This is a genomic window from Gluconobacter japonicus, assembly GCF_015244665.1.
Lineage (GTDB): Bacteria > Pseudomonadota > Alphaproteobacteria > Acetobacterales > Acetobacteraceae > Gluconobacter > Gluconobacter japonicus.
On sequence record NZ_JABCQN010000001.1, the window covers coordinates 228,951 to 286,195 of the forward strand.

At 57.0% G+C, this 57,245-nt stretch carries 51 protein-coding genes (2 of these 51 cut by a window edge); 25 read left to right on the plus strand and 26 right to left on the minus strand.

All coding sequences use genetic code 11. The features are described 5' to 3' along the window. The 3 genes in view from HKD32_RS01000 to HKD32_RS01010 are tightly spaced (at most 3 nt apart) and all read left to right on the plus strand, a layout consistent with a single transcriptional unit that may run on beyond the window. Positions 1-272, plus strand: partial view of a protein-glutamate methylesterase/protein-glutamine glutaminase gene (locus tag HKD32_RS01000; protein WP_194257353.1) — the final stretch only. 787 nt of this gene lie to the left of the window's left edge; the window shows 272 of its 1,059 coding nt (coding positions 788-1,059); the start codon falls outside the window, past its left edge; the stop codon is at positions 270-272. Continuing rightward, positions 269-664 carry a response regulator gene (locus HKD32_RS01005; protein WP_061932764.1) on the plus strand — a complete coding sequence of 132 codons (396 nt, stop codon included), beginning with the start codon at positions 269-271 and terminating at the stop codon, positions 662-664. The genes HKD32_RS01000 and HKD32_RS01005 overlap by 4 nt, the downstream gene beginning before the upstream one ends. A 3-nt stretch (positions 665-667) precedes the next feature. After that, positions 668-994 carry a hypothetical protein gene (locus HKD32_RS01010; protein ID WP_010500850.1) on the plus strand — a complete coding sequence of 109 codons (327 nt, stop codon included), beginning with the start codon at positions 668-670 and terminating at the stop codon, positions 992-994. Positions 995-1,001: 7 nt separating this feature from the next. On the opposite strand, the gene HKD32_RS01015 is transcribed toward HKD32_RS01010, so the two are convergent. Genes HKD32_RS01015 through HKD32_RS01025 form a run of 3 tightly spaced genes read right to left on the minus strand, consistent with a single transcriptional unit; the run spans position 1,002 to position 4,076 of the window. Further along, positions 1,002-1,400: a hypothetical protein gene (locus HKD32_RS01015; RefSeq protein WP_228118680.1), complete on the minus strand. Its 399-nt coding sequence runs from the start codon at positions 1,398-1,400 to the stop codon at positions 1,002-1,004. A 37-nt stretch (positions 1,401-1,437) separates the two neighbouring features. Further along, positions 1,438-2,316 carry a 4-(cytidine 5'-diphospho)-2-C-methyl-D-erythritol kinase gene (locus tag HKD32_RS01020; protein ID WP_062024584.1) on the minus strand — a complete coding sequence of 293 codons (879 nt, stop codon included), beginning with the start codon at positions 2,314-2,316 and terminating at the stop codon, positions 1,438-1,440. After that, the gene (locus HKD32_RS01025) at positions 2,313-4,076 is read right to left on the minus strand and encodes a tetratricopeptide repeat protein (RefSeq protein WP_194257354.1); all 1,764 of its coding nucleotides are present in this window, start codon (positions 4,074-4,076) and stop codon (positions 2,313-2,315) included. Before HKD32_RS01025 ends, HKD32_RS01020 begins: the two co-directional genes overlap by 4 nt. A 21-nt stretch (positions 4,077-4,097) precedes the next feature. Between HKD32_RS01025 and HKD32_RS01030 the strand changes: the two genes are divergently transcribed. Both HKD32_RS01030 and HKD32_RS01035 read left to right on the plus strand, forming a co-directional pair. Beyond that, positions 4,098-4,931, plus strand: a complete 834-nt coding sequence (locus tag HKD32_RS01030) for a uracil-DNA glycosylase (protein ID WP_194257516.1) — start codon at positions 4,098-4,100, stop codon at positions 4,929-4,931. 165 nt (positions 4,932-5,096) lie between these two features. Next, entirely contained in the window at positions 5,097-7,067 is a 1,971-nt protein-coding gene (locus HKD32_RS01035) for a transglycosylase SLT domain-containing protein (protein ID WP_228118681.1), read from the plus strand. Positions 7,068-7,165: 98 nt separating this feature from the next. Here HKD32_RS01035 and HKD32_RS01040 read toward each other — a convergent pair whose 3' ends face one another. After that, on the minus strand, positions 7,166-8,533 hold the full coding sequence (locus HKD32_RS01040; RefSeq protein WP_228118682.1) for an MFS transporter: 1,368 nt from the start codon (positions 8,531-8,533) through the stop codon (positions 7,166-7,168). A gap of 520 nt (positions 8,534-9,053) precedes the next feature. Beyond that, the gene (locus HKD32_RS01045; protein WP_061932757.1) at positions 9,054-9,632 is read right to left on the minus strand and encodes a YqaA family protein; all 579 of its coding nucleotides are present in this window, start codon (positions 9,630-9,632) and stop codon (positions 9,054-9,056) included. Between the two features lie 124 nt (positions 9,633-9,756). Here HKD32_RS01045 and HKD32_RS01050 point away from each other — a divergent pair, with 124 nt between their 5' ends. Then, entirely contained in the window at positions 9,757-10,287 is a 531-nt protein-coding gene (locus tag HKD32_RS01050; protein WP_026017364.1) for a cytochrome b, read from the plus strand. Positions 10,288-10,332: 45 nt separating this feature from the next. Here HKD32_RS01050 and HKD32_RS01055 read toward each other — a convergent pair whose 3' ends face one another. From HKD32_RS01055 to ccmA, 4 genes are all read right to left on the minus strand, one after another. Beyond that, on the minus strand, positions 10,333-13,647 hold the full coding sequence (locus tag HKD32_RS01055) for a S41 family peptidase (RefSeq protein ID WP_194257355.1): 3,315 nt from the start codon (positions 13,645-13,647) through the stop codon (positions 10,333-10,335). A 148-nt stretch (positions 13,648-13,795) separates the two neighbouring features. Next, positions 13,796-15,793, minus strand: coding sequence for a Hint domain-containing protein (locus HKD32_RS01060; RefSeq protein WP_194257519.1), 1,998 nt, complete (start codon positions 15,791-15,793; stop codon positions 13,796-13,798). Between the two features lie 230 nt (positions 15,794-16,023). Then, on the minus strand, positions 16,024-16,689 hold the full coding sequence (gene ccmB / locus HKD32_RS01065; protein ID WP_194257356.1) for a heme exporter protein CcmB: 666 nt from the start codon (positions 16,687-16,689) through the stop codon (positions 16,024-16,026). Next, positions 16,686-17,315, minus strand: a complete 630-nt coding sequence (gene ccmA / locus HKD32_RS01070) for a heme ABC exporter ATP-binding protein CcmA (RefSeq protein ID WP_194257357.1) — start codon at positions 17,313-17,315, stop codon at positions 16,686-16,688. Before ccmA ends, ccmB begins: the two co-directional genes overlap by 4 nt. Before the next feature lie 170 nt (positions 17,316-17,485). On the opposite strand from ccmA, the gene HKD32_RS01075 reads away from it, so the two are divergent. Further along, positions 17,486-18,271 (plus strand): amino acid ABC transporter ATP-binding protein, encoded by a 786-nt coding sequence (locus HKD32_RS01075; RefSeq protein WP_408870747.1) that lies wholly within the window; start codon positions 17,486-17,488, stop codon positions 18,269-18,271. Continuing rightward, positions 18,271-19,839, plus strand: a complete 1,569-nt coding sequence (locus tag HKD32_RS01080; protein ID WP_194257358.1) for an ABC transporter substrate-binding protein/permease — start codon at positions 18,271-18,273, stop codon at positions 19,837-19,839. Before HKD32_RS01075 ends, HKD32_RS01080 begins: the two co-directional genes overlap by 1 nt. 58 nt (positions 19,840-19,897) lie before the next feature. Here HKD32_RS01080 and HKD32_RS01085 read toward each other — a convergent pair whose 3' ends face one another. From HKD32_RS01085 to HKD32_RS01095, 3 genes are read right to left on the minus strand one after another with little or no spacing between them, the layout of a single operon-like run. Then, the gene (locus HKD32_RS01085) at positions 19,898-20,821 is read right to left on the minus strand and encodes a hypothetical protein (protein ID WP_061932743.1); all 924 of its coding nucleotides are present in this window, start codon (positions 20,819-20,821) and stop codon (positions 19,898-19,900) included. A gap of 3 nt (positions 20,822-20,824) precedes the next feature. Then, entirely contained in the window at positions 20,825-22,075 is a 1,251-nt protein-coding gene (locus tag HKD32_RS01090) for an AAA family ATPase (protein WP_034881021.1), read from the minus strand. Positions 22,076-22,106: 31 nt separating this feature from the next. After that, the gene (locus tag HKD32_RS01095; protein WP_061932739.1) at positions 22,107-22,709 is read right to left on the minus strand and encodes a hypothetical protein; all 603 of its coding nucleotides are present in this window, start codon (positions 22,707-22,709) and stop codon (positions 22,107-22,109) included. Positions 22,710-22,911: 202 nt separating this feature from the next. Here HKD32_RS01095 and rimP point away from each other — a divergent pair, with 202 nt between their 5' ends. From rimP to HKD32_RS01145, 10 genes are all read left to right on the plus strand, one after another. After that, positions 22,912-23,526, plus strand: coding sequence for a ribosome maturation factor RimP (gene rimP / locus HKD32_RS01100; RefSeq protein ID WP_010500889.1), 615 nt, complete (start codon positions 22,912-22,914; stop codon positions 23,524-23,526). 34 nt (positions 23,527-23,560) lie between these two features. Further along, complete coding sequence (nusA, locus tag HKD32_RS01105; protein ID WP_010500891.1) at positions 23,561-25,108, plus strand: transcription termination factor NusA; 1,548 nt, start codon at positions 23,561-23,563, stop codon at positions 25,106-25,108. Beyond that, complete coding sequence (locus HKD32_RS01110) at positions 25,056-25,760, plus strand: RNA-binding protein (RefSeq protein WP_382385306.1); 705 nt, start codon at positions 25,056-25,058, stop codon at positions 25,758-25,760. Before nusA ends, HKD32_RS01110 begins: the two co-directional genes overlap by 53 nt. Beyond that, on the plus strand, positions 25,757-28,552 hold the full coding sequence (infB, locus tag HKD32_RS01115) for a translation initiation factor IF-2 (protein WP_010500895.1): 2,796 nt from the start codon (positions 25,757-25,759) through the stop codon (positions 28,550-28,552). The genes HKD32_RS01110 and infB overlap by 4 nt, the downstream gene beginning before the upstream one ends. After that, positions 28,549-28,968, plus strand: a complete 420-nt coding sequence (rbfA, locus tag HKD32_RS01120; protein ID WP_010500897.1) for a 30S ribosome-binding factor RbfA — start codon at positions 28,549-28,551, stop codon at positions 28,966-28,968. Before infB ends, rbfA begins: the two co-directional genes overlap by 4 nt. Before the next feature lie 100 nt (positions 28,969-29,068). Next, positions 29,069-30,070: a tRNA pseudouridine(55) synthase TruB gene (gene truB, locus HKD32_RS01125; RefSeq protein WP_061932735.1), complete on the plus strand. Its 1,002-nt coding sequence runs from the start codon at positions 29,069-29,071 to the stop codon at positions 30,068-30,070. Further along, complete coding sequence (gene rpsO / locus HKD32_RS01130) at positions 30,030-30,299, plus strand: 30S ribosomal protein S15 (RefSeq protein WP_010500901.1); 270 nt, start codon at positions 30,030-30,032, stop codon at positions 30,297-30,299. The genes truB and rpsO overlap by 41 nt, the downstream gene beginning before the upstream one ends. Before the next feature lie 195 nt (positions 30,300-30,494). Continuing rightward, positions 30,495-32,645 (plus strand): polyribonucleotide nucleotidyltransferase, encoded by a 2,151-nt coding sequence (gene pnp / locus HKD32_RS01135; protein WP_061932727.1) that lies wholly within the window; start codon positions 30,495-30,497, stop codon positions 32,643-32,645. 64 nt (positions 32,646-32,709) lie between these two features. Then, positions 32,710-34,128 (plus strand): NAD(P)H-dependent flavin oxidoreductase, encoded by a 1,419-nt coding sequence (locus HKD32_RS01140; RefSeq protein ID WP_061932725.1) that lies wholly within the window; start codon positions 32,710-32,712, stop codon positions 34,126-34,128. A gap of 1 nt (position 34,129) precedes the next feature. After that, positions 34,130-36,130 carry an FUSC family protein gene (locus tag HKD32_RS01145; RefSeq protein WP_194257359.1) on the plus strand — a complete coding sequence of 667 codons (2,001 nt, stop codon included), beginning with the start codon at positions 34,130-34,132 and terminating at the stop codon, positions 36,128-36,130. 23 nt (positions 36,131-36,153) lie between these two features. On the opposite strand, the gene HKD32_RS01150 is transcribed toward HKD32_RS01145, so the two are convergent. From HKD32_RS01150 to HKD32_RS01180, 7 genes are all read right to left on the minus strand, one after another. After that, complete coding sequence (locus HKD32_RS01150) at positions 36,154-36,564, minus strand: hypothetical protein (RefSeq protein ID WP_061932721.1); 411 nt, start codon at positions 36,562-36,564, stop codon at positions 36,154-36,156. Then, positions 36,561-37,496, minus strand: a complete 936-nt coding sequence (locus HKD32_RS01155) for a VOC family protein (protein ID WP_228118685.1) — start codon at positions 37,494-37,496, stop codon at positions 36,561-36,563. The genes HKD32_RS01150 and HKD32_RS01155 overlap by 4 nt, the downstream gene beginning before the upstream one ends. 108 nt (positions 37,497-37,604) lie before the next feature. Beyond that, complete coding sequence (locus HKD32_RS01160) at positions 37,605-38,024, minus strand: DUF1489 family protein (RefSeq protein WP_010500908.1); 420 nt, start codon at positions 38,022-38,024, stop codon at positions 37,605-37,607. 22 nt (positions 38,025-38,046) lie between these two features. Then, positions 38,047-39,129, minus strand: coding sequence for a nucleoside hydrolase (locus HKD32_RS01165; protein WP_194257360.1), 1,083 nt, complete (start codon positions 39,127-39,129; stop codon positions 38,047-38,049). 35 nt (positions 39,130-39,164) lie between these two features. Further along, complete coding sequence (gene hemW, locus HKD32_RS01170) at positions 39,165-40,316, minus strand: radical SAM family heme chaperone HemW (protein ID WP_061932717.1); 1,152 nt, start codon at positions 40,314-40,316, stop codon at positions 39,165-39,167. After that, positions 40,313-42,337, minus strand: coding sequence for a potassium transporter Kup (locus tag HKD32_RS01175; RefSeq protein WP_061932715.1), 2,025 nt, complete (start codon positions 42,335-42,337; stop codon positions 40,313-40,315). Before HKD32_RS01175 ends, hemW begins: the two co-directional genes overlap by 4 nt. A 106-nt stretch (positions 42,338-42,443) precedes the next feature. Further along, positions 42,444-43,178: a YggS family pyridoxal phosphate-dependent enzyme gene (locus tag HKD32_RS01180; RefSeq protein ID WP_082905363.1), complete on the minus strand. Its 735-nt coding sequence runs from the start codon at positions 43,176-43,178 to the stop codon at positions 42,444-42,446. A 21-nt stretch (positions 43,179-43,199) separates the two neighbouring features. On the opposite strand from HKD32_RS01180, the gene HKD32_RS01185 reads away from it, so the two are divergent. The 4 genes from HKD32_RS01185 (at position 43,200) to HKD32_RS01200 (ending at position 47,381) form a co-directional block, all read left to right on the plus strand. Further along, complete coding sequence (locus HKD32_RS01185) at positions 43,200-44,540, plus strand: RsmB/NOP family class I SAM-dependent RNA methyltransferase (protein WP_061932713.1); 1,341 nt, start codon at positions 43,200-43,202, stop codon at positions 44,538-44,540. Between the two features lie 680 nt (positions 44,541-45,220). Beyond that, positions 45,221-45,580 (plus strand): GntR family transcriptional regulator, encoded by a 360-nt coding sequence (locus tag HKD32_RS01190; RefSeq protein ID WP_194257361.1) that lies wholly within the window; start codon positions 45,221-45,223, stop codon positions 45,578-45,580. A 71-nt stretch (positions 45,581-45,651) separates the two neighbouring features. Then, on the plus strand, positions 45,652-46,449 hold the full coding sequence (locus tag HKD32_RS01195) for an ABC transporter ATP-binding protein (protein ID WP_337905500.1): 798 nt from the start codon (positions 45,652-45,654) through the stop codon (positions 46,447-46,449). After that, on the plus strand, positions 46,446-47,381 hold the full coding sequence (locus HKD32_RS01200) for an ABC transporter permease (RefSeq protein WP_194257362.1): 936 nt from the start codon (positions 46,446-46,448) through the stop codon (positions 47,379-47,381). The genes HKD32_RS01195 and HKD32_RS01200 overlap by 4 nt, the downstream gene beginning before the upstream one ends. A gap of 51 nt (positions 47,382-47,432) precedes the next feature. Here HKD32_RS01200 and aroE read toward each other — a convergent pair whose 3' ends face one another. From aroE to HKD32_RS01220, 4 genes are all read right to left on the minus strand, one after another. Continuing rightward, positions 47,433-48,293 carry a shikimate dehydrogenase gene (gene aroE, locus HKD32_RS01205; protein WP_194257363.1) on the minus strand — a complete coding sequence of 287 codons (861 nt, stop codon included), beginning with the start codon at positions 48,291-48,293 and terminating at the stop codon, positions 47,433-47,435. A gap of 114 nt (positions 48,294-48,407) precedes the next feature. Continuing rightward, entirely contained in the window at positions 48,408-49,982 is a 1,575-nt protein-coding gene (locus HKD32_RS01210; RefSeq protein ID WP_194257364.1) for an ATP-binding protein, read from the minus strand. A gap of 2 nt (positions 49,983-49,984) precedes the next feature. Beyond that, entirely contained in the window at positions 49,985-50,710 is a 726-nt protein-coding gene (locus HKD32_RS01215; protein WP_010500921.1) for a response regulator, read from the minus strand. Positions 50,711-50,771: 61 nt separating this feature from the next. After that, positions 50,772-51,815: a cysteine synthase A gene (locus HKD32_RS01220; RefSeq protein WP_062024533.1), complete on the minus strand. Its 1,044-nt coding sequence runs from the start codon at positions 51,813-51,815 to the stop codon at positions 50,772-50,774. Between the two features lie 56 nt (positions 51,816-51,871). On the opposite strand from HKD32_RS01220, the gene HKD32_RS01225 reads away from it, so the two are divergent. Beyond that, complete coding sequence (locus tag HKD32_RS01225) at positions 51,872-52,264, plus strand: rhodanese-like domain-containing protein (RefSeq protein ID WP_194257365.1); 393 nt, start codon at positions 51,872-51,874, stop codon at positions 52,262-52,264. Here HKD32_RS01225 and HKD32_RS01230 read toward each other — a convergent pair. Together HKD32_RS01230 and mtnA are read right to left on the minus strand one after the other, a co-directional pair. Continuing rightward, positions 52,240-53,160, minus strand: a complete 921-nt coding sequence (locus HKD32_RS01230; RefSeq protein ID WP_010500926.1) for a DUF2272 domain-containing protein — start codon at positions 53,158-53,160, stop codon at positions 52,240-52,242. The two genes, HKD32_RS01225 and HKD32_RS01230, sit on opposite strands and share 25 nt — an antisense overlap. 552 nt (positions 53,161-53,712) lie before the next feature. Next, positions 53,713-54,807, minus strand: coding sequence for an S-methyl-5-thioribose-1-phosphate isomerase (gene mtnA, locus HKD32_RS01235; protein WP_061932697.1), 1,095 nt, complete (start codon positions 54,805-54,807; stop codon positions 53,713-53,715). Between the two features lie 232 nt (positions 54,808-55,039). On the opposite strand from mtnA, the gene HKD32_RS01240 reads away from it, so the two are divergent. Both HKD32_RS01240 and HKD32_RS01245 read left to right on the plus strand, forming a co-directional pair. Beyond that, complete coding sequence (locus HKD32_RS01240; RefSeq protein ID WP_010500932.1) at positions 55,040-55,225, plus strand: hypothetical protein; 186 nt, start codon at positions 55,040-55,042, stop codon at positions 55,223-55,225. A gap of 99 nt (positions 55,226-55,324) precedes the next feature. Continuing rightward, positions 55,325-56,401: a glycosyltransferase family 4 protein gene (locus HKD32_RS01245; protein WP_228118686.1), complete on the plus strand. Its 1,077-nt coding sequence runs from the start codon at positions 55,325-55,327 to the stop codon at positions 56,399-56,401. On the opposite strand, the gene HKD32_RS01250 is transcribed toward HKD32_RS01245, so the two are convergent. Beyond that, a protein-coding gene (locus HKD32_RS01250; RefSeq protein WP_194257366.1) for an aldo/keto reductase crosses the window boundary here: on the minus strand, positions 56,376-57,245 show its 3' portion. Its footprint extends 129 nt past the window's final position; only the last 870 of its 999 coding nucleotides appear in the window; its start codon lies off the right edge, out of view; it ends in the stop codon at positions 56,376-56,378. The genes HKD32_RS01245 and HKD32_RS01250 overlap by 26 nt on opposite strands.

Below are 57,245 nucleotides of genomic sequence, written 5' to 3' on the forward strand. Positions count from 1 at the left end.
ACGCGCTGTTTCTGTCTGTAGCTCAAGCGGCTGGACGTCTTGCTATAGGAGTCATTCTGACAGGCATGGAAGCTGATGGAGCTCGCGGTCTTCTTGCCATGAGGCGTGCTGGAGCAAGAACCATTGGGCAGGATCGGAAAACATCTGTCATCTATGGAATGCCGAAAGCAGCCTTTGAATGTGGGGCTGTAGAAATGCAGCTGCCATTACCTGAAATTGGGCCCTCTATTCTTCGTCTTTCTGAATATCGTACACAGGAGAGTTATCAATGATTTCCGCTTCATCCATGTCCGTTTTGCTTGTGGATGATCAGACATCCATTCGTTCTCTTCTCAGGAACAGTCTTGTTCAACTTGGATTTGTGCATGTAGCGGGCGTTCGTAATGGCATAGAAGCTCTGGAACATCTTAAGGCCAACCCAACGCATCTGATTATTTCTGATTTCAATATGCCGGATATGGATGGACTCGAACTGCTGAAAGCTGTGCGTGCGTCGTCGCAAAACGCAAAGACCGGCTTCATCATGTTGACAGGACAAGCAAGTAAAGAGTTGGTACAGCAGGCCATTTCTTCTGGAGTGAACAATTTTCTTGCCAAGCCATTCACAACCAGTTCTTTGAAAGCGCGTATTGAGGCCGTTTTTGGCCCAATTTGCGGCGCTTGAGGCATGGCTTCTGTCGCGCTGCCGGTCTTATTTCAAGGAACTGCCATTCAGTTGGGGCGTGCTCTTAAAGAATGCCAGATGTTAGAACAATTGGCCCTTTCGCGTGTGGCGAAGAAGGACACTACAACGTTGCAGTCTTTTGATTCGCTGATGCAGACGATTGAGCAGTTTACGTTACTCTTTCAAAGACTTGCCGTGCAGAAAGATATTCAGAACATGACAATGAATAGCGAGGCTGTGGATCGGATGACGCTGGCAGTTCTGCGTGAGGCCCTCGCTGGAGAAAATAGCTCTTCTCCGCAGAATGCGGGTGATATTGAACTTTTCTAGCGACCTATCAGCTTGGTTTGCGTGCATCGTCGGGGGTGGAATGAACCATTGCGCGGTGGCGCTGTAATCCGCCGATAAGTCTTTCCGCGTCCGTGGGAGTAAACACTAGTCCAACGGGCCCGTAGGCTGGGTGTTGAAAAGCCAGCAGAGAGCCTTCTGTCAGTGCGTCGATCTGAAGCGCCCAGTTGGTTTTGTACACAGGGGAAAACCGCGCCCCTTCAATCGGAGGGAGAGGTTTCTGTTCAATCAGTGCGGCTCTCGCCAACCCAAGGCTTGTGATTAATTGAGTCAACTGGGCTTCATCGAGCGTGATATCTCCAGTTAGTCCGCTATTTTCAAGGAATGAGAGAACAATTTTCTGTCCGTCCTCGGAGCGGGTTACCTGCATGCGTGGTCCGGTTGTCATGGTTCTCAGTCTCTTTCTTTCTCAGCGTAGAAACGGATTAATTCTGAAGGAAAGGACCCGCCCATGTCCACCATCCCGAGTGGAGCGGGTTTTTGGAAAGTTCCATTTCAGCTTTGCGCGCTGCTTCGGCGGTAGGGAAAAGACCAAAGCAGGTGGCACCTGAACCACTCATACGCGCCATCAGGCAATCGTTCTGAGCATTCAGGCGGTCAAGAACAGTTCCGATCACAGGAGCATGATGAATGGCGGGGGCCTGAAGATCATTCGTTGTGTGAGACAGCATGTCTACAAGAGCGTTCATGGATGCCCAGCGGGCAGGGAATACGGGGGCGGGACGCTCAATAATGCCGCCCATAGCCGCGAAGCTTCGAAAAATATCGGGCGTAGACACTGCAATGCCGGGATTAACGAGCAGGATGCCCCCGTCTGGCATGGCAGGTGCCGATGTCAGAATTTCCCCAATTCCTTCCATGCGGGTCGTTTTCTGCTGCACACATACTGGAACATCAGCGCCCAAAGGCTCGGCGATCGCCAAAAGATCTTTTTCCGCGATATTCCAGAGTTGCCCCAGTAATCTGAGTGTGCAGGCCGCGTCGGCTGATCCGCCACCAATGCCCGACGCAACTGGAAGGTTCTTTTCCAGTATCAGGTGGTAGGCATTCTCTTGTCGCGCATGTGTCTGGAGTGCGCGTGCGGCCCTAAGCACGAGGTTGCTGTCGTTGGCTTCGAGACCTTTTCCAAAATGCCCTTCGATTGAAAGGGAAAAGGTATTTGACGGTTTTGCAAGACGTACTTCATCAGCGGCGCCAGCAAATACAGCGAGGCTGTCAAGAAGATGATATCCGTCAGGGCGACGGCCGGTTACATGCAGGTAGAGATTGATCTTGGCATGAGCGGTATCGTGAAGAAGAGTCATCTGTTTTGTTCAAACGCCTTAAGGTGGGGGCCGCCCTGCTGAAGGGCATTTAGAATGAGCGTACGGTCCTGAGGCTGCGGACTGTCATCCAGAGACTGGTTCCATTGATCCTGTGCCTCTGTATGGCGACCGAGATACCAATAGGCGACCCCGAGATGGTAGCCAATTTCGGCATCGCTTGACGCATGTTCGGCCGCCTGAATGAGGATAGGAAGAGCGGTTTTCAGGTCCCCCTTATGCTTCAGGAGTGCCCAGGCATAGCTGTCCTGAATGGAGGGGTCATTTGGTTGCAGGTCCAGAGCGCGTTTGAGAAGCTGTAAGGCGCGCTCCTGATCCACATCATGTTCGATGCTGGCATATCCGACGAAGTTAAGAACTTCCGGCTGATCGGGTGCCAATTCAAGAGCATGATGCATGTCTTCCTTCATCACTGCCCAGTTGCCGCTCTCCTGAGCTGCCATGGCCCGGCCCAGGAGAATGGGCCAGACAATTTCCTTGCGAGGGGGAGATGCTTTCAGAGCCTTGGTGTAGAGTTCTATGGCTTCATCATGATGGCCCATTTGATCCTGCACTTCTGCAAGCTGGACCAAAAACTCCGGATTGTCCGGAAGGAGGGTCAAGGCACGGTTCAGAGCATCTGCCTGCATGGGAAGATCATGGGATCGGCTGGCCAGATTGACACGTTCCTGAGCGGCCAGAGCTGCGAGTGGATCTGTGTCTGCTACATGATCGAGAACACCCAGCCCTTTGGGGAGCTGGTTTCCTTCCCGAAAGGTGTCCGCCAGAAAAATGCGTGCCACCGTCAGGTTTGGATCAAGATAAAGCGCCTGCTGCAGCGTGATGATGGCCGGGTCCCGAGGAATTCCTTCCTGCTGAATGACGTCTGTAATCATCAGGGCCAGTTGCAGGTTCAAAATCGCAGCCCCCTGGGCTGCGGAGAGAGGCGCGCGTTTCTGAAGTGTGTGCTGAAGTGGGCCGATGATCATCGAGGCCAATGGTGAGCTGACGCCCAGTGCGGCGATGGCATCACGGGCCCCTTGATGTTGTCCCTGACCTTCCAGCCAGCCGCCATACAGTTGTGCATAGAGAATCTGGAGAGTGAGCGGGTCGTCAGGGCTGTTGCCTGCTTTCTGATAAAGAGACTGAGCCTCATGCTGGGATGGAAGGCGTTCTGCGATCAAGGCTGCATGGAGTTGGTACAGACGTCGTGTTGGTGCAAAGGCCGCCGCCGCACTTAGGGTGTTGAGGGCCTGCTCGATGTGCCCCTCTTCAACTTGTGCCCAAGCGAGGAGGACTGGGGCGGCGACTGAAACCAGCGGTCCATGATGACTGTTGCGGCTCAGGGTTTGACGCATTTCTGCCCAGGCTTTTCTGGGAACAGCATTCTGGGCGAAGACAAGTGTTGCGATGTCGCTGGCGGGCAATGTCTTTGCAAGCGCGACAGCTTCGGTTTCATGCCCTGTCATTGCGGCGTATCGAAGGCCATCTTCACGCAGCTTCAGGTTCTGTGAGGACAGGGTCAGAACATGCGACAGTGTCTCATGGGCGGCGTCTATCTCTCCCCGTTGCATCATGACGCTTGATGCCAGAAGCCAACCGGTCAGGGATTTTTCAGGGCTGACGGCAGGCAGAATCTCTGGTGCCGGTGCGGCAGACGCTCCCCGCAATACCGCTCCAGTCAGCAAAACAGCCGAAAGGCCCGCACGAAACGGAAAGGAAAAAACCGGAATTGATCTGTGCCAGCCGCGCGTGATCTGCATAATGCGCCAATCCTAGACCGCATGTGGTCTGACGCCAACCTGAACGGATGCTTCATGACGCCCCAGCCAGTTCCGAGCCGGGCTGAACTGCTTGCCGCCCTGCAACTTCAATACGAATGGGGTGTGGATGAAGCGCTCTCGGAAGAGACGATAGATCGTCTTTCAGAGGCTTCCCGCGTGCTTCCTGAACGGACCAGTGGGTTGCCTCGCGTGCAGAGTCCTTCTGAGGCCCCGCGTGCGTCAGGAGGAGCTGCTCTCGATCAGGCTCAAGATCTTCCGTCTCTGATTGCGGCCAGTAATGCTCTGGATGATCTGTTTCTTGCTCGAACGGCAACACACAGACTCCAGCCCATCCATGTTGAGCAGGCTCCTTTCATGCTGATTAGTGAAACGCCTGATGCCGACGAGGATCGTTCAGGCGTTCTTTTCGCAGGGTGGGCAGGAGAATTGTTGGACCGGATGCTGGCTTCTGCGGGACTGAAGCGGGCTTCTTTATCCATGGCACCTGCCATACCGTGGCGTCCACCCGGGGGGCGAGGGGTTACAGAGCAGGAAATGCGCTCCTGCCGCCCTCTTTTGCTCAAGACGATTGCTCTGTGTCAGCCGCCGTTTCTGGTGACGATGGGAGTGACACCCTTACGAATGCTGAGCGGTGATCAGGCCATGTTGGGTCGTTTGCGTGGAAAATGGATGGATGTGTCGATTCCTGGCCTGTCGAATCCATTGCCGCTGCTTCCCATGCGGCATCCGCTTCAGCTTGCTGCGAGCCCTGCTGCGCGGCGGAATGCTTGGCAGGATTTACTGGTTTTGATGGAGCGATTGGCATCTGAAAATAAGGTACAAAATCAGTCTTAATTCATCTTCTGAAAAAACTTCGTGAAAACGTAAAAAACTGCTCGAAAACAGGCGTTTGCCACTGGATTGTTCCAGTATGTGACTGTATCATCGCTTAGTCCGGATGTCTGTCTGGGTTAACGAAACCTTGCCATCGCAGTCGAAACCGGGTAGCACCCCGCTGCTATGCGAAGGATTACCCCTTTCATCTCAGGTGGCACGGCACGAGCGTTGCTTGTCAGTGTGCTGATTCTGGCCGGTGGAACTTTCTCCCCGGCGCGTGCAGAAGGTCTGCGGTTACAGCCGCCTCAACCGGATCATGCAGGTGACGAAACAGCGTTTGCGGAAGCACGCCCCTCCCTTGGTGGAGACGGTACCGTCTCGCTGCCTCACCCTCTTACGGCCACTGTGGCCAACCGATATCGCCTGATCCTTCAGGCACAGCGTCGTGGCGATCTGCAAACGGCGAACGACCTGACACGTCTTCTGACGGATCGTGTTCTGATCTCGGACGTTCTGGCAGATCGCTATCTGGCACCAGGCGCACATCCCGCAGCCGATCAGCTTCGGGACTGGCTGAAAAACTATTCTGGTCAACCGGATACTCCAGCCATTCAGGGGCTTCTGCTGAAAACGGCTCCATCAGGAACCGTTTCAGCCCAATCGTTTGTGCGATCTCTTGCTCCTAATGACAGCCCGGACACGGTGCATGTGTCCCAGCCCCTCAATCCTGACCCCTTGGCGCGGGCGTTTACCCGCAATCCCCTTCTGGACCGCACGGTTCAGGAGCGATCCATGCAAGGTCTCAAAGGGGCAACGAGTGCGTTGCACCTCGTGGATATTACGCCTGGGATGACGCCGGCTTACGCTGCGCAGCTCTATGGAGAGATTTCTCTCAGTCTTCTCTCTCAAGGTGAAGCCCAGAGTGCATTACGACATGGCTGTGCAGGCTTTGAGCGTGGTGGTCATCAGGTGGGACTCCCGGCGTATGTGGCAGGGCTGGCAGCGTGGCGAGAGGGGCATGTTGATGCGGCATATGAGCTGTTTGAATCCGCAGCCAACGCGCCTGTGACGTCACAGGAGCTTCATGCCGCTGCAGCTTTCTGGGCTGCACGTGCAGAAGCGCGTCGTCATGCTATGGCGGCATATGTGTCCTGGTTGCACCGTGCAGCGAACCATCACGAAACTTTCTATGGGATGCTGGCGGCTCAGACGCTTGATCTGGGACGGAAAGGCCATGCCCGCCTGCCAGATAGCCCCATCGAAATCACTCTGCATGATCCTGTTCCGGTTCTCGGCGAAATTGATGTCGAGGCTATTGGAGCACTTCCGCAAGGGCGTCAGCTTTTCGCACTTCTTCAGATCGGAGAGCGTGCGCGTGCTGAAGCCCTGATGCGGCGTATCTGGCCTGAGATTGCCGCGGACAGTGCCCGCGCGCGTTCGCTTCAGCTCGTTGCACAGGCCGCGGGTTTCGAGGATCTGTCCGAGCAACTGGCGTCTTTGATCATGGACGGGGAAAGCCATTCGGATACGCCCGCAACGATACTTCCAATGCCGCGCCTTCGCCCCAACCATGGTTTCCGCATGAACCCGGCGCTGGTCTATGCGCTGACCCGTGTTGAATCGAACTTTGATCCGGCGGCGACCTCGGGTGCTGGTGCTCACGGTCTGATGCAGATCCGTCCTGTGACAGCGAGTTTTATCACGCTGCATCATCAGACGTATGATGCCCACGGTATGGCTGTGATCCCGGTTCCGCCCGATATGGTGAGCCGTTTGCACAATCCGGCTTCCAATCTTGAGATTGGTCAGCTTTACGTCCTCTATCTGGCAAATCAGTCCAGCCATACGGCTCAGGCTGCTCAGCCCGAAGGTGGGGATCTGGTACGCGTTCTGGCATCTTATAATGCTGGGCCTGGCGCCATTGCCCGCTGGGAAAACGCTCAGACGGCAGATTTGCATGATCCGTTGTTTTTCATGGAGACGCTGCCAAATACCGAGACACGGGATTATGTTCATCGTGCGCTTACCTACACGTGGCTTTACGCCAAACGGATGGGTCTCTCTTCCCCGTCCCTCAAGGCTTTAACGCACGCTGAATGGCCGTCTTTCGGGGCTGAAGTGGCTCTGGCCCATGAGCGTCTCGCCCTGAACTGACCGACATAAAAAAACGCCACCCACAAAAGCTGCGGGTGGCGTTTCTGTCTGTCTGGTAGCCCGGTGGTCATGCGCCGGACTGTTTTGTTTTTAGGGCTTCAGCTTTTCTGCGTCTGAAGGCCCAGATCACTCATTTCTTCATGAACCGCAGCCGCTTTAGCAGCGGAGAAGACCTCCATTGCATTGGCGCCTTTTGGCTGGTTCAGGCGAATGAAGCATGTAATCACGGCAGCCAGCAGGTACAGGGCGGCATAAATAAAGACGACGCCCTGCGTGCCGTAACTGGTGACAAACAGTGTTGCCAGTGCCGGGCCAAGGAAGTTGCTCAGACCACCACCAAGATTCTGAACCGATACGGCAGCTCCCTTATGCTCAGGCGCAATAGCTGGGAAAATCGCTCCCATGGGCACAAACGCATTGAGCGTTAAAGCTAGGAACAAAGCGCCAATAATGGCGGTGAACATGTTGCCCGGCATCAAGTGAGGAATGAAGTAGAAGGCAAGGCTCGCCATGGCACAGCCGACAAAACCGAACCAGCGCATCTGCCGCAACCAGCCGATCCGATCTCCGATCAGCCCCCACACCACGTTCGTTACAGGCTGCACCAAAAAGAATGCACCATAGATCCGAAGCCATTCAGGCATGGTGAAGCCGACCTCTGGAGAGGTGTAGAACAGCGGCATGATGACCGGGAAACCGAACAGGGACAGGTTGCAGATGACGCGCGTGATAAGTGCCAGCGCGATGTCTCGGTTTTCCACAATCAGCGTGAGGCTGCGGCTGATCTCTATCAACTGATCCTTCAGCGGAACCTTTGATGCCAGAGGAGCCCCTTCGGAAGGTTCTTCACGAATGGTCAGGCAAGCGAGCGCGCCACCAGCCAGAACCCATGCGAGCGACATCCAGAGTGTTGGCATGAAGCCGAAAGCCGGAATCGTCCAGCTTGGCAGGAACGAAGCAATGATGCCGTAGCCCAGTGTAAACATGGACCACACCCAGCCAATGGCGGAAGCCAGTCGGTGATCCGGTGTTTTCTGAACGATCCAGAAGAAAAAAGCGTAGAAGAACAGCGGGTAGGCAAAGCCACGCAGGCCGTAGAACAGCATCATCAGTGGGAAAGAATGCTGGGACAGCCCAAGGCTCAGGAAAGCCACATGACACAGGGCCCACCATAGTGTGCCAATCGCCATGATGCGGCGTGCGCCATAGACTTCAGCCAGAACGCCGGACAGCCAGCTCGCAAGGGCGGCGGTTGCACCGTAAATGGTGAAGAGCATCCCGGCTTGCTTGGGTGTGAAGCCGATCTGGGTAACGTATTTTGCAAGGAATGCGACTTCAATGCCGTCGCCCGTCATGTACAGGGCGACAGCGATGTAGCCCCACAGCAACATCACCGGCATGCCCCAAAGGACGCGGGATTTCGTGATGAGCGGTCGGTGGGGTGGAGAAACCTCTGTGGCACTCATGGATGGTCATGCCTCCGTGAAGAGAAGTTGTCCTCAAACGGCGTCATCGGCAGGGGATCCGTACCATTCACAGGATCCCGCAATGTAATGATTCCGGGAGATGCCAGTCCAAGAAACTGTGCTTCAAGCCCGCTGAACACACCTGCTGCGCGTGAAGCAGGCGGCAGGATCTGAAAACGTTTAGCGCTAAAGTTTGTCTCTTTTCTGAACATGGTAAGCTCCTGTGACAGCGGGAATGTGTGTTCGGGTTGTCGTTCGGAGGCTGGCGATTCGTGTCTTGCTCTCCCGTCAGTCTCGCAGGGCGCGAGGCTGGGTGGGAGCAGCTGCAACTACCGGAAAGCCATAACCGATGACCGTATGAGGCTTACGATCATCGGAACAATAACATGCAGTTGTTATATTTAAAGCATATTAATGTTATTTTTTATGAAAAAATAAGTGAATGAGTGTTATCTCAAGCTCACACAAGCTCACACAAGCTCACACAAGCTCACACAAGCTCACACAAGCTCACACAAGCTCACACAAGCTCAACAAGTGCTATGCCGGCGATGATGACAACCAGAAGAATCAGGAGGATGACGGTCAGACGTTTCTCGATGAAGTCTCGGACAGGTTCACCAAAAGCCTTGAGAAGGGCCGCTTCCAGAAAGAAACGTGCTCCACGCGTGACGATGCTGGCCGCGATGAAGGGTAAAAGTGGATAATGCGCAGCCCCGGCTGCCAGCGTGACAAATTTATAGGGTAGGGGGGTTAGACCCTTCCCGAGAATGATCCAGACACCATATCGGCGGAACATCTCTTCGAGCGCCAGAATCCGACCATCTGCATGATAGAAATGGGCGATGGGCATGCCGATGTGTTCCATCAGAAAGGCCCCGAGGCACCATCCGATTACACCTCCCACGACGCTCGCTACTGTGCAGATAGAGGCCAAAAACCACGCTCTGTCCTGACGTGTCAGGATCATGGGGATCAACATCAGATCTACCGGAACTGGAAAAACACACGCTTCGGCCATGGCGATGACGATCAGCCACCATACAGCTTTGGGAGAGGCCGCGAGGTCGGTCATGCGGCGGTAAAGAGAGTCGATCACGGTCTGGCCTTGTGGAGAAAATATCAGAACTTCCTATCCTCCCAGCCACTGAATGGAAATCCGTTGGTGTTTCATCTGGGATATGGAAAGTAGAAAATCTTATCTTTCACAAAACGGATTTTCTGTGCCCCAGCGTTATTCCCTTACGGCTCGCCTGTTTCACTGGGGCATGGCGGCCACTATCATTCCTGTTTGGCTGATTGGCTTTTCGGCCGGTCGACTGCTGCCGCGTGGACCGTCTCCACTCAAAAGCGATTTGCTATCCATTCATAAGGAAATCGCTTCAACGGTCATTATCCTTGTGGTGTTGAGAATGGCCTGGCGTGCGACCCATCGGCCGCCTGCTCTGCCGGAGGGCGTTCCTGAAGAGCAGCAGATTGCAGCACGTGTTCTTCAGGGATGTCTCTATCTTCTGATGCTGAGTACGCCTCTGACAGGCTGGCTCATGGCCTCGGCTCATGGAGCGCCAGTCCAGATGCTCTGGACTGTTCATCTGCCAGCTCTTATCCACAAAACGCCTCTTCTGGCTCCGACCCTAGGGGTGCTACATCAGTTTTCCGCCTGGATTTTGGGCGTTCTGATTGCCGGACATATCGTGGCGGCCCTGATGCACCGCTTCTCCCGCCGTGATCAGGTCATGGACATGATGCTCTGACTAAAAAGGGCCTCCGTCAGAAGCAGAGACCCTTTTCAATATGTCTTACTTCGGGGGAGCAGGCTCTTGCAGCGGGAAAGGTTCCGCCTTGAGTGCTGGCCGAGGATGGTCAGCCATCTGTTTCTTCAGATAGGCAATCGCTGCATCGAGTTGCTGGTCCTGTCCATTGAAGGTCGCGACTGGCATGTTCTCGACCTCGATATCTGGTGAGACGCCCTTGTTCTCGACCAGCCAATGCCCATCCATATCGAAATACGGATTTTCGGCCGTCCGGGCATTCCCGTTATCAATCAAACGATCCCCATCAGACAGCCAGACACCCGCGCCCGCCGTCCGTTCGCCCAGAACTGGCGCGATATGAAGAGACTTGATCCCCTGCGAGAAGGTCTCGCCGTCTGAATAGGTTCTCTCATCCGCGATGACGATGAGGTGCCCCTGGAAAGCCTGCTGCATGTCGATGGCTGGAGCGTTTCCATAGCGGCTCCAGAACATCCATGGCCGACGCATGAGCTGGGTCAGCACCCAGCTATCAATATTGCCGCCGTTGTTGCCTCGGACGTCAACAATCAGGCCATCCTTGTCGATATTGGCGTAGAATTCCCGTGCAAAGGCTTCCATGTCGTCTCCGCCCATGGCTTGCAGATGCAGGTAGCCGATCTGGCCATGGCTGGCGCGATCCACAGCATCGGCGCGGCTGACTTCCCAGTCCCGCGCACGGAAGGATTTCTGCTTGGCAAAACTGACGGCTGTCACGACGGTTTTGTGCTCTTTTCCTTTCCGGGAGAGCGTGAGGAGAACCTGTTTTCCAGCCTGGTTGGCAAGAAGGGCGGAAAGATCCGGTTCGCCAGTCGTGGGTTGCCCGTTGACAGCAACAATCAGGTCTCCGTCCTGCGCGTCTACACCGGATCTTGCGAGAGGGGACTGCTGATCCGGCAGGTCCCGGTCTCCTCTATAGATATGTGTAATGCGGAAGCCCTGAGCCTCACGGGTCAGTTGCGCTCCTAGCCCGGCAATCAGACTTGTTGCTGGTTCGTCGAGGCCTTGTGCCGGGCGAAGCTGGGAGTGCATGGCACCGATTTCCGCCACCATCTGGCCGAGTAGGTCATCCAGATCGGCGCGATCTCCCAGTCGGTCTACAAACGGTGCGAAATGGGCTCTGACGGCTTTCCAGTCCACGCCATGCAGATCACGGTCATAGTAATGATCACGATGAAGGCGCCAGGCATCAACGAATTCATCGCTCCATTCCTGAGCCGGGTCGATGCGCAGACGGAGCCCATCAAGGCTGACGGTCTTGCCGGTAACATCGTCAGGCTTTTTTGCTCCGACAGGAAGCAGCATCACCTCTGGTGTCTGCTTTGGACGAGGCGTGACGGTCATGATGGTTTTTCCATCCGCCGAAAGGTCGAAGTCCTCCACTTTTGGAGCAAAAGTTTCGATCTTGTGCTCATTATTGTCGATGTGGATGGACTTCAGAGGGTTCGTATCATCATCGGTGCCATCCATGGTGAACAGGAACTCGTTTGAGGCACCCAGACTATGATAGTCCGCCGCTGGCACCGGTACCTGATAGAGACGATCTGCCAGCCCGTTCCATTCAAGAGCAGGGAGTGGCTTTTTTGGAGTGTCCTTGCCGTCTTTCTTTCCGGTCTTCTCGTCAGGCTTGTCCTTGCTGTCGTCGTGATCCAGCTCGGTGGGGGCCTGAAACGGAAAATGATTTCCATCCTGAAGGGCGAGGGCATAGATCCCCGTGCGATGCGGAAAGGCGGGACCAAGATTACGGTCACCCCAAGGGGATGTGTTGGCCAGAGAGAATGTCCGGTCTGACAGGAACCAGAGCCACTTTCCATCCGGGGAGAATGTAGGGCTGTAAGATTCATAGCGATCCCCGGTCACCCATTCCGTGCGATTTGTCTCGGGGGCGTAGAGAGCAATCTGTCGCCGTAGACCCGTACCTCGTGTTCTGACAAATGCCAGAACTTTTCCGTCTGCCGACCAGGAAAGGGTATCAAACACATTCGTTCCGTCGGCTGTCGCGTCATCGACTAGCTTTTCGGATTTGTTGGAAAGGTTGAAGAGCCACAGACGACCCAGAAGATCGGTATGGGCGACATATTTGCCATCAGGTGAGATGGCCAACGCCACAGGTTCGGTGGAGGAGGGTTGGCTCAGGGCTTCTCCCTTGCCACTGCCATCCGCGGCGAAGCGCCAGAGTGCAGACTCTCCGCCTGCATCACTGAACGCGATAACAGACTTTCCGTCGGGTGTGACGCGGGCCAGTCTCAGACGAACATTATCGGCTGTCGGGATGACAATGAGGCGTCTGGGGGATGCAGCGGCGACAACGGTGTGACCACGCATGGTGAAGACAGTGGTATCACCCTTGGGGGAGATGGCTTCGGACGTCGTGAAGCGTGTTGGACGATCCAGCCAATAGGGTGCGCGTGGCGCATTGTCCGACACCAGAGTGATAGGGATCTGCCTGCTTTGGCCGGAAGTCAGATCCAGAGCAAACAGGTCCGCCCCCTTGCGGAAAACAACAGTATCGCCAGAGAGAGAGGCCTCCAGAACACTGTAATCCGTGAAATGCGTCAGTTGCTTCGCATCGGTTCCGTCCGGTGCAAGGCTCCAGAGATTGTAGCGACCGTTTTCGTCGGACAGGACAATCAGGCGGTCGCGCCAGGGCATGGGACGAATAAGGTTGGCTGTGCGTGCCCCGATCCGCTCTGCTTCTTTCCCGGATTGCAGATCAAAGCGCCAGAGCTGGGAGAGGCTACCGCCACGATAGGCCCGCATATGATCGCCCGTAACGGCGAGTCCGAAGCGAACGGCATAGAGCCATTTTCCGTCCGGGCTGAGGGCTGCATCATTGGCATTAGCCAGCGGATAGACGTGTTTTGTACCCGTTTTCGGATCGAGCGAGGCGACGTTGTAGCTGTAGTAGGGGCCACTGGCATCCGGCATGGCATACAGAATACCAGCATGGGCATCCCAGCCTGTCAGAAGCAGCTTCGGGGCGTTCTCAAACGTGACCCGTCTAGGCGTGCCGCCAGAACTTGGCATGACATAGACCTCTGTCGGTCCGTCAAAATTGGCCAGAAAAGCGATTTCGGTTCCGTCTGGGGAAAGGACGGGATGCGGATCAACGGCGTTTGCACCGTGCGGTGCGCTTGTCAGACGTTGGGCCGTTCCGCCTCCAAGCGGAACACTCCAGACAGACTGCTCGGCATTGAAGAGAACTGTCTGACCGGACACGGATGGTTCCCTGAAATAACCAGCTTCAGCGTGGGCTGTCAGGCCATAGCTGCACCCTAAAATGGCGGCGCAGGAGAGAAGGGAGCGTCGGAGGGAAAAACGCATGGTGAGCAAGACTTCTGATATGAAACGTGGCTTGATGATGCGGCGGTTTCCTATCAGCGTCGAGATGACAGTCGTGATTTTCGTCGTCTGAAAACAAAAAACGCCAGCCTCGGGAGGCTGGCGTTTTTTGTTGGAAAAGTAAGTAGGATCAGGCTGTCTGGGCTGCTGCCGTCTTCACATCCGACACAATGTACTGGCTGGAAGACAGGATCTGCACACCCAGCATGGCGATGCTGTGCGTAGCGCGATCCGTGATCTGGATTTCTGCATTTCCGGTCGTCCAGCGTGCAGTCTGGCCTTCCAATGCGCTCCAGCCGGACAGTGTTTCTTCTGTCAGGTGAGCGGAAAGGCTGGTTGTGCTACCTGCATCGTAGAGAGCAACATTGCCGACAAGTACGCCAAGCTGGCGGCGATCGTCAACGAACGGCCCAACGACGTCTGCCGGACGGCTCGTGCGGGATACGAGACGGACGGTGCGGACGTTCTGCGGAAGCATGAACATGGCATAACCGTTGGTTTCACGCATCTTACGAAGGACTGTACCGTCTTCCGTCACGAGGTGCAGGTCTGCATCGGCTGTCAGCGTGACGTCCTGAGCAACCTTCGGAAGCGCAGCAGCTTCAGCACGAGCAGCAATGACCCGGAACATCGGCTCTACTGTCGCGCGATCTGTCGTCAGGGGGGCAGCAGCGTCTTCAACCCAGCTCTTGATGGAGCCACCAAGGCTGATCACGGAGCCGTCCTGCTGGAAGGAGCCACGGTTACCAGTGTTGAGGTAGCTCTCGGTCAGGAGGCCATTGGCCGTGATGACTGAGTGTTCAGCCGTCTCGATGTGGAAGTAGTCATAGGAGCTAACGGACAGGTCATAGTGAATGGAACGACCATTCACCAGCATACGAGCCGGGATGAACTTGCCATCCAGGAACAGGCAATGTTCTGCCGTGACCAGCAGATCCTTATGAGGGATACCAGCTGAGATTGCGTCCTTCAGGATGCGAACCGGGAAGCCGGCTTCATCAGCTGGCAGATCTGCGCGCACTGTCATGGTGCGGCGGCCAGCCCAGGTCACAGGACGGATTTCTTCGCGGCCAGAAACGTTGACGATAACGCTATCACCAACTGTCAGGTTCTCGACTGCGATTTCACCGGTTGGCGTCAGAATCATTGAGCCTGCAAGGAAGCAGATGACGCCATTGCCGCTGCTGGTGTCGACTGCAACCTTCTGATCGCCTGTCGGAGCGCTTGTGTAGCTGCTGTCGTAGGTGACACTCTTCGGAGAAATGGTACCGCTGGACGTGGTCAGGGAGACATTGTCACTTGTCATGGTCGCGGAAGTTACCGTCTGACCATTCACACCGAGCGTGTCGCCTTCCTTGAGGTTGGCCAGAACCAGCTTGTTGGCAGCATACTTGTCGCTTGGCAGAACAAGCGTGTTATGGCCCGTTCCGAAAACAACTTTTGTGCCGTCTGCTGGGTAAGTTGTAACGGTTGCCTTGGCGCCGTCATTCAGCGTCAGCGTTGATTGAAGCTGTGAATTTTCAGTAAAGGACGTATTCGCACCGCTGACGGTAATCGGACCAGAGATGGTCGTGCTGTTTCCGGCTGTTTTGACGGTTGAACCGTTGTAGATGTTCAGATTGCCAGCAATGCCGTTCCCGTTAACGCTTCCCAGCGTAATATTTGAGTTGTCAAAGTTCAGCGTGCCGCCAGAAGCAACCGAAGGTCTAAGGCTTTGCGAACCCGACCAGTCCTGCGTAACATTTGAGAAGGTTGCTGTACCATTGCTGTCAACCTGAAGGCCGTTGTTCGCGGTAAGGGCGCGCGCAATATTGGCTGTCCCGCCAGACGTAACTTCCAGATTGTTAACGCTCAGAGCGCTGCTGCTTGATGTAATATCAAGCGTACCAGCAACCTTGATGTTTACGTTTGCAAGCGTTGTTGTGGAGCTTGAAACCGTGACGGTTACCCCTGCAGGGATCGTTACCGTTCCCTGATTTGTCTGGGTGTTAGGAACATGCGTTGCGGCGACGCCGTCATATTGCCAGTTCGCGACATCGTTCCAGTCGCCACCGGTCTTGGGGCCAACCCAGGTGTACTTGTCGCCAGTGGTCCAGTCAGGTGTGGTCCTGATGTTGTAAATTTCCAGAAAACAAGGGGGAAAGCTTTGACTACGCTCACGGAGTTCAATCTCACGGGAACGTGAAAGCTCATTGAAGTCTTGTTTGGATTGTATAAAATTAACAGTCAATATTTTTTTGAAAAAAATAAACAATTTATGTATTATTAACGGCGGGTGAGGCTAGCCATTGTCCAACTCTCTCGAAGAGAAGCGGCTATAAAATCCATATGATGTAAGGTGGTAAGTAGTGTCGCGTCCTAGCCGACTGCGGCCTTAAGGCCGTGTCCTGCAGCTAGCGGACAAAGAGGCAGCATAGCCAGAAGGCACGCCCCCAAAAGATCGAATCCGGCAGCCGAAGATGTTCCCAGCTGTCCAGCATAAGACGATGCCGCGCCAAAAATCAGAACAGGTGTTGCAAGTGGCAGGACTAGCAAGGGCAGAAGTACGCCTCCCCGGCGGGCTCCAAGAACCACGGATGCCGCCATGCCGCCCAAGAGGGACAGGCACATCGTTCCCAGCATCAATCCCAGAAGAAGCAGGGGAAGTTCGGTGCCTTTGACACCAAGCATAATTCCCAGCGGTATTGCGGCGACCAGAAGAGGCAGGCCTGTAGTCAACCAATGAGCAATCATCTTGGCCAGAGCGACGGCATAAGCTGGCAGCCCGGTCAGCATAAGCAGATCAAGGGAGCCATCTTCCAGTTCTGAGCCGAACAGGCGGTCTAGGGGAAGCAGGGAGGCAAGCAAAGCACAGACCCAGACAATGCCCGGACCCATATGGCGCAGTAGGTCTGGAGATGGGCCGAGAGCCAGCGGGAACAGGCTGCCACATAATATGAAGAAAAGCAGGGACGCCAGCGTATCAGCACCGAACCGGTAGGCCATACGCAGGTCACGGTCGATCAGGGCAAGAAAAGCAGTCATGACAGCCAGAGCGGTTCGGAGTTTGCGAGAGAAGGCAGTTCATGCGAACGGGTGTTTTCAAGGGGAAGAGGAACATGTGTCGTCACGATCATGGCTCCCCCCTTTGCACGATGCTCTGCCATGATGGCGCCAAGTCGCTCGATACTCGCCACATCCAGTCCGACAGTGGGTTCATCCAGAAGCCAAAGCTCCGCGCCCGACAGCATGACACGCGCAAAAGCGGCACGGCGTTTCTGCCCGGAAGACAGCAGGCGTGCAGGCAGGTCTGCCAGAAACGCCAGATCCAGAGCCTCCAGAACCTCGTTCATCTGGCTTTTGCCGAGCTTCGCGGCAAGGGCAAGGTTCTGGGTCAACGTCAGTCCGGGCTTCAGCGCATCCTGATGTCCCAGCCAGGCGATCTCCGTTTGACGGTCGATCTTTCCGTCATCCGGTTTGCGTAATCCAGAGATGGTTCTGAGAAGCGTGGATTTTCCAGCCCCATTCGGGCCGGTCAGGATCATTGCATCTCCGGGGAACAGAGAAAGAGACACCCCATCAAGTACCAGTCGATCACCGCGGAACACCGTAACATCCCTGACATCCAGAAGGGGCGGAGGAGGGGCGGAAGACGGAGGCTGGGGTATCATGTGTCGTATTCTGTCTCGTTCACAGTCCTGCCTGACTTAGAGACCCTGAAGGGAAGAACTGCAAGGGGCATCAGAAAAGCTGCAATATGGTGAATTCTCGCAGTCAGGTGACGGAAAGGTCTCGATAGCTGTAGCGAGGTTCGTTATGAGGGCTGGACGACGGAAAGGTCGTGCGTCTTCTGAAGGGATATCCGGAACTGACTGATCTGGTGTTACAGGCGAGCGCAATCGCCAAGTCTTTTGATGGCAACGAAATTCTTCGTGGTCTGTCACTTGATGTTGAACGTGGCGAGCTGATCTCGATCATCGGGCCTTCGGGCTGTGGCAAATCCACGTTCCTGCGGTGTCTCAATTTCCTTGAGCATCCGGATGCAGGGACAGTTCGTATTGAAGACGTGACCCTGTCCTGCACCGGAAAGCACTGGACGCGCGCCAACGAGGCGCAAGCCCATCGGCTGCGTGCGCATGTTGGCATGGTGTTTCAGGCTTTCAATCTTTTCCCGCACAGAACTGTCATTGATAACGTCATGATGGCGCCCATACAGGTGAAGGGAATCTCGCGGGATGAGGCGCAGGCCACCGCTTGTACCCTTCTGGAGAAGGTTGGTCTGTCTGGCGTCAAGAACCGTTATCCGGACAGTCTGTCAGGCGGGCAGAAACAGCGTGCCGCCATTGCGCGTGCGCTCGCCATGAAGCCCTCCGTCATGCTGTATGACGAACCGACTTCTGCGCTTGATCCGGAACTTTCGGAAGAAGTTCTCTCCGTCATGCGGGATCTGGACGATGATGGCATGACGCAGCTTGTCGTGACGCATGATATGCGATTCGCTCGGGCCGCCTCTGACCGGGTGCTTTATGTAGAAGGTGGGGAAATCGTCGAAAGCGGTGATCCAGACCTGATGTTCGCCAACCCGAAAGAGGGGCGCACACGACGCTTCCTGCGGACGCTGCTGTAATGAACAAGTTTTTTGCGTGTCTCGTTGTGCTGGCTCTTACGCTGGCGCCGTCCGTTCATGCTGTAGCTGCTGACGAGCAGACTGCTGCACCGCTGGTTGTTCCGGGAGCAAAGGACGGTACGGACCTGCCCTGGGCCTCTGATGGTGAGGCCAACGTGCCCTACGTGTTCCATGACCCGGAACATGAATCCCGCATGACCGGCTTTGAGTACGATCTGGTCAACGCCATTGCTGAGAAGATGCACCGCAAAGGGCGCTTTATTCAGAATGACTGGGATGGCCTGATCCCTGGCCTGTCTCGTGATCTGTACAGCATGGTTGTGGACGGCATCGAAATGACGCCGGAACACAAGGCGGCTGTTCTGTTTTCTCGCCCTTATTATGTGACGAGCGAGCGGATCATTCTGCGCAAGGATGAGACTGGCCTCGACACGATGGAGGCGCTTAAGGGTCACAAGATCGGAACCATTAAGGACACAACGGCGGAGCGTATGCTCCGTCGACAGGGTGGTTCCACAATCCGGTCTTATGAAGAAGAGACGAACGCCTTTTCAGATCTTCGGAACGGGCGACTGGATGCGATCCTGCTCGATGCACCCATCGCGATGTATTACGGCAGTATTTCCGATGACATGAAGCTGGTCGGCGAACCGATTGGCAGCATGGAGTATGGCATCGCCTTTGCGCCTGGAAGCCGTGCGCTGCGCGATCAGGTGGATGGAGCCCTTGGCGAACTCATCAAGGATGGAACGCTCCATACAATTCTGGCACGCTGGAACTTGTGGACTCCCTTGATGGAGAACTACACCGGCGACCATACCCATCCGGACATCGCTCCGGTGGAATGGGACCGGTACCGGGCTGCCATGGCCAGCACGACGGGAAATAACTGGAAAGTTCTGGTTCATCGTTATGTCGGTTTTCTGCCCCTGATTGGGCAGGCCGCTCTCATGACACTGGCGGTCTCTGCGCTGGCCATGGTTCTTGCTGTTGCGTTGGGACTTTTACTTGCTCTGGCCCGACATTACGGTGGCGCTGTGCTGCGCCTGACGGCAGGTTTCTATGTCGAAATCGTGCGTGGTACGCCGTTGCTAATTCAGGTGCTGTTCATTTTCTACGGCCTGCCCGCATTTGGAATTCGCCTGTCCCCTTTCATGGCCGGTGTCCTGTCTCTTGGGCTTAATTACGCTGCCTATGAGGCTGAGAACTATCGTGCGGGGCTACTATCCGTTCCACGCGGACAAATGGAAGCGGCAATTGCTCTGAACATGACGCACTGGCAGGCCCTGCGTCTGGTTGTGGTGCCGCAGGCGTTCCGCACGGTTGTACCGGTCATGACCAACGATTTCATTTCCTTGCTCAAAGACAGTTCGCTTGTCTCTGTCATTACACTGACGGAGCTCAGCCAGACCTATGTGCGCCTGTCATCTACCTATTACGATTATTTCGGCACTGGCTTGATGGTGGGCGCAGCCTATCTGTTGCTGGGCCTGCCCTTTGTGCGCCTGGCCCGCATGGCAGAACGCCGGATGGGGCGTAGCATGGGCGGGAATGTCGGTCACCACTGAGAGTAAATGGAGGGCCGTGCTCTAAGCGTGGCCCTCGTTCAGCAGGCGTTGCCAGAATTCAGGGCGTTTTGGGAGCAGAGGGGTCTCTGGTGGGGGCAATAGGGATTGCATTCGCATCCAACTTGCCATCAAACCCTTTCCGAAGCAGATCCGTCCATCCAGGCATCCATGCCTTGACGTCAGAAATAAATTTTGTTGCTGCCTGGTTGGTCTTGATGCCGTCCTTCGTCCAGACGGGGGGAGGAGCCAGAAGTTGGCGTGAGCCCGGTTCGATTGGGGCAATCAGGGTTTCCACAGCTTCAATCTGAACGCCCTGAGTGCCTTGAGCTGCTGCGTGATACCATCCAAGCGTGATCATAAGCGGTGGGATGGGAAAGCCCAGTGTATTCATCCGGTCAAAAGCTGCGCTTACAAAAGGACTTCCGTTGGGAGATCCAGGCAGAATGAAGGCATTGCCGATATAGGCACATTCTTCGACCAGGCCCTGTTTTTCCACAATCTGGGATGCATAATTCCGATCATCATGGCAGGGGCGTTCCAGATCATCTACGGCCTGAGGTGGCAGGGGCTGCTGGCTGGCCTCGACGACTATGACGCCCGAAACGACACCAAGGGACGTTCTGGCCAGAACCTGTTGGGAAATCTCGCCGTGCGGTCCGGTTCGGGCCGCCAGAATGGGATGCCATTCTCCCGCTGGAAGAGGAATAATTCGTCCGGCTAGATGCAGTCCCCCCTGTTGGGTGATGCCGGGATCAGGGGCCGTCACACTATCAGGGCTATTGTTCGGCGTGCTGCCGCTATTTCCCTGCGCGGATTGTGTAGGCGCATGAACTGCTCCCGGGGTTTTTCCCGGAAGCCATGGAAGATGCTTCTTTAGTGTGGGGGTAGGAAAGAATGCTGCCATTCCCATGCCTCCCACCATAATGAAAAGGCTTGTGCGCCAGAGCGGCGCGCGGCGCCAAAGTCGACCAAATGCTGTCATGGATCAGTGGCTCAGACGACCGAGCTGGACATCGGCATCCTTGGAAATTTCAGCTCTGACGCCATCGTCTCCGGCAGAAAGGCGGACCATTTTTGCGCCTTGCTGTCGCGCGACAATCAGGCTTTCACTGACCATGTCCTCAATGGAGCGAACCAGATCGCGTGCGCTGGCTCCGGTTCCAAGGTTCTTCTGCTTGACCATAACCTGGAAGAGCAGGGCGGCATCAATGCCGCCTGTCTCGACATGAAGGCCGTAGCTTTCAATCATGGCTTCGATTTCCAGAGCTGCAACGCGTGCCAGATCCAGCCCTCTCAGGGCGCGGAAAACAAAGATCCGGTCAAGGCGGTTCAGAACTTCCGGCGCAAAGCCGGCCCGCTTAAGGGCTTCCACAGACTCGGCCCGCATCTTGTCCGGCTCATTTTCAAGCCGGTCTGCAATTTCCGTCAGGGCGTCGGTTGCGATGTTGGATGTCAGCATGAAAATGGCGCGCGTGGTGGAAACCTGCTCACCGGTGGAAGCCTCCGTAACATGACCATCGTTCCAGGCCGTCAGAAACTTCTTGAAGACATCTGGATGTGCTTTCTCGATTTCATCTAGCAGAACGACCGCATCTGGTTGATCCTTGAGGCCGCCTGTCAGCTTGCCGAACGTGTCGGAACCCACATAGCCTTTCGGAGAACCGAAAAGCTGGGTTGCTGCATGAGGGCTGGACATCTGGGTCATGTCGAAATGCAGGAGGGGTCGCTCCATCTGCTTTGCGATCTGTTTGGCCAGATAGGTCTTGCCTGTGCCAGGGGGGCCAGCCAGCAGAAAAATTCCAACAGGCTTGCCGCGGACCTGAAGAGCCAGTCGCCGCCGAAGTTGTTGGGCAATATCTTCGCAGACGCGATCCTGCCCGATGACACGGGCGCGGAGGGAGGCGGCGAGTTCTTCCGCATCAATGACGGTTTCGCGTTGTTCGCGGGCCATGAGTTCTTCGAGGGCGCCGCGATTGGTCAGCCGGCTGAGAACATCCATGATCAAACCTTTCCTCCGGCGTAGCCCACGGCGTGCCAGTTTTTCAGCAGAAGTTTCGTAGGCGAGGCCTAAAGCGGTGAGTGCTGCGCCTGTCCCGGCGAGGGGCAGGTAAGCGGGGCGCATCCAATCTATGGCTCGCCAAAGCCCGTCCAGGGACAGATGTAGCATGACGGCCACCTGAATGACCGCCAAAATTAGGAAGGCCGCCATCATGAGTGGCATGGCCCGGTTGAGCATGGGGACGATCGACTTAAGCACCGGGAGGCCTTTACTGAACAATCACGTCAAGCACGATACGCTGGGTCAGCGCAGTCAGGCTTGGCAGGGCTTCGGGGCCAAGAGCGGTTAGGGCACCGATGGTGAGAGCGGGGGCATGAGGCATGGTGACGGGATCAATCGTGACCTGCGCTGCTTCCACAATCGGGAGCACGAGGTGCTGGAATTTTCCTGTCAGAACAATACGCTGCGTGAACCCTGACACTGTAACATCAACGGTTTGCCCTGTAACGCCTGCGCCATCAAGAACAGGCATTTCCACAAGTCGCATGTCGCCCCGTTTGACGGCAGCCAGGATGCTGATTTTCTGCTGTTCCGTGAAGCTGGTGCCTGCCAATGCTTTGGGAGCGTCCCCAGGAGCAATCATGGAAAGCTGAGCATCTGCCTGAAAGGTCGATGCAGCGCTGGCTGTCTGATTGCCAGCTGAGGAAGCGAGTGTTGCCGCCGCTGGCGTTGAAGTAGAGTGCGTAAAGAAAAAAGCTCCCGCTCCGATGGACGCAACGGCCAGAAGGGTTCCTCCCGCCCAGAGTGAACGACTGCGAGGCGTTTCCTGCTGGGGAAGAAGTTGTGGTTTAGGCTCGGGTTGGATTGTCATCGGATAGTCATCTCACCCCGACAGGCCTTCCAAGGCAAGCATTCTGCGTCTGGATAAATGTAAACAAATCTTTCGAATCCCCTGCATGGCAGCTTCCCTGTGCTTCTACTTGCATTGAGAGGAGCGAGGGCCTAAATAGATGCCATTCCATTCATCTTCCGCTCTTTTCGGGGGGTGGCCCTGACGGGCCGCCTTTTTTGTCTTGCCTCAACAGAACACATCTTCCGGTCTCGAACTGCCTCATCTCACGGGCCTTGAAGCCCGTATTGCAGAGCGGATCGCGCCGACTCTGGCGGATCTGGGCTACGAGCTCGTTCGCCTTTCCGTTCTCGGGCGCGACACCCCGACCATCCAGATCATGGCAGACCGTGCAGACGGCTCCCTGATTTCTGTGGATGACTGTGAGCAGATCAGCCACGCTGTCGGCGCCATTCTTGATGTCGATGATCCAATTCCTGGGGCTTGGATGCTGGAGGTGTCGTCCGCAGGGATCGACCGTCCGCTGACCCGCGCCAAGGACTGGGATCGATTCGCCGGACATTTGGCCAAGGCTGAACTTGATGTGCCGCTGAATGGCCGTCGTCGCTTCTCCGGAACGGTGATGGGCGCGCGGGATGGTAAAGGTGTTATCCGTCTGGATGACGGCACGGAGGCAGAGCTGCCGCTGACGGAAGTCCGCAAGGCTCGTCTGGTGCTGACGGATGCCCTGATCGAGGCGAGTGCTGCCCTGTCAGGCGTTTCGTCCGACGAGGAAAGCGATGGCGAGACGCCCCGCGTTCCTAAACTGAACCCGAAGAAGCCGGGGAAGAAGAACTAATGACCCGTCTCATGCTGGCTGGAGGTCCGATCTGATGGACACATCTGTTATCCGCCCTGAACTGCTGCTGGTCGCAGACGCAGTCTCGCGCGAGAAGAACATCGACCGCGAGGAAGTGCTGGAAGCGATGGAGCAGGCCATTCAGAAGGCCGGCCGCGCAAAGTATGGTCACGAGAAGGATATTCGCGCGACCATCGACCGTAAGACGGGCGAAGTTCGTCTCAGCCGCTGGACGGAAGCTGTCGAGCAGGTGGAGAATGAGGACACGCAGATCCCCATTCACATCGCCCGTAAGTTCCAGCCGGAAATCCAGATTGGCGAGCATCTCGTTGATCCGCTCCCTCCGATCGATTTCGGACGTATCGCTGCCCAGACGGCGAAGCAGGTCATCGTTCAGCGCGTTCGCGAATATGAGCGTAAGCGCCAGTATAACGAATTCAAGGATCGCGTAGGCGAGATCGTCAACGGTACCGTCAAACGGACCGAGTACGGCAACATGATGGTTGAAATCGGCAATGCCGAAGGCCTTCTGCGTCGTGACGAACTGATCCCCCGCGAGTCTTTCCGCAACTCCGACCGCGTTCGCGCCTACATTTATGATGTGCGTGACGAGCCGCGCGGACCGCAGATCTTCCTGTCCCGTACGCATCCGGCTTTCCTTGCGAAGCTGTTTGCTCAGGAAGTGCCGGAAATCTACGATGGGATCATCGAGATCAAGGCTGTTGCCCGTGATCCTGGGTCCCGTGCCAAGATGGCCGTGATTTCCCGCGATGCGGCGATTGATCCGGTCGGTGCCTGCGTTGGTATGCGTGGTTCCCGCGTTCAGGCTGTTGTGGCTGAACTGCAGGGCGAGAAAATCGACATCATTCCCTGGAGTCCGCAGGCCGCCACGTTCGTGGTGAATGCCCTTGCTCCTGCTGAAGTCAGCAAGGTGGTGATGGACGAAGAAGCAGGGCGCGTTGAAGTCGTGGTGCCTGACGAGCAGCTTTCGCTCGCTATCGGTCGTCGCGGTCAGAACGTGCGTCTGGCCAGTCAGTTGACGCGTTGGGACATCGATATTCTGACGGAAGCTGAGGAATCGGAGCGCCGTCAGGAAGAGTTCCGCAAGCGGACAGGTCTCTTTGTGGACTCCCTTGACGTGGATGACGTGATTGCAAGTCTGCTGGTGACAGAAGGCTTCCATTCCATTGAGGAACTGGCCTATACGGACCCGGGCGAGCTGCATGATATCGAAGGCTTCGACGAGAGTGTTGCCGAAGAGCTGATGCTCCGTGCAAACGAGTATCTGGCTGGCAAGGAACAGGAGCTGGACGACAAGCGCAAGGCGCTTGGCGTAACGGACGATGTTGTTGACCTCGGAGTCTTCACGAACCAGATGCTGGTAACGCTGGGTGAGAAGGGTGTGAAGACGCTCGACGATCTGGCCGATCTGGCTGGTGACGAACTTGTGGACATTCTTGGCGCCGATGCCATGGATGAAGATGCTGCAAATGAAGTCATCATGGCTGCTCGAGCACACTGGTTCGAAGGTGACGAATCGGCTGAAGCCGACAAGCAGGACGGGGAGTCGACCGACGTCTGATATTTCTGATACTGATAATGGTCCCGTTCGTGGTGCTCTAGGGCGCCGCAGTTCAGAGCGGCGCTGCCTCGTGACTCGAGAGCAGAAGCCGCCTGAGAGCATGATCCGTTTCGTAGTCAGCCCGGATAACCGGGTTGTACCTGATCTGGCGGCAAAGCTGCCGGGTCGGGGAATGTGGTTGAGTGCTAGCCGGGATGTGTTAGATAGCCTCCGCACCCGTCAGGCTTTCGCACGTGCTGCGAAGGCTCAGGTGTCTGTACCGGACAGTTTGGCGGATCTCGTCGAAGCTGGTCTGACACAGCGGATGCTGGATGCCGTCAGTTTGTCCCGAAGAGCGGGGCAGGTTGTCTGCGGGTTTCAGAAATGCCGGGAGTGGCTCACTTCCGGTAGGGCAGGGGTGGTGATCCGTTCGGAAAGTGCAAGTCCGGACGAGTTCTCCAGACTGGTGTCGGGCCGGCGTTCTCTGCCGGTGGTGACAGTTCCCGATCGCGTCTTGGCTTCGGCGTTCGGCCGGGACCGGGCGGTCTATGCGGTGATGGCGCCGGGTGCGCTGGCACAGCGCCTGATCGCCGAACATGAGAGATTTTCGGGAGTGGCAGGACGTCCACTCCCAGACCCCGCAGGGGTCAGTAAGGAACAGGCGGAACTATGAGCGACGGCAACGAGCGCAACCAGGACGGAACACAGACCCCATCACAGGGCGGCGAACAGAACAAGAGCGGCCGCCTGTCCCTACGCCCTGCAGGCCGCAAGGATGTTGGTCGTACAGTGGATGCCGGCTCCGTACGGCAGAGCTTCAGCCATGGCCGATCCAAGGTCGTGCAGGTTGAGGTGCGCAAGCCCAAGCGTGCAACTTCTGGTCCTGGTGGCCCGGCAGGTGGTGCGCGTGGTGGACGTGGTGCTGGTGCCGGCGGTCGCGCCCTGACGGCTGCTGAGCTTGCGACCCGCCAGCGTGTTCTTGAGGCGCAGCGGAAAGCCGCAGCCGAGGAAGCTGCGCGTCGCGAAGAAGAAAAAATCCAGATCATGTCGGCTGCAGAAGCAGCTCGCCGTGCCGAGGAAGAACAGCGTCTGGCTGTCGAGGCTCAGGCTGCTGAAGAGGCCGCTCGCAAAGAACGTGACCTTCAGGCTGTCCGTACCGCCGAAGAAGCGCGCATCCATGCTGAGCAGGAAGCCCAGCGTGCCGCACGTCAGGCAGAACGTGAAGCCGAAGAAGCCGCGCGCTCTGCTCCTCTTGATCCGCGCAGCCATTCAACTGGCGGTGTTCAGCTGGCCGCGCCGGTTCAGCGTCTTCGTCCGCTGGCAGAACGTGCCATCATGCCGGAGCGCCCCATTCAGACGGCTCGTCCGGCTCCTGCCTCTGCACCGGCTCAGCCGCGTGGTGGGGAAACCCTTCACTTGCGCTCGGCTGCTGCCAATGTAGGCGGTGATGAGGAACGTCGTGCCCCTGCCCGCCGTAGTGGCGGTGGCGGTGGCGCACCGGGTGGTGCGGCGCAGCGTCGTTCTGCACAGCCGTCACCCCGCAAGGGCGCTGGCGGTGGTAGCGATCGTCGTAGCGGACGTATTGACGTGCGTGCAGCGATTGAAGGTGACGACGGTAAGACCCGTTCACTAGCTTCGGTCCGTCGTCAGCGTGATCGCGAGCGTCGTCAGGCCGAACTGGAGCGTCTACGTTCGGATCAGGTTCGCGTCGTTCGTGACGTGATCGTTCCGGAGACCATCACGGTTGCTGAACTGGCGAACCGTATGGCGTCCCGTCAGGGTGAAGTCATCAAGTCGCTCATGAAGATGGGCGTCATGGCGACGGCAACGCAGAGCATTGACGGCGATACGGCAGAGCTGGTTGTCGAGGAATTCGGCCACCGCGTGAAGCGTGTTGCCGAGAGCGATGTTGAAATCGGCATTGAAGGTGTCGAGGACCGTCCGGAAGACCTGAAGCCGCGTGCTCCGGTTGTGACCGTGATGGGCCATGTCGATCATGGTAAGACGTCTCTGCTGGATGCCCTGCGCGCTGCTGATGTGGCGGGTGGAGAAGCCGGTGGTATTACGCAGCATATTGGTGCGTATCAGGTCACGGCGCCTTCCGGTAAGAAGATTACCTTCATTGATACCCCGGGTCATGAGGCATTCACCTCCATGCGTGCTCGCGGTGCATCCGTGACGGACGTGGTTGTTCTGGTGGTTGCTGCGGATGACGGCGTCATGCCGCAGACGATTGAAGCCATCAAGCATGCCAAGGCTGCGAATGCTCCGATCATTGTGGCGATCAACAAGATCGACAAGCCAGGTGCAAATCCGGATCGTGTCCGTCAGGAGCTGCTCAGCCACGAAATCGTCGTGGAAGCTATGGGTGGTGATACGCAGGACATCGAAGTGTCTGCTCTCAAGCGCACTGGTCTGGACAAGCTGGAAGAAGCCATTCTTCTGCAGGCAGAAATGCTTGACCTGAAGGCTAACCCGGATCGTGTGGCTGAAGGCACGGTGATCGAAAGCCGTCTGGATCGTGGACGTGGCCCAGTTGCTTCTGTGCTCGTCCAGAAGGGTACCCTTCGTCGTGGTGACATTGTTGTCGCAGGTGCGGAATGGGGACGTGTCCGTGCGGTTCTCGACGATCGTGGACGTCAGCTCAAGGATGCTGGTCCTTCCATGCCGGTTGAAATCCTCGGCGTGACGGGGGTTCCTGGTGCTGGCGAGCCGTTCGTTGTTGTTGAAAACGACGCCCGTGCCCGTGAGATCAGCGAATTCCGCCAGCGCGTGATCAAGGACAAACAGGCTGCAACGCAGGTTGCCGCTCGTGGAACGCTTGATCAGATGCTGGCCCGCATTCAGGCTGGTGATCAGAAGGAAGTTGCCCTTCTCATCAAGGCTGACGTGCAGGGTTCCGCTGAAGCAATCGCGACGACGGTTCAGAAGCTTGCCCATGAAGAAGTTGCAATTCGGGTTCTGAACGCCTCTGTCGGCCAGATCACGGAAAGCGACATTCAGCTGGCCAAGGCCTCCGATGCCATCATCGTGGCGTTCAACGTTCGTGCGACAACGCAGGCTCGTGAACTGGCGCAGCGTGAAGGTGTGGACATCCGCTACTACTCCATCATCTATCAGGTGGCGGACGACGTAGAGCAGCTCGTGAAGGGCAAGGTTGCGCCCAAGCATCGCGAGAAGTTCCTGGGCTATGCGGAAATCCGTCAGGTCTTCAACATCACGAAGACTGGCAAGGTTGCCGGTTGCTATGTCACCGAAGGCCTCGTCAAGCGTGGCTGTGGCGTGCGTCTGCTGCGTGAGAACGTAGTCATCCATCAGGGTGAACTCAGCCAGCTCAAGCGCTTCAAGGACGACGTCAAGGAAGTGGCTCGTGGTTATGAGTGCGGTCTGTCCTTCGCAGGTTACAATGATCTGCGCGAAGGCGATGTCGTCGAGTGCTATGAGATGGAAGTGATCCCGGCTTGAGCTCACGTTCCAGAAATGACCTGAAGGGTCCGGCGGGAGTCTCGGCTCACGGACCAAGCACCCGGCAGCTGCGGGTGGCTGAGGAAGTCCGTCGTGCTCTGGCGGAAATCTTTGCCCGTACGGAGTTCCGTGATCCGGAACTGCTGGATGTTCATGTGACGGTGACGGAAGTTCGGATTTCTCCGGATTTTCGTCATGCGACGGCTTTTGTAACCCGTCTGGGTCGCAGCGATGTGGAAGAGGTTCTTCCGGCGCTGAAGCGGGTTGCTCCTTTCCTCCGCACGGGTCTGTCCAAGATGCTTCGGCTCAGGACTGTTCCCGAAATCCATTTCCAGCCAGATACGGCTTTGGACAATGCGATGGAACTGGATCAGCTTTTCCGGTCTCCGGAAGTGAAGCGCGATCTGGAAGACTGATTTGAAAAACTCCTTCTGACATTCGTCAGGAGGAGTTTTTTGCATTTACCCGTCTGACTGGTCTATCAGCGCCCGATCATGGACAAAGGGTGCTGGGACAGTGGCGAGAAAACGTGGACGCGAGATTGACGGTTGGCTGATTCTCGACAAGCCACTTGGTCCGACCTCAACAGATATGGTCAACAAGCTGCGCTGGGCATTTGACGCTCAAAAAGCTGGCCACGCTGGTACGCTTGACCCTCTGGCTTCTGGTATCTTGCCCATCGCTTTCGGCAAGGCTACGCGCACCATCCCCTACATCATGGATGCGACAAAGCGTTACCAGTTCACGCTAACGATGGGTGAAAGCCGCACGACTGATGATCTGGAAGGTGAGGTTCTGGCAATCTCATCGTATCGTCCGACGGATGAAGAACTTCGAGCCTGCCTGCCATCTTTGACCGGTGACGTCATGCAGGTTCCTCCTGTCTTTTCAGCGCTGCGTGTCGGTGGTCAGCGCGCTTATGATCTGGCGCGTTCCGGCCGTCCGCCTGAGCTTCCTCCACGCCCTGCACGTATCGATTCGATAACTCTGGTGTCGCGCCCTGATGCGGACACGGCACTCTTTGAAGTCCAATCCGGCAAGGGTGTTTATATGCGCTCGCTGGCCCGCGACATTGCTCTGGCCTGTGGAACGGTCGGGCATATTTCAGTCCTTCGCAGGACGAAATGCGGACCTTTCGATCTGTCCCATGCCATGACGATAGATCAGATAGCACTGGACAAATCTGCTCAAACTGTGGACAAGGCCGATGCTCTTCCGGCTCCTCTGCTGGATGTAGCGACCGCGCTGGTCGACATCCCGGCGCTGGCCGTTACCGAAGCGGAGGGAAGGATACTGATCTGGGGGCAGTCTCTTGACCCCGCTGATCTGACGTATCCTCTGCCGGCCGTGTCACAGGAGGGAGACCAACTGTGGCGTGCGATGATCGGAGAGCACGTGATTGGCCTGTGTCAGATCCGCGATGGACGGCTCAGGGCAGCACGGATGCTGGAAAACCACGAGTTTTTTGGAGAACACGATGTCGATTACTGCAGAACGCCGCACGGCTCTGATCGCTGAATACCGCCAGAACGAGACCGACACGGGCTCCCCGGAAGTTCAGGTCGCGATCCTGACCGAGCGCATTGTCAACCTGACCGAGCACCTGAAGACCCACAAGAAGGACTTCCACTCCCGTCGTGGTCTTCTGATGATGGTCGGTCAGCGTCGCAGCATGCTGGACTATCTGAAGCGCAAGGATGAGGCCCGCTATCAGGGTCTGATCGAGCGTCTCGGCCTGCGTCGCTGATACGTCGTCCGGGGGCTTGCCCCCGGACATTCCTGCCATCGGATGTTCCGCAGGTGGGGTGCGCGACCGGCGTTTCAGGCCACATGGTGTCGTTGCGGGTATTCTCCCGTTGCCACCGCCATGCCGTCCGAAACGCTGCTCCGTCACCTGCCGGACTGTCCAGATGATGGCTCGTTCCTAGTTTAGGAGAACGATATGTTCGATTATTTCCGTAAGGAAATCGAGTGGGCCGGACGCCCGCTGATCCTCGAAACCGGCAAGATTGCCCGCCAGGCTGATGGTGCCGTCATGGTCACCTATGGCGACACGGTTGTTCTGTGTACGGCTGTTGGCGCCAAGAGCGTTAAGCCGGGACAGGACTTCTTCCCGATGACGGTCAATTATCAGGAAAAGGCTTATGCAGCTGGCAAGATCCCGGGTGGGTTCTTTAAGCGCGAAGGCCGTCCGTCTGAAGCAGAAGTGCTGAATGCACGTCTGATCGACCGTCCGCTCCGTCCGTTGTTCCCGGAGAACTTCCGTAACGAAGTTCAGGTGACGGCAACGGTTCTGAGCCACGACATGGAAAACGATCCGGCGATTGTTTCCCTCATCGGCTGCTCCGCTGCCTTGACGCTGTCCGGCATCCCATTCTTTGGCCCGGTCGGTGCTGCCCGTATTGGTCGCATTGATGGCAAGCTCGTCGTGAATCCGACGCTGTCCGAAGTCAAGGACAGCACCCTGGATCTCGTTGTCGCCGGTACGTCCGAAGGCGTGCTGATGGTTGAATCCGAAGCCAGCGAGCTTTCGGAAGAGACCATGCTGGAAGCCGTGACGCTTGGTCACACCTCCTTCCAGCCTGTGATCGAAGCCATCATTGCTCTGGCTGAACACGCCGCCAAGGCTCCGTGGGATCTGCCGACGCTGTCGAAGGAAGAAATCGCCCTTCGCAAGCGCGTCGAGAAGGTCGGCAACAAGCTGATGGCCGAAGCCTACAAGGAGCGCGTCAAGCAGGCCCGCTACAAGAAAGTTGGCGAAGCCAAGGACCGTATCAACGAAATTCTGGCTGAAGAAGGCTTTGACGTCGAGCTGGCCAAGCCGATGCTCAAGGAACTGGAAGCTCAGGTTGTTCGCGGCTCTATCCTCAAGACGGGCATCCGTATTGACGGTCGCGATCTGAAGACGGTTCGCCCGATCCTTGCAGAAGTCGGTATCCTGCCGCGTGCGCATGGTTCCTCGCTCTTCACCCGTGGTGAAACGCAGGCTCTGGTTGTCGCGACGCTTGGCACGGGCCAGGACGAGCAGGTCATTGACGCGCTTGAAGGCGAATATCGCTCCAACTTCCTGCTGCACTACAACTTCCCTCCGTACTCGGTCGGTGAGTGTGGTCGTATGGGCTCCCCAGGGCGTCGTGAAATCGGTCACGGCAAACTGGCATGGCGCGCTCTGCATCCGCTGCTGCCGTCCAAGGAGCAGTTCCCGTACACGATGCGCGTGGTTTCCGAGATTACGGAAAGCAACGGTTCCTCCTCCATGGCGACCGTCTGCGGTTCGTCTCTGGCGCTGATGGATGCCGGTGTGCCGCTGCCGCGTCCGGTCGCTGGCATTGCCATGGGCCTGATCAAGGAAGATCGTGGCTTTGCGGTTCTGTCCGACATCCTGGGTGATGAAGATCATCTGGGCGACATGGACTTCAAGGTCGCCGGTACGGAGCAGGGCATCACGGCCCTTCAGATGGACATCAAGATCACGTCCATCACGCCGGAAATCATGCAGATCGCTCTGGAACAGGCTCGTGGCGGCCGTATCCACATCCTTGGCGAAATGTCGAAGGCTCTGACGGAAGGCCGTGAAGGCGTATCCGGCAATGCCCCGAAGATCACCACGATGTCCGTGCCGAAGGAAAAGATCCGCGATGTGATCGGTTCCGGTGGTAAGGTTATCCGTGAGATCGTCGAGTATTCCGGCGCCAAGGTGGACATTGGTGATGACGGCACGATCACGATCGCTGCCTCCAATGACGAGCAGGCCCAGAAGGCGATTGCCCGTATTGAAGGCATCGTCGCAGAGCCGGAAATCGGTCGCATCTATGACGGTAAGGTCGTGAAGACGGCGGACTTCGGTGCGTTCGTGAACTTCCTTGGCCCGCGTGATGGTCTGGTTCACATCTCCGAGCTGACGCAGGGCCGTGTTGCCAAGACGTCCGACGTCGTCCAGCAGGGCGATGCCGTGAAGGTTAAGGTCATCGGCTTCGACGATCGCGGCAAGGTCAAGCTGTCCATGCGGGTTGTCGATCAGGAAACCGGTGCCGATATTACGGAGAGCGTGGGGGCCAAGCCTGGCCGTCCGCCTCGTCGCGACGCCGAGTGAGCCCTCGGGCGGGGCTCGCAAGGCCCCGCCTTTTTTATGTGAGTATCGGAGACATCGAGTCCCCATGAAGTTGATCGACACCCTTCGTTTTGGTGGTCAGGATGTTTTGCCGCTGGTTGAGGGAGGCAAAGGTGTTTCTGTCTCCACCGGTACCTCGGCAGGTCATTGGGCTGCTGCCGGCGGAATTGGAACTATTTCCGCCGTCAACGCTGACAGCTATGACGAACAGGGGCGTCCTGTTCCCCAGATCTATCATGGTCGCACTCGCCGTGAGCGGCAGCGCGAACTGATCCGCTATGCGATTGATGGTGGTATCGCGCAGGCGAAGATCGCTCATGAGATTGCTGGCGGCAAAGGTCGTCTCCACGCCAATATCCTTTGGGAAATGGGCGGCGCAGAAGAGATCATCGAGGGTATCCTCGAGGGTGCCCCGGGTCTGATCAACGGTCTGACTTGCGGTGCGGGCATGCCGTATCGCCTGTCGGAAATCGCGGTCAAGCACGGCATTCCGTATTATCCCATCGTGTCTTCGGGGCGTGCGTTCAATGCGCTCTGGCGTCGGGCGTACAGCAAGGCTCCGGAACTGCTGGGGGGGGTGGTCTACGAAGATCCGTGGCGGGCTGGTGGTCATAACGGCCTGTCCAACACGGAAAATCCGCTGAACCCGGAAGACCCGTTCCCGCGCGTCCTCGAACTGCGTCGGGTCATGCGTCAGTATGGTCTGGATGAGACCCCAATCATCATGGCGGGTGGTGTCTGGGCACTTGAAGACTGGCAGGACTGGATCGGGAACCCGGATCTCGGACCGATCGCGTTTCAGTTCGGTACCCGGCCACTGCTCACGAAGGAAAGCCCGATCCCCGATGCGTGGAAGCGCCGTCTTCTGACGCTGAAGAAGGGAGATGTGTATCTCAACCGCTTCTCCCCGACGGGCTTCTATTCTTCTGCCGTGAACAACAGCTTCATGCAGGATCTTCGTGGCCGCTCTGAGCGACAGGTCGCTTATAGCCCCGAAGCGACAGCAGAGCTGGATGCGTCTTACGGCGTGGGCGCGCGCAAGCGTGAAGTGTTTGTCTCTTCGACAGACCGCCAGCATATCGCTGGCTGGGAAGCGCAGGGATTCACGGAAGCGCTTCGCACACCGGATGATACGCTGGTTTTCGTCACGCCTGACAGTGCCCGGGAGATCCTTGCGGATCAGACGAACTGCATGGGCTGTCTGTCTGCATGTAAGTTTTCCAACTGGATGCAGCGCGAGCCTTACACCAACGGACAGAAAGCTGACCCGCGTTCCTTCTGCATCCAGAAAACGCTTCAGACTATTGCCCATGCCCCGAATGATGAGCATGCGGATGATGTGGTTGACCACAACCTGATGTTTGGTGGCACGAACGCCTGGCGTTTCGGAACCGATCCCTTTTATGCGAATGGATTTGTTCCTACAGTGGGCCAGCTCGTGGAGCGTATTTTAACAGGACGATAAGATGACGGTGCGTGATCCAAAGGCGCGACAGGCTTCATTGAACCGCACCCGTCACCTGACTTTCCTGTCCCAGTTTTTAGCCCGTCATTCGGTTCCTCTCAGCCCCGAGCAGCTTGCTCCGGCTGAGGGTGTCCGGGCGGCTCTTGCAACGGTTGTTGCCCTTCTTCCTGCTCTTTATTTTCATCAGGCTGTTTTCGCTTGGGCTGCGTTTGCAGCGTTCTGGTGCTGCCTGATTGAACCCGGTGGTACGGCGCGCGAGCAGTTCCGTATTTTGGGTATTTTCACTGTTGCGGGTGCCGTGCTGGGTGGTGTTGCCTCCCTGATTGCCACATCGCCTTTCTGGGGCGTTCTGCCCTGGCTGATCGTGACAGGACTGTTCGTGGGGCTGGCGCGGGCGCTTGTCCCAAGTATGGCGTTGCTCTGTGCCCTTCTGGGCTGTGTCATGCTGGCTGGTATTGGCTTCCCGGCCCATACGCTACCGGATGCGCTGACCATCAGTTACGCCTTTGGTGGTGGAGGCGTATGGGCCATTTTCCTATGCCTGTTTCTCTGGCCACAGCATCCCTACGCTCCTGCACGTCGTGCTGTGGGAGGGTGTTACAGACTACTCTCGGTGATGGCTGGGGAACTGGCTGCAGGGCGATTGCAGGAAACCGTACACCGGCAGACAATCCGAACGGCGATTGAGCGGGCGAGGGGCGTCGCGCTTCAGATTGACGCGGGCCATGCCAGCTACAGTATGCGCGGACGGTTGATTGCATCTCTGGCTGGTGCGGAACGTCTGTTTACGGCCATGTTGGCCGTCGAACATCTGGTGGAAACACGCGGGCTGGATTTCGAGGCCCGCGGAACGCTGGCTGCGTTTTCTGCTCTCTGCCAGCATGCGAGTGAGGCTGCTCTCGCGCCTGTTCCTGATCTTGAAGCGTTATCTCAGGAGGCGCTGGCGCTTGCTGGCAGTATTCGCGTTCGTTCCGGTACGATCAGCGAGCTTGTCGCAACCAGTGCACGCACATTGGGTAATCTTGCGGACGGGCTGGCAGAAAAAGCTCGGATGCCGTTTGACGCCGAAGCTCCACGGCATGTGGCCCGTCTGACGCCTGTGATCTGGCGCCATGCATTGCGGATGGTTGTCGGGCTTCTGGGAACATATCTGGCGACGCAATGGCTAAGTCTCAGCTACGGGTTCTGGGCACTTGTTGCGTTTCTTCTGGTGATCCAGCCTTCCGGTCAGACCACCCTCGTAAGGGCTCTGGAACGCGTTTTAGGAACAATTGGCGGGGGTGTTCTCGTTCTCGCGGTTTCGCCATTCCTGCCAGGCCTACCGGAAATGGCCGTGGCGCTCGCAGTGTTCGTGATTGGCGCGATTGCGATGCGGGCCGTGAATTACACGCTGCTCGTCATGTTTCTGAGTGCGCATTTTATTATTGTGACGGAAATGACGATGCCGTCTCATGGCATCGCGTGGCTACGTATTCTCGATAATACGGTGGGCAGCCTGATCGGCCTCGGCTGTGCTTTTGCGGTTTGTCCGCAGGGTGTCACACAGGATATGAATGGCCTGCTGCGTTCTGCGATTGTTGGCAATCTGCGATATCTTGCTGCCGTACTAAATGGTGATGACACTCTCACCACAGACAGAGCCCAGCGCCAGGCCGGAGTAGACACGACGCGAGCTGAATTTGCGCGTGGTTCTTTACCAATTTTGGGTGGGCTATCGAATGTCGGACAGGAAAGCGAACACACGCATAAGCTCTTGCGGTCGTTGCGGCGCCTGAGCGGTGAGGTAACGCTTCTGCGCTTTGATATGGCAGCAGACTTGTGCGTGCCTGATCCTGAGGCTGCGGCGTTCTGGCAGACGAAGGCAGACTCTCTTGCCGCCGGCGAGCCACTTGCACACATTGCAGAGGAACTCGAAAGCGGAAAGATCAGGTCAAAGATTGCGACGCTTGAGCGAGTGGATCGCACAGTGCCCACTCTCCCTGAAACACCTGTAGACCAATAAGGCTTTCATTCTGAGCGGGGGGCCTAGTGCCGTCCGCCTGGACCGCCGCCACGGCCACCACCAGGCCCATGCCCGCCTGGTCCTCCACCATGACCAGGGCTGCCGTGGAAGCCTCCGCCCGGACCACCGCCCGGACGACCCCCTCCCGGAAACCCGCCACCTGGCCTGCCTCCGGGACGGCCCATGTGTCCGCCACCGCCAGGGCCTCTACGATCTATGCGACCGCCCTGCCAGCGTCCTCCTCGGCCCGGATAAGGACCGACGGAGTAGCCCGGACCCCAGCCACCCCAGCCACCACCACCCCAGCCGGTGTTGTAGTAGCTGCCGCCGTAACCGCCTCCTCCATATCCGTCATATCCGACGCAGCCTGAAAGAAAGGGAACGAGGGAAAATGCACCGATCAGTGCCAGAGTGCGTGACAGACGAATGATCATTTCGCATCTCCGGTGGTTGCGGTGTCATGCCATTCCATCACGCCGAACGCCGCCCCGGAAGGGTCTGCAAGAATGGCAATGATGGTGTCCTGCCGATCAGGATGAGGCTGAACCAGCACTTTTCCGCCGAGTTCAGCAGCCTTCTGGGCTGCGGCCCCGACACTGTCGACCTGAATGAAGTTCATCCAGCGTGCATGTGCGCCATCTGGCAAGCGGGGTGGCAGCGGGTTAATGGTAGCGCGTGTAATGGACTGGGATTCCAGAAGATAGGCGCTTCCCCGTTTTGCGTCCGGCGCGGCTTCAACCTGATAGCCGAACAATTTCTGGTAAAAACCAGCGGCTTCATAAGGTTTGCTGGTCAGCAGCGCATTCCAGATCCATTCTCCCTGTTGCGGGGGCGTCGTGTCATCGGGGGTATCGCCTGTGGCGGAGCGCAGAGCTGCAAACAGACCGCCCTGTGGATCTGAAATAACGCTTTCATCGCCTCGGCCTATCACCTTCTGCGGTTTAAACAGGATGTGGCCGCCCCAGACCTTTGCGGCATTTGCTGCGGCTCGGACATCCTGCACAGAGATGAATGGCAGCCAGAGCGGATCACCATGCGCGACCATATTCGGCCGTTCGACCAGCCCGGCAACGGGGCGTCCGTTGACGATCGCCTGCGTGTATCGGCCTTTCGAAACTGTGACGTCCTTGAACGTCCAACCCAGCAGAGAGCCATAGAAGGCTTTGGCCTTGTCGAGGTCCGGCGTGGTCAGTTGGGCGTAAACGATCTTGCCGGGGAGAATTTGCGCTTTTTCAGGAGCATTGGTTGCCGGTGTTGATACGTCAGCCGCATGAAGTTGGGGGGCGACGACAAAAGAGAGGGCCGTCCCCAGAAGGAGGGCCAGGGATCGCCGGCTTTTGCGTGTATGAGTACGAAACAACGACAACGGGTGTCTCCTTGCACGACAGGAGGGTGCCTGCGGAGCAGGCATGAGGCGAGTAACTAACGCATGTCCCGTTGTTTTGTTCCAGATCGGTCCTTTTGAAGAGCAGGATCAGATCAGGGCCAGTTCTGCCAGTTCCCGCCGCAGGTGTGGTGGGAGATCAGCGATGCCATCTCCACCGGCGGATTGTCCGAGATCCGGCGGCGCATCCTTCGGGTCCAGATAGCGCCAACCCTGAAAGGGGCGCATCGTACGCGGCTGTACGGGAATGATGTCATCCGAAACAACGATAAGCGTACCCTCGGTGCCGTCCGGGCGGCGGCAGGCTTCCAGCCCAATGATAGGCTGACGGCAGAGGATCATGCCGTCCATGACGCGATACAGGGAGCCGCCGTCCAGAACCTCGGCGGCCCGTTTGGGCATAGTCCGGGTCGGAACGGCACCATGACCATTCACACGGGGATGCTTCATGCGTTCCCGGAGAACCTCAATGGTCGGGCAACCGACGGCCAGCTTGATGATGTTCAGCATGTCGGTTGCCTTTCTTCAGGTCTTAGTGGGTACCCATGGCGTTCTGTGCCTGGGCGACGAACTCATTGATGAAGCGCTTCGTGTCCACGGACTGAACGAGCTTTACCTTCTGTAGGCCCATTCCCTTAGGTGCTGTTGCTTCAGGCCAGACATGGGCGTGGCCGTAATCCATGCCCGGAGCCGTGTTGATGTCCATATAGGCATCGACCGACTTCGTAACCAGATCTGGCTCGACTGCGATGGCGGACGTCAGTTCATCCCACAGCGGCAGGGGAGCGTAAAACTTCTGAAGATATTCCGTAACGGGCGTCTTCTTCTCCGCGATACGGTTCATCAGTTCATGCGTCATCATGATGTCGTTCGAGACATTGCCGACACAGGTGATGGACGCCCAGGGAGCTGTCAGTGCGATGTGCGCAGCTTCCGGATCGGCAATCATGTTGAAGTCGGATGCGAAGTCAGCATTACCCGTGACGGACATCATGCTGGAATCCAGCAGGCCCCCCATGAACACAAGCTGCTTGGCAGTCGCCGCGAAGGTCGGGTCCAGACGGATGGCAAGCGCGAGGTTCGTTAGCGGGCCTGCGGCAATGATTGTGACCTGATGGGGATGGTCGTGAACGGCTTTGATCAGAACCATAGCGGCAGGAAGCGGATCGACGGCCATGTGCGGCGTCCCGTCCGGCATTTTGCCGAGAGCAGGCTGGGTTGCGGGTGTCTTGTCGATAGAGCCGAGGCCGCCCCAGGCGCCCTTCCAGGGGATGGTGCCGTACTGCTTTTCACGCAGTCGCGTTGCAGCCACCGTGTTGACGAGCGGCAATGTCGCGCCATCGGCCACGGGGATCTGGGTCTGCTTGGCGATTTCGAGGAAGCGACGCAGATGGGCCGATTCAGCATTTTCCCAATCATCGCCAACCGTGACGGTCAGGGCCAGAAGATTGACGTTGTCGCGGTTCAGCAGCGGAATGACGGACTGGATGTCTGACCCGCCTGGGCCGAGATAGTCGTTGTCCTGAATGTAGTATCCCGGAGCCGCAGGGGCAGCGGAAGCAATGCCGGTCAGGGCGCAGGCAGCAAGGAGGGCAGAGAGAATGGATCGGCGCATGGTCTCGTCCTGTTAATTAACGCCCGATCATGCCCTCAAGTGACCAATCTGGCCAGCAATGCTTCAAGACGAAGTCTGCCTTCGCCTGTCGCTTTCAGAATACCCCCCTCCCGGATGAGATAATTTTCTTCCAGACAGGCTTCCAGCATGAAGCGGTCCACGCAGTCTTCCAGAGGCCGGCCGGTGCGTTGGGCGAAACGAGCTTCATTCACACCTTCAGAAAGACGCAGCCCCATCAGAAGCGCTTCCCGGCCACGTTCTTCCGGCGAAAGGAGCGTTTCGTCTGTGCTGCCAGATCCTGTTTTCTCAACGCGCTCTGCCCATGGTTCGGGCGCGCGATGGCGTCGGGTGGCGTATAATCCGTCGTCCAGTGTGAGGCGCCCATGCGCTCCGGGGCCAATGCCGATGTAATCCGCGTAACGCCAGTAGGTCAGATTATGGCGACTTTCCGCGCCCGGTCGGGCGTAGTTGGAGACTTCATAGGGCAAGAGGCCATGTCGGGCCGCCGTCTCGCTGGTGAGGTCATAGAGGCGTGCAGCATCGTCGGCATCCGGCAGGGTGAGTTCGCCTCTGCGATGCAGGGCTTCAAACTTCGTACCGGGTTCGATTGTAAGCTGATAGAGCGACAGATGATCGGCCACCAGATCCAGCGCCGTGGACAGTTCGTTCTCCCAGTCCGTATCACTTTGGCCCGGTCGAGCGTAAATCAGATCGAAGGAGATGCGCGGAAACAGGGAACGGGCGGTTTCAAGGGCCTGAATGGCCTGTCCCGCCGAATGTTCCCGGCCTAGCATTTTGAGTGCGTCGTCCCGCAGGCTTTGCACCCCGAGAGACACACGGTTCACGCCAGCCTGACGAAAGGCGGAGAATTTCCCGGCTTCCACGCTGGTCGGATTGGCTTCCAGCGTGATTTCCAGATCTGGCTCGGCATCGAAAAGCTGATGTGCATCCTCAATGAGTGCCGCGACCGTTTCCGGAGCCATCAGGGAAGGGGTGCCGCCTCCAAAGAAAATGGAGCGGAGGGGCCGACGGCCCAGACGGGCCGCGTCATGCGCCAGTTCCCGCCGCAGGGCTGCGGCGAAGCGCTTCTGCGGGATTTCATCCCGGACATGGGAGTTGAAGTCGCAGTAAGGGCACTTCGCCAGACAGAACGGCCAGTGAATGTAAAGGGAAAGAGGCTCGGTCAAATTGCAATCCGGACGCCGAACTCTACCACGCGATCAGGCGGGATGCGGAAGAATTCCGTGGTCGAGGCAGCATTACGCAGGAGAAGCAGAAACAGCCACATCCGCCAGAGCTGCATCTTGGGAACGCGGGAGCGAACTACAAGCTCATGGGACGTGAAATAGGAGGCCTGAATGGCATCGAACGCGACCCCAAGCGCCTTCAGCTCCATCAGGGCGCGCGGCAGGTTTGGCATTTCCATGAAGCCGTACCGGACGATCACGCGATTGATGTTCGGCGCCAGTTCCTGAACGATCGTGCGGTGTCCGCGCTCGGCTTCCGGCTGATCAAGGTTCTGCACGGTTACGAACATGACGTGTTCATGCAGAACCTTGTTGTGCTTCAGGTTGTGCAGCAGCGAGTTCGGCACGACGTCCGGGTTGGCCGTCAGGAAGACAGCGAGGCCCGGAACGCGGATGGTGCGTGACTGCGGCAGGCGGGCCAGAAACGAGGCCATCGGCATGGAATCTGCCTGCTGCTTCGCGGCAATCAGGCTACGGCCGCGCTTCCATGTTGTCATGACGATGGTGCTGATGATGCCGATTGCGAGTGGGACCCAGCCACCATCGGGGATCTTTAGCACGTTGGCGGAGAAGAAGACTGCATCCACGACGAAGAACAGACCGAACACGGCTCCAACGGCCACAGCGCTCCATTTGAAGGTGCGGCGGAAGACCACCATGGCCAGGACGCAGGTGCACAGGAATGTGCCGGTCACAGCGATGCCGTAAGCCGCAGCCAGTGCGGCAGAGGAGCGGAAGGACAGCACCAGCACTAGCGCCCCGAAGGCCAGAATCCAGTTCAGGGATGGCAGATAAATCTGCGCTTCCTCATCCGCATTCGTATGCACAATGCGGGTACGGGGCAGATAACCAAGCTGGATGAGCTGTCGGCAGAGCGAGAAGCTGCCCGAAATACCTGCCTGAGACGCAATGACGGTCGCGAAGGTGGCAAGGATCAGAAGCGGGATCTGCGCCCAGTGTGGGCCAAGATGATAGAACGGATTGGCCAGCGTGGCTGGATCGTGGATCAGCAGGGCGGCCTGACCAAAGTAGTTCAATGTCAGGGACGGCAGTACGAAAAACAGCCATGCTTTGCGGATTGGTGCACGGCCGAAATGCCCCATATCCGCATAAAGCGCCTCCGCACCCGTTACGGACAGAACGACCGAACCGAGTGCGATGAAGGACAGATAGCCGTGCAGAACGATGAATTCGAGCGCGAAGGTCGGGGAGAGGGCCAGCAGGATATGGGGATATAGAACAATGCCCCGTACGCCGAGAATGGCCAGAACCGCAAACCAGACAACCATGATCGGACCAAAGGCCTTGCCGATCTTCCCCGTTCCCATGGCCTGTGCCGCAAACAGCGCCACAAGAACAATCATGGCAATCGGGATGATGACATGGCTGGCGGAAGGAACCGCGATTTCAATGCCCTCGACGGCAGAAAGAACGGACACGGCAGGCGTAATGATGCTGTCACCAAAGAACAGGCAGGTGCCCGCGATGCCGACGAGGCCGAACAGCCATCGGAATCTCTGTGATTTGCAGACGCGCTGGGCCAGGGACATCAGGGCAATGATACCACCTTCGCCATCATGATCGGCGCGCATGATGAGCAGGACATATTTGAATGTCACGATCAGCATGAGCGCCCAGAATGTCAGGCTGGCCAGCCCCATGATCTCCCATGCGGCGGCCGGATGTTTGGCGGAGCCGACGATATTGACCGAAGACTGAAGCGCATAGAGCGGGCTTGTTCCGATATCGCCATACACGACACCCAGAACGGCAAGAAGTGCACCAAAGCCTACGGGTTTCTTGTGGCTGCTGCCTTCAGAATCCCCAAGTTCGGCGGTATTTCCATCCTTGCGGGCCTGATCGATGGTTTGCAGGACTTCGCCGCTCTCCACCGGTACTCCGACACCGGGACGAGGAGGGGGAGCGTTATCGCCGTCGTGTTCTGGCATCGGTGGTTCCATTTACGGGCATCGCAGGAAACCAGCACTCCCAACACCTCACACGGACGTGTCGGAGCGCGGTCTTTTCCCTCAAGACAGGATTTCTTACAGGGATGCAAGCTGTGCGTTAGGAACCTGTCATGGGACGGGGGCCGAAAATGGCACTTCCAACCCGGACAAGCGTGGCTCCTTCGGCGATGGCCGTTTCGAAATCGGCAGACATGCCCATGGAAATAACCGGTAGTCCGTGGCGCTTGGCCAGACCCGTCAGAAAACGGAAATGCGCTGATGGATCCTCGTCTTCCGGAGGAATGCACATCAGGCCCCGCACTTTAGCGCCGAACCTTGTCATGCAGGTTTTGATAAAGGCGTCGGCTTCGTCACGCGGGACACCTGACTTCTGAGGTTCATTGCCGGTGTTGACCTGAACGAGAAGCTCCGGCAGCCGACCAAGCTTGTCTGCAGCTTTTTCAAGAGCGTCAGCCAAAGCCGGACGGTCCAGAGTCTCGATCACATCGGCAATGCGGCAGGCGTCAACAGCCTTGTTGGTCTGGAGGCCACCGATAATGTGAAGGCGCAGGTCTGGCCATGTCGTACGAAGATCTGGAAACTTTGAGGCGGCTTCCTGAACACGGTTCTCCCCGAAAACACGCTGACCGGCGTTTAGGGCTGCTTCAACGGCCTCTTTCGGATGAAACTTACTGACGGCGACGAGGCCAACATTCGAGGCCAAACGCCCCGAATTTTCGCACGCATGAAGGATGCGACTGCGGATAAGGGAGAGATTTTCTGCAATCTGATCGGACATGTCGGCAGAAGACTCCATTGCGTCAGAAGCCGCAAGATGCGATTTCGGCAGCATGCGAGAGATCGACGCCTGAAAATGACACAGAATACGCCCCCCCGCGGCTCCGGCCGTCCGAAGAACCCGTCTGCTTCCCGTCAGGGAGGACGCCGTCCGAAACAGGGACAGGAGCGCCGCCCTGCGCCTGACCCGACGCGCGACCTGGCCTTTGATATCGTCTGTGGTGTGGTCGAGCATCGCCGGATGCTGGAAACGACGCTGGATCGCGCGGGACCGATGGATCTGCGCGATCGTGCTTCTGCCCATCGTCTGGCAGCGACGACGCTCCGCTACCTTGGCAGTATGACCGAAATTCTACAGCCGATGCTGCGCCGGGAGCCGCCTGAGCCTGTGCGTTGTGCGCTTCTGTTAGGTGTCGCACAGCTTCTGCATCTGGAAACCCCGCCTCATGCGGCTGTTGGTACGATCGTGGATCTTCTGCGTCGTCGTGGATTGGCGCCGTTCGCGGGGCTGGCCAATGCGGTCCTCCGTCGCGTGGCTCGTGAAGGACGGGATCTGATGGAAGGGCTGGATGAGGCTCGTCTGGATGTCCAACCCTGGATGTGGGGCGCGTGGGGACAACGCGCGCGTTCCATTTCCCGTGGCCTTCATCGTGAGGCCCCGCTGGATCTGAGCCTGCGACCCGGTGCAACGGCCCCCGAGGGCGGGGATGTGCTCCCAACGGGGACAGTGCGTTATCCGGCCGGAACGCGCATCGCTACGATGGAAGGTTTCGAGGAAGGCCAGTTCTGGGCACAGGACGTTGCCGCCGCAATGCCTGTGAAGCTGATGGGAAATGTCTCTGGCAAGACCGTCATTGATCTGTGTGCGGCCCCCGGTGGTAAGACGGCGCAGTTGGCAACGGCTGGGGCTCAGGTGATTGCCATCGAGAAGGAAGAAGCACGCGCTGTGCGGTTGCGCGAGAATATTGCACGAATGCGTGTAGAGGCTGAAACGATCGTGGCAGACGGCCTGACCTGGCGTCCGAAAGCTCCCGTGGATGCCGTTTTGCTTGACGCACCTTGCTCAGCCACCGGGACATTTCGCCGTCATCCGGATGTGCTGTGGATTAAGCGCCCTCGCGATGTCACCGCACTGGCGCAAGGGCAGGATGCCTTCATTGATTCCGCGCGTGAGATGCTCAAGCCAGGTGGGATGCTGATGTATGCTGTCTGTTCTCTTCAGGACGAGGAAGGCCCGGATCGCATTCGCGCAGCCCTGGAACGTGGCGGCTGGAGACATGAACCTTTTACGGACGCTGAGTTGGCAGAAATGTCCATTGCTCGCACTCCTGAAGGCTTCTTCCGTACACATCCAGGTCTCTGGTGGGACCGAGGCGGGATGGACGGGTTTTTCGCGGGCCGTTTGATCAAGGTTTGATGCCAAACCCCGCCTGACTGCTCAGGCGGGGTTTTTTATTTGGTTTCCCGAGAAACGGATTCTGACCTCAGGCTCGCCTTGGTCCAATACCACTGTTTCTGGGATTTTGCCGCCATCAAGGACGCCAGCCTTCGATAGGAATGTATGTTCCATCGGGGTTCAAAATCTTCCGGATTCTGACAGGGAACTCCTCATAAATTATTTTTATGAAAGTTCTGTGACTATTCCAAAATTTCTGATTTTAATAATTTTTTTAAGGATTATCGTTTGGGAAAAATAAGAATAAGGAAAAAAAACGATGAAGATCCGGAAAGAAACCATTTTCCTTTCTTTCGCAATTGTAGGAATGTCCTTCTCATTGGGGGCATGTTCTGTAAGTAGATCTCCAGAAACATATGCCGCCAATAATCATTATTCGCAGACAATAGAAATGATTTCTCCTGAGGGAAACACAATTCCTGACAGAGCGATGTTCTAAAATTACATCAATATTAAAAGTATAATTTTAAAACGTCATATCGGAAGATGTGGCGTTTTTCTGTTTTGATCAGAACGAAGACCGATCGTTTGGGGAATGGTCTCCAAAAATCTCTTGCTATTGGTTTGGTGATATACATATGTAAAACACCACACCAATAGAGGGTGCGACCTGTGTTGTGGTCAACATCTGGAGGACCAGCATGGATGGTCTGTGGAATGACAGTCAGCCAATCTATCAGCAACTGCGCGAAAAGGTGGTGGGCATGATGTTGGATGGCGCTGTGGGAGAGGGAGATCCTGTTCCGTCTGTGCGGCAGGTTGCTGCAGACTGCCAAATCAATCCCCTGACTGTCATGAAAGCCTATCAGCAGCTTTCCGATGAAGGGCTGTTGGAGAAACGCCGCGGACTGGGAATGTTTGTTGCGTCCGGCGCGCTGGAACGTCTGGCGCAAAGCGAGCGACAGAAATTCCTGACGGAACAATGGCCCGAGACACTGCGAACCATTCGTCGCCTTGGTTTGTCTGTGGATGACCTTCTACGAAATGGAGACGGCCAATGACCTGCATTGAAGCGCATGGCCTGCGCAAGATCCATCGTGGCGGCAAGGGTGTCTAGGGTATTGACCTGAGCATTCCTTCCGGCCGGATCGTCGGACTGATTGGCCCAAACGGCGCGGGTAAAACCACTACACTGAATGCCATCCTGGGGCTTGTGCCCTACGAAGGCTCTCTGAAAGTTCTGGGGCGTGATCCCTGGCGTGAGCGCGAAGCCATGATGCAGGATGTCTGCTTCATTGCAGACGTTGCCCTGCTGCCACGCTGGATGAAGGTCTGGCAGGTTCTCGACTATGTTGAAGGGGTTCACCCACGCTTTGATCGGGCGCGTGCCGAGCAGTTTCTGTTAAAAACAGATATCCAGAAAAAAGCGCGCGTGCGGAACCTGTCCAAAGGCATGGTTGCACAACTGCATCTGGCGCTCGTCATGGCTATTGATGCCAAACTTCTGGTGCTTGATGAGCCAACGCTAGGTCTAGATCTGCTATATAGGCGCGAATTCTACATTACGCTGCTCAACGATTACTTTGATCATGACCGAACCATTCTGGTGACAACGCATCAGATTGAGGAAATCGAGGATATTCTGACGGATGTGATTTTGATCGGCGACGGCCGTATCACGCTGCAGGATAGTATGGACAATCTGGCCCAACGCTTTGTGGAACTAAAGCCGCGTCCCGATACTGTCGAGGCTGCTCGCGCTCTGAGGCCATTGAACGAAAGGCTCATCCTTGGGCAATCCCTCATGCTTTTTGACGGTGTTCTGCAAAACGAACTGGCCGCTCTGGGGGAGACGCGCCAACCAAAACTCGCAGATCTGTTTTTGGTGTTGATGGGGCAAAGCCGTTTGAACAAGGGAGCCGTGGCATGAGCGAAAGCATGATGATGTCCGTTGGAAAGCACTCTCGTTCAAAAATGGGCTGGCTCTTGAGGCAGTATGTCTGGTCTGTGAAGCGGGAGATTTGGGAGAACCGGTTTCTGTTCTGGGGACCGCTTATTATGGTTCTTTTATCCGTTATTCTGGTTTGTATCCCTCTTCTAAAAGGACATAATGTCAGTGGACCCGGCGTTACGCCTCAACTCTTTTTTACCCTGACGGCAGAATTACTCTCCTGCATTGCCAATCTGTCAGTGCTGGCAGTGGGATGTATTTACGCAATGGGTACATTTTATAATGAGCGCAAGGATCTCTCGATCCTGTTCTGGAAATCCCTGCCTGTATCCGATCATCTGATTGTTTTGGCCAAGATTGGTGTCATTCTGATTGTTGTTCCACTTTTTGCGCTCATGATCACATGGATTGGTGCTCTGGCTCTTGTTTTGGCCAGTACTTATGCGTTTGGAGGAAGCCTTGCTTCGTTAGCTCACTCTGCTGGAATCATCGAAAATCTTGGGAATTACGCAGTATACAGCTTCCTGAATTCTCTTTGGTGGCTACCGGTTTATGCCAGTCTCTTTCTGGTATCGGTTCTTGTGAGAAGCACGCCGATTGTGTGGGTTCTGGGCGCTCTGGCGGCACTGGCCATCACAGGCATGGCGGGGCTACCAACGAGTGGTATCGTAAATCTGGTTTCCAACAGATTTACTCATTTCCCGGGAAGCAATCTGAGCCACGCAAAAATGCAGATGCGTGCAGGTCGCGATCAGGGTCTCACTATCGACCATACGCCAGTCCAGCAACTGGTCGTACACCCCAATTTTGCTGAATTGTTTTCTGCCCCCGCTTTGTGGTGGGGTGTGCTGGTTGGGGTGGTTTGTCTTGCCCTGACGATCTGGTTACGCCGCCGGGCGGAGCCGATTTAGGTCTGATGGTATGAAAACCCCTGCCCATCGGTCGGGCAGGGGTGAAACAGCTTACTTATTTTCTGTTCCGAAGATATTTTCCAGCGTCTGAGCCATGACAGCGCTGTCGAGTGTGCGACCCAGCCAGATTTCCACACCGATGACTCCCTGATTGACGAGCATTCCTAGTCCATCCAGCGTCGTACAGCCGAGGGCTTTGGCATCTTTCAGGAAGCGGGTCTGAGGCGGGTTGGGAATGACGTCCGCAACGACGGTCTCTTTTGTCAAATTGCCCATTTCAACGGGAGGGGCCGCATTGGGATCACCCAGCCCGATAGACGTTGCGTTGATGAGAATGTCCGTCCCAGTGGGAAGGGAAAATTTCCCGGACCATGCCTGAGCTTCGCCGGTCGCTTCAGTTTTATCGTTGATCAGTGCTGCGATGGTTTCTGCTTTTGAGGCATCTCGGTTGACGATCGTGATATGCGCGGCTCCTGCCAGAGCAAGCTCTACCGCAATTGCGCGGGCTGCTCCCCCTGCTCCAAGGATCACAACCCTTTTGCCGACAGGAGAAGTTACCGTTTTCAGGGATGCCAGAAAGCCCTTGCCATCAGTGTTATGGCCAATCAGCTTTCCTTCCCGAATGGCCACGCAGTTGACCGCGCCGATGAGCCGGGCGGACTCCGCAATATCATCCAGATGATCGAGAACGGCGACTTTGTGGGGAAGGGAACAGTTGAAACCCACCCATTCCATGGCCTTGGCGCCTTTGACGGCATCCGCAAGACCAGAGGCTTTGACGTCACAGTTGATGTATCGGGCATCAAGACCGGCATGGTGGTAGCCTGCTTCTACCATCGCCACGGTAGGATTGTCGGCGCAGGGTGTTGAAAACGAGCCTGTGAGAATGCTCCGAAAGCCTTGTCCGCTCATGGTCGATTATCCTTTTCCGAGACTGTCTCCGACATAGAAAGATAACTGACGCAGATTGTAACCGGCAGGCTGGTTAAAAAAGACCAGTTTTCGGATTTGTGATGGACTGTGTGGTCAGGCTTCCAATGTGATGATGGCGCGCAGCCCCCCTTCGGGACGGTTCATAAGGCGCACATCACCGCCTTGAGCCCTAAGGATTGTCCGGGCAATGGATAGGCCAAGTCCGGTTCCGCCTGTTTCCCGATTGCGGCTGGTTTCGATCCTGACAAAAGGTTCGAAGACACGGTCCAGTTCATCATCAGGCAGACCTGGACCGTTGTCTTCCACGATGATGCGCGCGTACCGGTCTTTCTCTTTTTTCTGGTTCGGAGGGATCAGCGTGACATTGGCGCTGTTGCCGTATTTCAGGGCATTGAGAATCAGATTGTTCAAGGCGCGTTTCAACGCCACGGATCGCGCCATGATCCTGACGGGGACGTTGGGCGATTCATAAACCAGAGACGCGGCCTGATCCGGATAGGCTTCTGCTGCTTCATCCATGATCGTCTGAAGCAGTGCGCGGAGATCGAGGGAAACAACCTGTTCATTGGATGCACTGTCGCGGCCAAATGCCAGAGTGGCTGCCACCATGGCTTCCATTTCATCAAGATCGGCCAGCATTTTGGTACGAAGTTCATCATCGTCAATGAACTCTGCCCGCAACTTCAGTCGCGTAATGGGTGTCCGCAGATCATGCCCGATGGCGGTCAGCATCAGGGTACGGTCAGAGACGAAGCGCCGGATCCGCATGGACATGGTATTGAAAGCAATGGCTGCCCGACGGATTTCAGAAGGTCCGTTTTCCGGCAGAACGGTCGAACTGTTGACGTCCCGGCCAAGAGCTTCGGCTGCATTCGCAAGAGTGGTCACGGGTAAGATCAGTCGTCGTGTAGCCCAGACGATCAGGGCGCCGCCGCAAAGAGACATGACCAGAAAGGCCACGATGAAGGTGGGGGCGTCGAACGGGTTGGGTAATGGCATGACGTAGCGCACCACCACCCAGGACTGTGTATCCGGCAAAAGCAGGGATGTTGAATGTGTTCTTAGTTCCTGTCCGCTCCAGATTTCCCGGGGATAAAGAGCGGCAGGAAGGAACGGCCAATGGCCACCGGGGAAATTGTCCTGGAAACGGTGGCGTTCTCCGGCATTGGGCAAGCGCCATTCGTCTGGGCCATCAGAATGGGGGAACGGTGGATGACCTTGAGTAGGAAAAGGCTCCATGTCCGCAGGAGGGCGACCGTATGGCCCGTCCTGCATGGGGTTAGGAGGCTCAAAAGGCGCATTGCGGGGTGAGGGGTCATTAGGTCCCGGCCGGAAATGATCTGGAAAAGCCAGTTTCGGGGGCGGGAAAAAAGGAAGTGGAACCTTGTGGCTGTGAATGTCCTGGTCCGGCATGGGGCGGAGCAGGACGGTTGTGTTCGATGGAATATGAAGATCGTCAATAATGGCCTGACGATCTTCGGGCTTGGTTTCTGCAATGGTGCGGTAAATGGAGAAGGCCTGCATCTGGTAATCGTGCATCTCGCTGCGCTCTGCCATGTCGAGGCGATCAAGCGCATGGATGCCCAGTCCTGCCAGTTCGATAACGGCAAGCCCGACAATCAGGACAAGACTGGTTCGGGCAACCAGGGAACCGGGCAGGAACTTCATGGTCAGATGCGTTCGACTTCTGCGGCCAGAACATAACCGCCGCCACGGACGGTCTTGATGACCTGAGCATTGCGGCCATCGTCTTCCAGCTTGCGTCGCAGACGGCTGATGGCCACGTCTATGGCCCGGTCAAACGGTCCAGCCTGACGGCCACGCAGCAGTTCAAGCAGCATGTCACGGGTCAGAACCCTGTTTGCCCGATCCAGCAAAGCCATCAGGAGATCGTATTCGCCGCCGGTCAAGGAAATTTCTGCTCCGTCCGGGTTGAGCAGGCGACGACGAACGGGATCGAGGCACCATCCGGCAAACATGATCTTGCGGGTATCGGTAGCCTGGCGCTTTTCAGAGGCATCAACCGTGCGGCGAAGAACGGCCCGGATGCGGGCAAGCAGTTCGCGCGGGTTGAAAGGCTTTGCGACGTAATCGTCCGCACCAAATTCCAGCCCGATGATACGATCCGTTTCATCGCTCATGGCCGTCAGCATGATAATAGGAACATTATCCTGAGACCGCAGCCAGCGCGCAACTTCAAGGCCGCTTTCGCCGGGAAGCATCAGATCCAGCACGACGAGCTGGTAATGACCGTTGGACCATGCCTTGCGAGCTTCACGGCCATCCCGGGCTGCGGTGACACGGAAGTGATTGCGTTCAAGGAACTTGCTCAGCAGTTCCCGGATTTCACGGTCGTCATCTACGACGAGAAGATGGGGCAGGGTTTCCGTACCCATGATGGCGTTACCTTTCCGTAGGCTTGTGACGCGGTTCAGGTCCACCGCGTCACTTTCGCACTCAGGCCAGCCAGAATGGAACCGGCAGGTTTTTGGCGCGAAGGAAGTCAGGGTTGAACAGCTTTGACTGGTACCTAGCGCCACCGTCGCACAGAATTGTAACAATCGTATGTCCGGGGCCAAGCTTCCTTGCAGTGCGAATGGCCGCTGCAACATTGATGCCTGAGGAGCCACCTACGGAGAGCCCTTCTTCGGCCGTCAGGGCAAAGATCTGCTCCAGAGCTTCCGGGTCAGGAATACGCTCGGCATCATCTGGCGCGCAGCCCTCAAGATTTGCAGTCACGCGGCCCTGACCGATTCCTTCCGTGATGGAACCACCACTGATCGTCAGATCGTTGGATTTCACCCAGCCATACAGCGCAGACCCTTCCGGATCAGCCAGAACGATTTTCGGAGCCGTCTTTCCGGCTGCTGCGGCCTGTTCGCGCAGACCAATTCCGATACCAGCCAGTGTGCCGCCGGTCCCGCAGGCGCAGGTGAAGGCATCAATCTTCCCGCCCGTCTGGTTCCAAATTTCCACGGCCGTTGTTGTGCGATGACCCTCGCGGTTGGCGGTATTGTCAAACTGGTTAGCCCAGAAGCCACCGGTTTCTTCAGCAAGTCGCCGCGAAACATGGACATAGTTGCCCGGATCGCGGAACGGCTTGGCGGGAACGAGGCGCAGGTCGGCACCAATCATACGCAGGAAATCGAGCTTCTCGCGGCTCTGCGTTTCCGGCACGACGATAATGGCCTTGCAGCCCATGGCCTGTGCCACCAGTGTCAGGCCAATGCCCGTGTTGCCAGCCGTTCCTTCAACGACCGTACCGCCAGGCTTGAGGGCACCGGTGCGGAAAGCGTCCTGAATGATGGCGAGAGCCGCGCGGTCCTTGACGGACCCTCCCGGATTCATGAACTCAGCCTTGCCATAAATCTCGCAGCCGGTTTCTTCCGAGGCACGCTTCAGGCGGATCAGCGGCGTGCCACCGATGGCGGCCGTCATGCCAGCAGACGGAGCCTGCCAGCCTTTTGAAACGGACTGGTGTGCGTCGGTGATGTCAGTCATACGTTTTCTCCTGTGCTGACGGAATTAGACCGCGTTTTATAAGGATGAGGAAGGCCATGAAGGTACTGACAGCAAAGCAGGCATGGGATGTGCTTGCAAATGAGGCCGGCAGCGTCCTCGTGGATGTCCGAACGCCAGTGGAATGGGCGGAAATCGGTCTGCCCGATTCTGCGGCTCTGCCACGGCCTGTTGTGTGCCTGACCTGGCAACCCGGTCTGGAGCAGATTTTTCTGGAAGGTCTGCTGGATGCGGTTCCGGATCAGAACAACCGCGTACTGTTCCTGTGTCGTTCAGGGATGCGCTCGCATAATGCCGCGCTTCTGGCAGAACATGCCGGTTATGCGGATGTGACAAACATTGTTGATGGCTTTGAGGACAAGCATGGCCCCGGCACAGGCTGGCGCGCCGGGGGACTGCCGTTCACTCACAGACCGCTGTCAGGTTCCTGATCCGCATCGTAGTGGACTTCAAGAACCGCACACCAAGGATAGCGGCTGTCGTAACTGTGGCCTGATCCATCCGCGATCCGGCCGTTCGTATCGGTCGGAACGTGGGTGAGGGACACCGCATCGTCCACGTTGCCGCCCACGATGCTCAGTTCATGGCCGAACGGCTGGGCAGTCTGGTTGACGGCGGTGACAATGCCGCAATGCGCCGGGAAGCCGTAGGATGTTGGCAGCATTGAGAACGTCACGGATTTGCTCCGCCCACGCCCGACGCAGATCAGATCGCCCAGTTTGGGGGTATAGCTCCCCGGATCATGTGCGCTGACACCGCTGGACTGCCCGCTGGCCGCCGCGTTGATGTAAGTGGCGTGATTGGGAGAATACGGGAAGCGATCATTGGCTCCCGCAACCCGCATGACGTAGGAAATGAAGGCGGCTGACCAAGCATAATGGCCATCGTGAGCCGCCTCGAAGCGCGTGCCGTTGGCATCGGTCTTGCCCGTCCAGGCGACTTCCGTTTCATAAGGGTCCTGGCCGATCCACCAGTATTCGCCAATACGTTGCCACAGGCCGGGAATACGTTCTGGCTTGAGGGCCGGATCAGTCGGTTCCGGACGATCTTCCGGATCATCATCCGAAACCGGAGAGCCAAACATCCGCCATTCCCGCAGGGCAATGGCTGCGACATCCTGACGGTTGAACGGCTCGAAATTCCGGCTGGCGAAATCTGGAACATGGCTGTTGTAGCCAAGAGTTCCGGTTGTGCCGTTCGCATATTGAGCGTTGGGCGTCTGGGCCGGATACGGGCGGACACTGGTCTGGCTGGCGCAGCCAGTCAGTGCGAACAGTGCGGCCGTAGCGGCTGTTCGCCAGAAGATATGCGAGTCTGACACAATCATCCTCATGCGGGCTCGATGAAGCCTCATCTTGAACGGCAAGTGCGATGGAGCGTCAAGGGCAACGCTCTTAGAGCAGGGGGACAGGTTTGCGACGCTGAGAACTTCATTGTGTTCTGGGCGGTGCAGGTGCGGGCGAGAACCAATGACTTGCGATGGTGCTCCAGTAGTGCTTCAGTTTTCTTGAGATTGCCTGAAATAACAGAATTCGGTTTTTGTGCGGCATACAGTAAAGAATGAGGTTCAGATGATTTATAAAATCGCGTCTGGCTTGTTGATGGTATGTCTTTTGACGGGGCTGACAGGGTGCCAGACTTTCACAAGCGAGCAGTTTGGGCGGTATGATGCACATCAGATGCCAGAAAATCATCCGGACGTGCAGGGTGGAAGGCCGGCAAACATGCTGTTGAGCCCCCCGCGTAAAGGCAGTTTTTATTACTAAGGCCAGTTTAAGGCCCAGACTGCCGGATCTAACAAACGGGCCTGAGAAGTGTGCGTCTGAGAAAACTGTAGCCACTCGTCCCGAAGAACTGGAATGGCTACAGTTCTTCGTCCTCAGCTTTCCGGGAACAGACTTTTCAGTCCTTCTTCGGAAGCATCGCACCGGCCACGCTCAGTGATGAGTCCAGTCACCAGACGGGCTGGTGTTACGTCAAAAGCCGGATTGGCCGCCGGGCTGTTTTCTGGTGCGATGCGGACACGTCCCGGATCACCGCTTTCCGTCAGGCCCGTCATGAACAGAACCTCGTTCTGGCTCCGCTCTTCGATCGGGATTTCCTTCACGCCATCGCGAACGCGCCAGTCGATTGTCGAGGATGGCAGCGCTACCCAGAATGGAATATTGTTGTCTCTGGCGGCCAACGCCTTGAGATAGGTGCCAATCTTGTTGGCAACATCGCCCTGTGCCGTCACGCGGTCCGTGCCGACGATGACCATATCAACATCGCCAGCCTGCATGTAATGGCCACCAGCATTGTCTGCGATGACCGTATGCGCCACGCCATGGCTGCCGAGTTCCCAGGCCGTCAGCAGGCTGCCCTGATTGCGGGGACGGGTCTCGTCTACCCAGACATGCACCGGGATGCCCTCATCATGCGCCATGTAGATCGGGGCAAGTGCGGTGCCCCAGTCCACGGTTGCAATCCAGCCGGCATTGCAATGCGTCAGCAGGTTCACCCGGCCCTGACGGCCCTTGCTCTCCCAGATCTCCCGGATGAGTTTCAACCCGTGACGGCCGATAGCCTCATTGACCTGAACGTCTTCATCGCAGATCGCATCCGCTTCCACATACCCGGCATCAACGCGGCGTTCTGCTGGCAGGGCGCGCAGATGAGACACCATGCGCTCAATGGCCCAGCGGAGATTGATGGCTGTTGGACGCGTTTCGATCAGGTCAGCCGCCGCCTTCTCCAGAGCTGCATCAGAAGCGTCATCCTGCAGCGCGAAAACCAGCCCATAGGCTGCAACGGCACCAATCAGAGGCGCACCACGAACCTGCATGCTGCGAATTGCATGAGCGACAGCGCCCATGTCGCGCAATTCAAGAATTTCCACTTCCCATGGAAAGCGCGTCTGATCGAAAATGCGAATGCTTTTGGCGTCGTCAGAAGGGCGCCAGAGACTGCGATAGGCTGTGCCATTGATCTTCATGGAGTGCTCCTGAAAAACGCGCCGACGGTCAGCGCGCGGTCGGGGTCGAAAAGTCTTTATGGCATGTGCGCGATAGAAGCCCGGAACTCAAGGCCTACGACGTCAGGAGAAGAAACCCCCTATCCGTATCGTGCGTTTAGCGGTTGTCTGGTCAGAATTATTCCGATACCAGTTGGTTTGCTTGTGTTACGTAATATGTCTGGATTCTCTTTCTAAGCCGCAGGGAAAGATAATGGCCGCTTTTGTGAACACCGGGAAATCTGTTTCAGACACGGCAGCCACGCGTTCGCCCGTTCGTCGGAAGTCCAGTCGGGAAGGTTTGTCCGCCCTGGAAAAATACCGCATTCTCCGTGAGACCCGCAAAGTCGTTCGCCGTCAGCGCATCGAGGAAGAACAGAGACTCCAGCATTCTTCCTGACGTATAGGCTTTCGCTCTCCCTGTGCTGTTTGGTAATTCGTTTTCGTCTCTGGCCTGAATGCTGGTGACCTGTCGGGGAAGGCCAAGAAAGCGGTGTCATTGCGTGTACTGACGGTTCTCCCGCCGCGTGAATCTTATGCGGAGGGCCATGCTGGTGCGATTGCCCTGCTCGTCAGTCGTCTGGCTCAACCGGGAGACCGTATCACCGGGAAAGCAATAACTGATGTCCCTTTGCCCGGTGGGTCTTTTGTTCCCCTTGAAATCTCCGGTTGGCCGCTTCCCCAGCGTCTGAAATATGGCATGGCCTGTTTGTCTGAGGCGCGAGATTTCAAACCTGATCTGATTGAAGTCCATAACCGCCCGGATCTTGCGCTGTTTCTGTCTCGTTTCGCGCCTGTTCGCCTGATCCTGCACAATGACCCATGCTCAATGCGTGGCGCGAAAACGCCTGCTCAACGTCAGCGTCTGGCAGAAAGATTACTGGTGTGTGGGGTTTCACACTGGGTGGCGGAACGGTTTTCGGACAGGTGCGGGCCACTATCTGTCGCTATCCAGCCAAATTGCATTACGCTTGAAGATATCCCTGAAGTGCGCCCACGCCAGCAGACTGTTCTTTTCGCTGGGCGTGTTGTTGCCGATAAAGGCGTAGACGCTTTCGTTCGAGCCTGGGCAACAATTCGTTCCCGTTATCCCGGATGGACCGCAACTCTCATGGGAGCAGACAGGTTCGGTCCAGACTCCCCCGAGACACCTTTTCTCGCCAGGCTTAGGCCAGAGGCAGAAAAAGTGGGCGTGTTCATGACAGGCTACCAGCCACATGCTCGGATTCTGGACGCCATGGCTGAGGCTGCCATCGTCGTGGTTCCCAGTCGATGGTCGGAACCATTCGGCATGACAGCTCTGGAAGCCATGGCATGTGGAGCGGCGGTGATTGTCTCTCCTGTTGGTGCACTGCCGGACGTTGTCGGAGAAGCCGCACTGTTGGCATCTCCCGATGCACCCGGAGCCTTGGAAGGTGCTCTGTGCCACCTGATGGATCAGGCAGCATTAAGATCTGAACTAGGTCAGAAAGGCCGCGAAAGAGCGGCTATGTTCGGTTTGGAACAGGCAAGGGCGCAGCTTCTGGAACTGCGCCAACAGGCCGTTAGTTTCAGTCGCGGTTCGGCGGTCCCATAAAGGTCGGGTCGATGGCTTCTGGTACATGATGCGCCAGAATGTCGTCCACGGCCTTCTTTTCTTCATCCGTCAGGGACCAGCCAAAGACATCCCGAACGCCTGAGACCTGCTCTGGCTTACGGGCGCCCCAGAGGGCAATGACCGGTCCCTGATCCAGCACCCACCGAACAGCAAAAGCGAGAACGGACTTGTCCCGCTTGGCTGCCAGCTTCTTGAAGTCCTCGACGGCGGCCAGATAGCTCTCGAACTTCGGCTTCTGGAACTTCGGATCGCCCGAACGCAGATCATCCTTCGGGAACGTCGTGTCCTTGGTCATTTTGCCGGATAGAAGCCCGCGACAGAGTGCGCCATATGCCAGAACAACGGCATTGTTCTTCTTCGCGTACGGCAGAATGTCCTTTTCACAGGTCCGCTCAAACAGGTTCAGCGGCGGCTGGATCGTGGCAAGCGGTGCGACTTCGCGGAAAATATCCATCTGTTCCGGTGAGAAATTACTGACGCCAAGCGCGCGGATCTTGCCTTCCTGATGCAGCTTCTGAAGCTCGCGTGCGCTTTCATCAACCGGCGTCTTGGCGTCCGGCCAGTGGATCTGCTCAAGGTCGATTGTCTCAACGCGCAGGCGGCGCAGAGAATCCTCGACTTCCTGTCGGATCCGGGCCGGGCGGGAGTCACGGAAAACCTTCCGGTCTTCCGGCTTGTCGTCCGTCCAGTTCAGGCCAAGTTTTGTGGCGACGAACGCTTTGTGTGGCTTCTCCGACAGCGCGCGGCCTACAACTTCTTCGGAATGTCCGAAGCCGTAAACCGGGGCGGTATCAATCAGATTGATGCCATCATCGAGGGCAGC

Excerpts from the sequence above, each read along its gene's own strand:
- HKD32_RS01005 (WP_061932764.1), top strand. The coding sequence starts at position 269 with ATGATTTCCGCTTCATCCATGTCCGTTTTGCTTGTGGATGATCAGACA.
- HKD32_RS01010 (WP_010500850.1), top strand. The coding sequence starts at position 668 with ATGGCTTCTGTCGCGCTGCCGGTCTTATTTCAAGGAACTGCCATTCAG.
- HKD32_RS01015 (WP_228118680.1), bottom strand. The coding sequence starts at position 1,400 with ATGACAACCGGACCACGCATGCAGGTAACCCGCTCCGAGGACGGACAG.
- HKD32_RS01020 (WP_062024584.1), bottom strand. The coding sequence starts at position 2,316 with ATGACTCTTCTTCACGATACCGCTCATGCCAAGATCAATCTCTACCTG.
- HKD32_RS01025 (WP_194257354.1), bottom strand. The coding sequence starts at position 4,076 with ATGCAGATCACGCGCGGCTGGCACAGATCAATTCCGGTTTTTTCCTTT.
- HKD32_RS01030 (WP_194257516.1), top strand. The coding sequence starts at position 4,098 with ATGTGGTCTGACGCCAACCTGAACGGATGCTTCATGACGCCCCAGCCA.
- HKD32_RS01035 (WP_228118681.1), top strand. The coding sequence starts at position 5,097 with ATGCGAAGGATTACCCCTTTCATCTCAGGTGGCACGGCACGAGCGTTG.
- HKD32_RS01040 (WP_228118682.1), bottom strand. The coding sequence starts at position 8,533 with ATGAGTGCCACAGAGGTTTCTCCACCCCACCGACCGCTCATCACGAAA.
- HKD32_RS01055 (WP_194257355.1), bottom strand. The coding sequence starts at position 13,647 with ATGCGTTTTTCCCTCCGACGCTCCCTTCTCTCCTGCGCCGCCATTTTA.
- ccmB (WP_194257356.1), bottom strand. The coding sequence starts at position 16,689 with ATGACTGCTTTTCTTGCCCTGATCGACCGTGACCTGCGTATGGCCTAC.
- ccmA (WP_194257357.1), bottom strand. The coding sequence starts at position 17,315 with ATGATACCCCAGCCTCCGTCTTCCGCCCCTCCTCCGCCCCTTCTGGAT.
- HKD32_RS01080 (WP_194257358.1), top strand. The coding sequence starts at position 18,271 with ATGAACAAGTTTTTTGCGTGTCTCGTTGTGCTGGCTCTTACGCTGGCG.
- HKD32_RS01085 (WP_061932743.1), bottom strand. The coding sequence starts at position 20,821 with ATGACAGCATTTGGTCGACTTTGGCGCCGCGCGCCGCTCTGGCGCACA.
- HKD32_RS01090 (WP_034881021.1), bottom strand. The coding sequence starts at position 22,075 with ATGCTCAACCGGGCCATGCCACTCATGATGGCGGCCTTCCTAATTTTG.
- HKD32_RS01095 (WP_061932739.1), bottom strand. The coding sequence starts at position 22,709 with ATGACAATCCAACCCGAGCCTAAACCACAACTTCTTCCCCAGCAGGAA.
- nusA (WP_010500891.1), top strand. The coding sequence starts at position 23,561 with ATGGACACATCTGTTATCCGCCCTGAACTGCTGCTGGTCGCAGACGCA.
- infB (WP_010500895.1), top strand. The coding sequence starts at position 25,757 with ATGAGCGACGGCAACGAGCGCAACCAGGACGGAACACAGACCCCATCA.
- rpsO (WP_010500901.1), top strand. The coding sequence starts at position 30,030 with ATGTCGATTACTGCAGAACGCCGCACGGCTCTGATCGCTGAATACCGC.
- pnp (WP_061932727.1), top strand. The coding sequence starts at position 30,495 with ATGTTCGATTATTTCCGTAAGGAAATCGAGTGGGCCGGACGCCCGCTG.
- HKD32_RS01140 (WP_061932725.1), top strand. The coding sequence starts at position 32,710 with ATGAAGTTGATCGACACCCTTCGTTTTGGTGGTCAGGATGTTTTGCCG.
- HKD32_RS01145 (WP_194257359.1), top strand. The coding sequence starts at position 34,130 with ATGACGGTGCGTGATCCAAAGGCGCGACAGGCTTCATTGAACCGCACC.
- HKD32_RS01150 (WP_061932721.1), bottom strand. The coding sequence starts at position 36,564 with ATGATCATTCGTCTGTCACGCACTCTGGCACTGATCGGTGCATTTTCC.
- HKD32_RS01160 (WP_010500908.1), bottom strand. The coding sequence starts at position 38,024 with ATGCTGAACATCATCAAGCTGGCCGTCGGTTGCCCGACCATTGAGGTT.
- HKD32_RS01165 (WP_194257360.1), bottom strand. The coding sequence starts at position 39,129 with ATGCGCCGATCCATTCTCTCTGCCCTCCTTGCTGCCTGCGCCCTGACC.
- HKD32_RS01175 (WP_061932715.1), bottom strand. The coding sequence starts at position 42,337 with ATGGAACCACCGATGCCAGAACACGACGGCGATAACGCTCCCCCTCCT.
- HKD32_RS01180 (WP_082905363.1), bottom strand. The coding sequence starts at position 43,178 with ATGCTGCCGAAATCGCATCTTGCGGCTTCTGACGCAATGGAGTCTTCT.
- HKD32_RS01185 (WP_061932713.1), top strand. The coding sequence starts at position 43,200 with ATGACACAGAATACGCCCCCCCGCGGCTCCGGCCGTCCGAAGAACCCG.
- HKD32_RS01190 (WP_194257361.1), top strand. The coding sequence starts at position 45,221 with ATGGATGGTCTGTGGAATGACAGTCAGCCAATCTATCAGCAACTGCGC.
- HKD32_RS01200 (WP_194257362.1), top strand. The coding sequence starts at position 46,446 with ATGAGCGAAAGCATGATGATGTCCGTTGGAAAGCACTCTCGTTCAAAA.
- aroE (WP_194257363.1), bottom strand. The coding sequence starts at position 48,293 with ATGAGCGGACAAGGCTTTCGGAGCATTCTCACAGGCTCGTTTTCAACA.
- HKD32_RS01210 (WP_194257364.1), bottom strand. The coding sequence starts at position 49,982 with ATGAAGTTCCTGCCCGGTTCCCTGGTTGCCCGAACCAGTCTTGTCCTG.
- HKD32_RS01215 (WP_010500921.1), bottom strand. The coding sequence starts at position 50,710 with ATGGGTACGGAAACCCTGCCCCATCTTCTCGTCGTAGATGACGACCGT.
- HKD32_RS01220 (WP_062024533.1), bottom strand. The coding sequence starts at position 51,815 with ATGACTGACATCACCGACGCACACCAGTCCGTTTCAAAAGGCTGGCAG.
- HKD32_RS01225 (WP_194257365.1), top strand. The coding sequence starts at position 51,872 with ATGAAGGTACTGACAGCAAAGCAGGCATGGGATGTGCTTGCAAATGAG.
- HKD32_RS01230 (WP_010500926.1), bottom strand. The coding sequence starts at position 53,160 with ATGATTGTGTCAGACTCGCATATCTTCTGGCGAACAGCCGCTACGGCC.
- mtnA (WP_061932697.1), bottom strand. The coding sequence starts at position 54,807 with ATGAAGATCAATGGCACAGCCTATCGCAGTCTCTGGCGCCCTTCTGAC.
- HKD32_RS01240 (WP_010500932.1), top strand. The coding sequence starts at position 55,040 with ATGGCCGCTTTTGTGAACACCGGGAAATCTGTTTCAGACACGGCAGCC.